Annotated in this window: 32 protein-coding genes, 8 tRNA genes and 1 pseudogene; 7 read left to right on the plus strand and 34 right to left on the minus strand. The window is 60.3% G+C overall.

Translation table 11 applies throughout. From position 1 onward, the window contains the following. Together NPS47_RS22950 and NPS47_RS22955 are read left to right on the plus strand one after the other, a co-directional pair. A pseudogene (locus NPS47_RS22950) lies at positions 1-568 on the plus strand (hypothetical protein); the annotation flags it as partial. Beyond that, positions 565-1,494, plus strand: a complete 930-nt coding sequence (locus NPS47_RS22955) for a hypothetical protein (RefSeq protein ID WP_274297045.1) — start codon at positions 565-567, stop codon at positions 1,492-1,494. The pseudogene NPS47_RS22950 and the gene NPS47_RS22955, both read left to right, overlap by 4 nt. A 73-nt stretch (positions 1,495-1,567) precedes the next feature. On the opposite strand, the gene NPS47_RS22960 is transcribed toward NPS47_RS22955, so the two are convergent. Next, positions 1,568-2,854, minus strand: a complete 1,287-nt coding sequence (locus NPS47_RS22960) for an arsenic transporter (RefSeq protein WP_274297046.1) — start codon at positions 2,852-2,854, stop codon at positions 1,568-1,570. A gap of 169 nt (positions 2,855-3,023) precedes the next feature. Here NPS47_RS22960 and NPS47_RS22965 point away from each other — a divergent pair, with 169 nt between their 5' ends. Then, positions 3,024-3,572, plus strand: a complete 549-nt coding sequence (locus NPS47_RS22965; protein WP_274297047.1) for a cytochrome b — start codon at positions 3,024-3,026, stop codon at positions 3,570-3,572. Here the strand turns inward: NPS47_RS22965 and NPS47_RS22970 are convergent. From NPS47_RS22970 to NPS47_RS22985, 4 genes are all read right to left on the minus strand, one after another. Next, on the minus strand, positions 3,569-4,465 hold the full coding sequence (locus NPS47_RS22970; RefSeq protein WP_274297048.1) for a 1-aminocyclopropane-1-carboxylate deaminase/D-cysteine desulfhydrase: 897 nt from the start codon (positions 4,463-4,465) through the stop codon (positions 3,569-3,571). The two genes, NPS47_RS22965 and NPS47_RS22970, sit on opposite strands and share 4 nt — an antisense overlap. Before the next feature lie 72 nt (positions 4,466-4,537). After that, positions 4,538-6,574, minus strand: a complete 2,037-nt coding sequence (locus NPS47_RS22975; protein WP_274297049.1) for an NADPH-dependent 2,4-dienoyl-CoA reductase — start codon at positions 6,572-6,574, stop codon at positions 4,538-4,540. A gap of 302 nt (positions 6,575-6,876) precedes the next feature. Beyond that, positions 6,877-9,846 (minus strand): autotransporter outer membrane beta-barrel domain-containing protein, encoded by a 2,970-nt coding sequence (locus NPS47_RS22980; protein WP_274297050.1) that lies wholly within the window; start codon positions 9,844-9,846, stop codon positions 6,877-6,879. A 667-nt stretch (positions 9,847-10,513) separates the two neighbouring features. Continuing rightward, positions 10,514-11,164 (minus strand): response regulator, encoded by a 651-nt coding sequence (locus tag NPS47_RS22985; RefSeq protein ID WP_274297051.1) that lies wholly within the window; start codon positions 11,162-11,164, stop codon positions 10,514-10,516. A 648-nt stretch (positions 11,165-11,812) separates the two neighbouring features. Between NPS47_RS22985 and NPS47_RS22990 the strand changes: the two genes are divergently transcribed. Then, positions 11,813-12,934, plus strand: coding sequence for a nitrilase-related carbon-nitrogen hydrolase (locus NPS47_RS22990; protein ID WP_274297052.1), 1,122 nt, complete (start codon positions 11,813-11,815; stop codon positions 12,932-12,934). A 7-nt stretch (positions 12,935-12,941) separates the two neighbouring features. Continuing rightward, positions 12,942-13,982, plus strand: a complete 1,041-nt coding sequence (locus NPS47_RS22995; RefSeq protein WP_274297053.1) for an AraC family transcriptional regulator — start codon at positions 12,942-12,944, stop codon at positions 13,980-13,982. A 215-nt stretch (positions 13,983-14,197) separates the two neighbouring features. Here the strand turns inward: NPS47_RS22995 and NPS47_RS23000 are convergent, their stop codons facing one another. From NPS47_RS23000 to leuC, 20 genes are all read right to left on the minus strand, one after another. Further along, positions 14,198-15,070 (minus strand): DUF2242 domain-containing protein, encoded by an 873-nt coding sequence (locus tag NPS47_RS23000; RefSeq protein ID WP_274297054.1) that lies wholly within the window; start codon positions 15,068-15,070, stop codon positions 14,198-14,200. A gap of 230 nt (positions 15,071-15,300) precedes the next feature. Continuing rightward, positions 15,301-15,377: transfer RNA gene (locus NPS47_RS23005), tRNA-Asp, on the minus strand. Positions 15,378-15,489: 112 nt separating this feature from the next. Beyond that, positions 15,490-15,566: transfer RNA gene (locus tag NPS47_RS23010), tRNA-Asp, on the minus strand. Positions 15,567-15,665: 99 nt separating this feature from the next. Beyond that, positions 15,666-15,742 (minus strand) — tRNA-Asp (locus tag NPS47_RS23015). A gap of 76 nt (positions 15,743-15,818) precedes the next feature. Further along, positions 15,819-15,894 (minus strand) — tRNA-Val (locus tag NPS47_RS23020). A gap of 94 nt (positions 15,895-15,988) precedes the next feature. Then, a complete protein-coding gene (locus NPS47_RS23025) occupies positions 15,989-16,747 on the minus strand; it encodes an SDR family oxidoreductase (RefSeq protein ID WP_274297072.1) in 759 nt (252 codons plus the stop codon). Positions 16,748-16,758: 11 nt separating this feature from the next. Beyond that, a complete protein-coding gene (locus NPS47_RS23030; protein ID WP_191831988.1) occupies positions 16,759-17,970 on the minus strand; it encodes an O-succinylhomoserine sulfhydrylase in 1,212 nt (403 codons plus the stop codon). Positions 17,971-17,985: 15 nt separating this feature from the next. Continuing rightward, a complete protein-coding gene (gene purF, locus NPS47_RS23035) occupies positions 17,986-19,491 on the minus strand; it encodes an amidophosphoribosyltransferase (protein ID WP_038608689.1) in 1,506 nt (501 codons plus the stop codon). A gap of 41 nt (positions 19,492-19,532) precedes the next feature. After that, the gene (locus NPS47_RS23040) at positions 19,533-20,087 is read right to left on the minus strand and encodes a CvpA family protein (protein ID WP_274297055.1); all 555 of its coding nucleotides are present in this window, start codon (positions 20,085-20,087) and stop codon (positions 19,533-19,535) included. Positions 20,088-20,186: 99 nt separating this feature from the next. Then, positions 20,187-20,852: an SPOR domain-containing protein gene (locus NPS47_RS23045; protein WP_274297056.1), complete on the minus strand. Its 666-nt coding sequence runs from the start codon at positions 20,850-20,852 to the stop codon at positions 20,187-20,189. After that, positions 20,836-22,143 (minus strand): bifunctional tetrahydrofolate synthase/dihydrofolate synthase, encoded by a 1,308-nt coding sequence (gene folC / locus NPS47_RS23050; protein ID WP_274297057.1) that lies wholly within the window; start codon positions 22,141-22,143, stop codon positions 20,836-20,838. The genes NPS47_RS23045 and folC overlap by 17 nt, the downstream gene beginning before the upstream one ends. Next, on the minus strand, positions 22,140-23,060 hold the full coding sequence (accD, locus tag NPS47_RS23055) for an acetyl-CoA carboxylase, carboxyltransferase subunit beta (protein ID WP_274297058.1): 921 nt from the start codon (positions 23,058-23,060) through the stop codon (positions 22,140-22,142). The genes folC and accD overlap by 4 nt, the downstream gene beginning before the upstream one ends. 281 nt (positions 23,061-23,341) lie before the next feature. Continuing rightward, positions 23,342-23,962 (minus strand): phosphoribosylanthranilate isomerase, encoded by a 621-nt coding sequence (locus NPS47_RS23060; protein WP_274297059.1) that lies wholly within the window; start codon positions 23,960-23,962, stop codon positions 23,342-23,344. Between the two features lie 38 nt (positions 23,963-24,000). Continuing rightward, a complete protein-coding gene (gene truA / locus NPS47_RS23065; protein WP_274297060.1) occupies positions 24,001-24,876 on the minus strand; it encodes a tRNA pseudouridine(38-40) synthase TruA in 876 nt (291 codons plus the stop codon). 90 nt (positions 24,877-24,966) lie between these two features. Continuing rightward, positions 24,967-27,684: a FimV/HubP family polar landmark protein gene (locus tag NPS47_RS23070; protein WP_274297061.1), complete on the minus strand. Its 2,718-nt coding sequence runs from the start codon at positions 27,682-27,684 to the stop codon at positions 24,967-24,969. A 72-nt stretch (positions 27,685-27,756) separates the two neighbouring features. Next, positions 27,757-28,767 carry an aspartate-semialdehyde dehydrogenase gene (locus NPS47_RS23075; protein ID WP_274297062.1) on the minus strand — a complete coding sequence of 337 codons (1,011 nt, stop codon included), beginning with the start codon at positions 28,765-28,767 and terminating at the stop codon, positions 27,757-27,759. Between the two features lie 190 nt (positions 28,768-28,957). Then, complete coding sequence (asd, locus tag NPS47_RS23080) at positions 28,958-30,070, minus strand: aspartate-semialdehyde dehydrogenase (protein ID WP_010223256.1); 1,113 nt, start codon at positions 30,068-30,070, stop codon at positions 28,958-28,960. Positions 30,071-30,138: 68 nt separating this feature from the next. After that, on the minus strand, positions 30,139-31,221 hold the full coding sequence (gene leuB / locus NPS47_RS23085; RefSeq protein WP_274297063.1) for a 3-isopropylmalate dehydrogenase: 1,083 nt from the start codon (positions 31,219-31,221) through the stop codon (positions 30,139-30,141). Positions 31,222-31,327: 106 nt separating this feature from the next. Beyond that, positions 31,328-31,972 (minus strand): 3-isopropylmalate dehydratase small subunit, encoded by a 645-nt coding sequence (leuD, locus tag NPS47_RS23090; RefSeq protein ID WP_038608667.1) that lies wholly within the window; start codon positions 31,970-31,972, stop codon positions 31,328-31,330. Then, the gene (leuC, locus tag NPS47_RS23095; protein ID WP_274297064.1) at positions 31,969-33,402 is read right to left on the minus strand and encodes a 3-isopropylmalate dehydratase large subunit; all 1,434 of its coding nucleotides are present in this window, start codon (positions 33,400-33,402) and stop codon (positions 31,969-31,971) included. Before leuC ends, leuD begins: the two co-directional genes overlap by 4 nt. Before the next feature lie 132 nt (positions 33,403-33,534). Between leuC and NPS47_RS23100 the strand changes: the two genes are divergently transcribed. Then, entirely contained in the window at positions 33,535-34,425 is an 891-nt protein-coding gene (locus tag NPS47_RS23100) for a LysR family transcriptional regulator (RefSeq protein WP_274297065.1), read from the plus strand. A 54-nt stretch (positions 34,426-34,479) separates the two neighbouring features. Beyond that, positions 34,480-37,773, plus strand: coding sequence for a sensor domain-containing protein (locus NPS47_RS23105; RefSeq protein ID WP_274297066.1), 3,294 nt, complete (start codon positions 34,480-34,482; stop codon positions 37,771-37,773). 127 nt (positions 37,774-37,900) lie between these two features. Here the strand turns inward: NPS47_RS23105 and NPS47_RS23110 are convergent, their stop codons facing one another. From NPS47_RS23110 to NPS47_RS23150, 9 genes are all read right to left on the minus strand, one after another. After that, complete coding sequence (locus tag NPS47_RS23110; protein WP_274297067.1) at positions 37,901-38,347, minus strand: Hsp20 family protein; 447 nt, start codon at positions 38,345-38,347, stop codon at positions 37,901-37,903. Positions 38,348-38,462: 115 nt separating this feature from the next. Then, positions 38,463-39,422 (minus strand): tRNA dihydrouridine synthase, encoded by a 960-nt coding sequence (locus tag NPS47_RS23115; protein WP_274297068.1) that lies wholly within the window; start codon positions 39,420-39,422, stop codon positions 38,463-38,465. A 588-nt stretch (positions 39,423-40,010) separates the two neighbouring features. Then, complete coding sequence (locus NPS47_RS23120; protein WP_274297069.1) at positions 40,011-40,448, minus strand: acyl-CoA thioesterase; 438 nt, start codon at positions 40,446-40,448, stop codon at positions 40,011-40,013. A gap of 44 nt (positions 40,449-40,492) precedes the next feature. Continuing rightward, the gene (locus tag NPS47_RS23125; protein ID WP_274297070.1) at positions 40,493-41,326 is read right to left on the minus strand and encodes an alpha/beta fold hydrolase; all 834 of its coding nucleotides are present in this window, start codon (positions 41,324-41,326) and stop codon (positions 40,493-40,495) included. Positions 41,327-41,353: 27 nt separating this feature from the next. Then, on the minus strand, positions 41,354-41,893 hold the full coding sequence (locus tag NPS47_RS23130; protein WP_274297071.1) for a TetR/AcrR family transcriptional regulator: 540 nt from the start codon (positions 41,891-41,893) through the stop codon (positions 41,354-41,356). A 178-nt stretch (positions 41,894-42,071) separates the two neighbouring features. Next, positions 42,072-42,147, minus strand: a tRNA-Glu gene (locus NPS47_RS23135). 44 nt (positions 42,148-42,191) lie between these two features. After that, positions 42,192-42,267, minus strand: a tRNA-Ala gene (locus NPS47_RS23140). Between the two features lie 53 nt (positions 42,268-42,320). Beyond that, positions 42,321-42,396 (minus strand) — tRNA-Glu (locus tag NPS47_RS23145). A 78-nt stretch (positions 42,397-42,474) separates the two neighbouring features. Beyond that, positions 42,475-42,550 (minus strand) — tRNA-Ala (locus NPS47_RS23150). Positions 42,551-42,810: the final 260 nt, after the last annotated feature.

The following is a 42,810-nucleotide window of genomic DNA, read 5'->3' on the forward strand; positions in this document are numbered from 1 at the left end:
GGTCAGCATGCAGAGCAGTTCGGCGATCGGCGCTGGCAAGGGTCCTTCAGGGCTGGCCTCCGAAAGCTCCATCGATTCCCTGACCATCGATTTGCCAGGGGCCGGGCCCGGTAGCGTCTACCTGAAACTGAGCCTGATCGGTGATCCTGTGGACACCCGGGAATATCGCTACTTGATCCAAAATAGCCCGAGCCAGAATTTCAAGGTGCCCAGGCCTTGGCGGAATATGATCCCGCACTGGCTGTCCAGCAGCAGCTGTAACTGGATACCGGCCAAGGAAGGTCAAGGCTTGCGCCTCAGTGGCCCGTTCAGCACCGAGCCAGGTGTCCTTGGCTCACACCCTCGCACAGCCTCCCTGCGCTTGTGGTATCGCACCCCCTTGACCGCGCTGCTGGGCGTCAGAGGGTTTATCGGCGGTAAGCGCGGCGTCGCCTTCACCCTGAGTGACAGCGACGGTGTGGTTGCCCTGCGGGATGATCCGACACCGGAGCTGGATCGGGTGCCGGTGTATGTGCTCGACGCGAACGGAGCCGGAGCCTATTACCTGCAACCCAAGGACAAGACATGAGTACGCCACCGGCAGGCACCACGAAAAAACGGCTGTTTTCGCGCAATGACTATCTGGCGCCACTGCCCATCCCTACCGGCGAAAAACCCACTGACGTGCTCAATACCATTTGGCGCAAGAACGAGGTGTTTCTCGATATCGGTAATTACAGCATCGGCTCGGCGGTGATGGTGTTATGGACGATGATGATGGTATTCGCACTCATGGGATATCTGTTCAGAAACGATCCTGACGACATGCACATATTTGGGATCATGACTGCATTCATCATCGGAATTCCTACGTTGTTTTTAATTCAGGGTCTGTGCCGCGAAGTACCTTTACCAGTGCGCTTCAACCGGCAACGCCGTGAAGTGTGCGTACCACGAGCGGATGGCGAATACTGGATTATCCCTTGGGAAAGTGTAACGGCAGCGGCAACGCAACATTCGTCGGTGAGCCAAGCCGGTAAAACAACCATGGGCTTATTGGTCATTGGCTTTGAAAACCCCGACCCGCAGGCCAAGGACGATAACAAGCATTTCTCGCTGGGCTTCAACTGCGGCGGTGGCACCACCGCCATGGCGCTGTGGGAGTGCGTGCGCAGCTACATGGAAATTGGGCCGGACGCCGTGCCTGATAGCCGAGTGGGTATTGCACCCTACGAAGAAACACAAATCGGTTCGATCATCACCGACTTGCGTAAGGGGAATCTGATAGATGTTTTATGGGGGGTATTCTGCATTACGATGCTGGGGACCTATCTCGCGGAAAAACTACAGAACTTAAAGCTGTCGCACCCGCCTGAACTGACCTATCCCGCCATTATCGAATGGTCCAAACCGCTGCCGCCCGAGCAGTGGGCCAAGCGTTCCCCGGAGCTGGAAGCCGCCATCGCCAAGCGTGAGGCCGAATTGGCCGAGCATATGGAGCAGGAACAAAGTTGATGCTGGTGGGCCTTATCGCAGAGCGAGTCGGGACGCCATTACCACGCGCCTAGGCAGTGGCGGAATGTTACAGTCAGGTCCCCCCCAAGCGTAGCGCCAACGCCGCCAGGGTCAGCAGCAACACCGGTACGGTCAACACAATCCCGACCTTGAAGTAATAGCCCCAACCAATCTTCACCCCCTTGCGCTCCAGCACATGCAACCACAGCAAGGTGGCCAGGCTGCCGATCGGGGTGATTTTCGGTCCGAGGTCACTGCCGATCACGTTGGCGTAGATCATTGCTTCCTTGACCACGCCGCTGGCCGCGCTGGCATCAATCGACAGCGCGCCAATCAGCACCGTCGGCAAGTTGTTCATGACTGAAGACAACACCGCCGCCAGCAGCCCCGTGCCCATGGCCGCACCCCACACGCCACCCGCCGCGAAGTCGTCCAGCCAACCGGCCAGATAATCGGTCAATCCGGCATTGCGCAGGCCATAGACCACCAGGTACATGCCCAGGGAAAACACCACGATATGCCAAGGCGCCTCTTTGAGTACCTTGCGTGTGGAGATCTTGTGCCCGCGCGCCGCTACCAACAGCAACACCGCAGCACATACCGCCGAAATCGCGCTGATGGGGATACCCAATGGCTCCAGGGCAAAGCAGCCAACCAGCAGGATCACCAGCACCAGCCAGCCGGCAACGAAGGTCGCCGGATCCTGCACCACGCTACGCGGTCGATCCAGTTGCAGCGGGTCGTAGTCGGCCGGGATGTCGCGGCGGAAATACCACAGCAGCACCGCCAGGGTCGCTGCCACGCTGACCAGGTTGACCGGCAGCATCACCGCGGCATAGCGGTTGAAGCCGATGCCGAAGAAGTCGGCGGAAACGATGTTGACCAGGTTCGATACCACCAGCGGCAAACTGGCAGTGTCGGCGATGAAACCTGCGGCCATGACAAACGCCAGGGTCGCCGCCGGGCTGAAGCGCAAGGCCAGGAGCATGGCCACCACAATCGGCGTGAGGATCAGGGCCGCGCCGTCATTGGCGAACAACGCCGAGACCAGTGCGCCGAGCAGTACGATGTAACAGAACAACAGGCGCCCGCTGCCCCGCCCCCAGCGTGCCACATGCAGCGCCGCCCAGGCGAAGAAGCCAGCGGCATCGAGCAGCAGGCTGATGATGATCAGGGCGATGAACGTGCCGGTGGCGTTCCAGATGATCTGCCAGACCACCGGAATATCCCCCCACTGCACCACACCGCTGAGCAATGCCAGCACAGCACCACCCGTGGCACTCCAGCCAACCCCCAGGCCGCGGGGCTGCCAGATCACCAGGGTAATGGTCAGGAGGAAAATCAGCGACGCCATCAGCATTGCGGGGCCTTGAGAACGAAAAGTGGATAAAGCGGCGAATTCTAGCGACAGATCAATGTGTTGTTGGAAATTTTTTGTTGCAATACGCAAGTAATCGGCTGTCCAGCGATTACAGTGATGTCACTGCGCCAGAAGAGCGCGGATCCAGACCTGATCACGAGGAATGACCATGACCCTGAAGACTCCCCCGGCCCGCTATGGTGGCCTGTCGATTACCTTGCACTGGTTGATGCTGGTGCTGCTGGCGGCGGTGTATGCCCTGATCGAACTGCGCGGCCTGTTCCCCAAGGACAGCGTCGAGCGCAACCTGATGAAAGACCTGCACTTCATGCTCGGCCTGACGGTGTTCGTGCTGGTCTGGCTACGCCTGGCCCTGCGCCTGAGCCGCCCGACGCCGCCCATCGTCCCCGCCCCTCCCGCCTGGCAGACCGGTCTTGCGCACCTGATGCACCTGGCCCTGTATCTGTTGATGATCGGCCTGCCGATTGCCGGCTGGCTGATTCTCAGCGCAGCCAACAAACCGATTCCGTTCTATGGCTTCGAACTGCCGGCACTGATCGCGCCGGACCCGGACATGGCCAAGTTCATCAAGGGCTGGCACGAGCGCATCGGCAGCTGGGGTTACTGGTTGATCGGCCTGCATGCCCTGGCCGGGCTCTACCATCACTATGTACAGCGTGATAACACCCTGGTGCGCATGCTGCCGCGTAACAACTAGGCAAAACCGCGGCGGCCCTGGAGGCCGCCGCTGTGCAGAAAGATCAAGCGCGTGCCGGGGGCAAAAGCACCCGCTTCAATCTGCTCACGTAGCGCCAGCAGCGCTTTACCGGTGTAAAGCGGCTCCAGCGGCACACCGGACTCCGCCTCGCAGGCATTGATAAATGCCAGCAACGCCTCATCGACCTTGGCAAAGCCGCCGCGACTGGCTTCGTACAAATGGTATCCACGGCTCCCGGCCAACGCCTGCACCTCAGCAGGTACACCATGGTCCAGCGGTACCGCCAACGCGCCATGGACCAGATGCGCCCCGCCCTCAGCCAGCACCAGCCCCGCCAAGGTCGTACCGGTTCCCGCCGCCAGCCACCAGCCGTCGTAGTCCGGCCAACCCAGCTTCGCCAGCTGCGCCTTCGCTTGCTCGACAATCAAGGCGCAGCCTTTGACGCCCAGCGCGCCACCACCGCCTTCGGGCACGCAGTGCCAGCCCGGGTACTGCGACTGCCAGGGCAGCCAGAAGTCCGGCTGATGCCGCGCCCGATAGCCGGCGTAACCCAGCCAATGCAACTGCATGCCGAAGGCTTGCAGGTCGCGAACGGTGGCGGTGTCCTGAAAATGACCACGCAACAGGCCTGCCGTGGCAAAGCCGAAGCGTTTGCCGGCAGCCGCCAGCGCGTGCAGGTGATTGGAATGCGCACCGCCCAGGCTGATGATCCCGGGGGCTTGTGCTTGTCTGGCCAGACGCAGGTGCTCAAGCAGCTTGAACCACTTGTTGCCGCTGATCAGCGGGTCGATCAGGTCCAGGCGCAGCACCGCCAGCTCAATGCCAAACGGGCGCAGCCAGCTCAGCGCCAGGCGTTGTAGAGGGGCGTTGGGAAGCGTATCGAAACCAGTCATGTACAGATCACTGCCGCAGGGAAGCGGCAGTTTAACAGCGCGGCGGGGCAGATACCCCGCCGCGCGCAGCCCTCAGAGCTCGGCAGCCAGGCGCGAACCCTGGTTGATCGCCCGTTTGGCATCCAGCTCGGCGGCCACGTCGGCACCACCGATCAGGTGCACCGACTGGCCTGCGGCCAGCAGTCCATCCTGCAGCTCACGCAGCGGGTCCTGACCGGCACAGATCACCACGTTATCGACGGGCAGCACCTGCGGCTCGCCTTCGGCGATACGAATATGCAAGCCGGCGTCGTCGATATTCAGGTATTCGACGCTGTTGAGCATTTGCACCTGCTTGTTCTTCAGCCCCGTGCGGTGAATCCAGCCAGTGGTCTTGCCCAGACCGTCGCCGACCTTGGACTTCTTGCGCTGCAGGAGGAACACCTGACGCGCCGGAGCATGAGGTTCGGGCTTGATTCCAGCCACCCCGCCACGGGCCTCCAGCGCGGTATCGATACCCCACTCCTTCCAGAACGCTTCGCGATCCAGGCTGGTGGCCTTGCCCTGGTGCACCAGGAACTCGGAGACATCAAAGCCGATACCGCCGGCACCGATCACTGCGACCTTCTGGCCCACCGGTTTGCGCTCAAGCAGAACATCCAGATAGCTCAGCACCTTGCTGTGCTCGATCCCTGGAATCGCCGGCAGACGCGGGGCAATGCCGGTGGCCAGGATGATCTCGTCATAGCCGCCCGCTGCCAGCTGCTCGACATCGACACGGGTGTTCAGACACAACTCGACACCGGTGGTCTGCAGCTTGCGCTTGAAGTAGCGCAGGGTTTCATAGAACTCTTCTTTGCCCGGCACGCGCTTGGCCACGTTGAACTGACCACCGATCTCGCTGGCCGAATCGAACAGCGTCACCTGATGGCCACGCTCAGCGGCCACGGTGGCAGCGGCGAGCCCGGCAGGACCGGCACCGACCACGGCAATCTGCTTGACCTGGGTGACCGGCAGGTAATTGAGCTCGGTTTCATGGCAGGCCCGCGGGTTGACCAGGCAGCTGGTCAGCTTGCCGCCGAAGGTGTGATCCAGGCAGGCCTGGTTGCAGCCGATGCAGGTGTTGATCTCGTCGCCGCGCCCAGCCGCCGCCTTGTTGACGAATTCAGGGTCGGCAAGGAACGGACGCGCCATGGAGACCATGTCGGCATCCCCTTCGGCGAGGATCTGCTCGGCCACTTCCGGGGTGTTTATGCGGTTGGTGGTGATCAACGGGATCTGTACTGCGCCACGCAGCTTGGCCGTGACCTTGCTGAACGCCGCCCGTGGCACCTTGGTGGCGATGGTCGGAATACGCGCTTCATGCCAGCCGATACCGGTGTTGATGATCGTTGCCCCGGCCTTCTCGATCGCCTGGGCCAGTTGCACGATCTCTTGCCAGTCGCTGCCGCCTTCGATCAGGTCGAGCATCGACAGGCGGAAGATGATGATGAAATTCGGGCCGACGGCCTCACGCACACGGGTAACGATTTCCACCGCCAGGCGCATGCGGTTTTCGTAGCTGCCACCCCAGCGGTCGGTGCGCTGGTTGGTGTGGGCGGCGAGGAACTGATTGATGAAGTAACCTTCCGAGCCCATGATCTCGACACCGTCGTACTCGGCGCTTTGTGCCAGCAGCGAGCAATTGACGAAGTCCTGGATCTGCTTCTCGATGCCCTCTTCGTCCAGTTCATGCGGCTTGAACGGGTTGATCGGCGCCTGGATGGCGCTGGGCGCCACCGACTTGGGGCTATAGGCATAGCGACCGGCGTGGAGGATCTGCATGCAGATCTTGCCACCTGCCTCATGCACTGCCTTGGTAACGATGCGGTGCTTATCGGCTTCTTCCGGCGTGCTCAGCTTGGCGGCGCCGGAATACACCCCGCCCTCCACGTTCGGCCCGATACCGCCGGTGACCATCAGGCCGACGCCGCCACGGGCGCGTTCGGCAAAATAGGCGGCCATGCGCTCGAAACCCCCTGGTTTTTCTTCCAGGCCGGTGTGCATCGAGCCCATCAGGGTACGGTTGCGCAGGGTGGTGAAGCCCAGGTCCAGCGGGGCGAGCAGGTGCGGATAATGAGCAGCAGCCATAGTGAACTCCACAGCAGGCGTAATCACGGAATGCGGGCACCTCGCACGGATGGCGGGGCCCGTCGGTTATCTGTGGCCGACATTAAAGAGCAAGCCGCGCTGGCTCAATGACCGAAAGTGACAAGTTATTGATCCTAGTGCACCCGAGGTCTACCTTAGCGCTGAATCCCTTGCTGGCGCTGTGCTGATTCATGTTTGGTTTATCACTATGAACTGATTTTTTCACTCACAATTGAAAACGCCCAATGCAATGCATTGGGCGTTTTTTACATCAAGCAGCTTTATGCTTTACCCGTCATTACTTACCACAGATAACGGTAGCCCAGTGAGACGGCATACGGTTGTTCGATGTCAGCGCCTTTTGCGTACTCGGCATCCAAGGAAACCTTGCTGTTCGCGCTCAATTGCATGATCCCACCAAAGCCCATCTCTGTCCGGTTGCCCGTCAGCTTGGCCTTAAGCTTGGTGTCGTTCACATACACATTGCTGTCTGCGGCATGTTCGGTCACGTACGATGCTTTCAGGTAAGGCTGAATTTGCATGCCATTGGACATAGTGATGTTACGCCCCACCAAACTGCCCACACGGCTTTGCAGCGAATCGACATCATCGGCATTCACTCTCAGGCCATTGCTTGCGGTGTAATCGCCGCCGTCGGTTTTAGTGGCAGTGATCTCAAGTTGCGGCTCTACGAACCAGCCATCCTTAAGTGCAATATGCTTACCCACTTCGATATCACCACCGATACCGTTGCCGCTATATGAACTCTTGACCCGTTCGCCCAGATTGGTAGTGATTTTGATGTCATTGTTGAAGTGGCTGTACTTCAATACGCTATCGACGTAGTAGCCACTGTCGTCAATGTACGTGGCGTACACGCCGCCCATGGTACTGTCGATTTCGCCGGAAGAACTTTCACCAAAGTCGGCAGTCGAGTGTGCGCTGCCGATCACAGCGCCGAGGTATACCTTCCCGCCATCGACCGCCACGGCCTTGTCTGCACCGATCTCCATGCCGGTTATGTTCTGATCGTACGCACGACTCGAATCGCCATCCACATTGAACTGCTTGCCAATCGCACGCGTCCAGACGCCGCCCTCGTCTTTGCCCATACGCAGGTCACCGAGGCGTTTGACAAGTGCGTTCATTTGCGCGTTCCACATGTTAGCGGCAGAACTTTGTGAGGCGACAGCGGCGTTAGCCCCTTTGGACAGATTTTTTGGACCGGGATTTATCGGAACATGAGGGACAACCGGTACGTCAGGGATCGCAGGCTCATCAGGCTTCGCAGGTACATCAGGCTTCGCAGGTACATCAGGTTTCGCAGGCACGTCAGGCTTCGCAGGTACATCAGGCTTCGCAGGCACGTCAGGCTTCGCAGGTACGTCAGGCTTCCCCGGTACGGTGGCCGAGTTAACCAGGTACCAATCGCCTGCCTGCTGCGCGAGGGTGTAACGGAACACGCCCGCGTCGACATGATCGCCATACAGCGAGAACTTCCCGTCACCGCCTTTGCTTTCGACGACACGCAGTTGTTGTCCCGCCGCACTTGGATCACGGCCAGAATCCGCAATCACCAAGGTATGAGCACCCAAGGTCTGACCTTTTACCCGCAGCAGGTCACTCTGCAAAGCAGCCAAGTCGCTGTTCATCACGAACTTGCCGTGACCGCTCAAGTCTCCGTCGACAGTCAACGTCTTGAAGCCATTGCCCTGCGAGGCGCTGAATGCCACGCTGCCGTCGTTCATGGCCAATTGATGAACGGTGGAATCTCTGGTCATCGCCCACTCACTGCCACTGGCAATGGACAAGTTGTTGACCGCTGTTGTGCCGCCCGTCCAGCGTGAGTCGTTACTCAACGAAACGTCAGTATTGGACACTTGCGGGGAGGTCACGCCCGAGCCAAACACAATGTCGCCCACGGCCGTCACCTGTTTATCCATGGCCAGGGAGGCTTGTTTGTCAGATGCGATTTCGAGCAAGACACCGTTACCGCCTTCTACCTGTGCACCGTTGGACAGTGCAATAGAGGCGGCATCACTCTGCAGAGCGCTATAGTTTTTGCTGTAGAGAGAGCCCCCGTCGACATTCAGACTGCCATTGTTGACGGCTGCGGCAAACGCATCCACGCCTTCGCTGCGCACGTTGCTGCGCAGCAGATTGCCGGTGCCGTCGACCACCCTGATACCTGTTGCCTTGGCGCCAGAGGTCAGGATTTCTGCGTCTTTGAGGTTCAATTGAGTGGCTGCACCTTCAGCCAGAGCACCAAAACTCGAATCGCCGCTGGTGTTGATCTGGGCATTGGTTGCCGTCAGGTGTGCAGCATCAGTAGCCTGTAGCCCGTGAGAGGTGGCACCCAGAGTGGTTACATTCAGTCGGTCCGCAACAACACTCGAATCGAGTCCCCCGGCTGAGATTCCGTAGGAATAACCACCACGCGAGGTTATTGTTACATCAACTAAATCAGCCGAACCGCCAGCTGACACGTTCACGCCAGCGCTGCCGAACATTCCCGAAGTGGAGATGTCAGTGTCTTTGAGGCTCAATTGGGAGCCTGCGTCCTCTGTACTGGCGCCTGCGCTATAAGAATCGCTAGTGCTGATCTTGGCGTTGGTTGCAGTCAGGTCAGCACCCTCACGGACCTGCAGCCCTCGGGAGTTTTGAGACTTAGTGGTTATATTCAGACCGTCCACTTCCACACTTGAATCCGCCCCCCTAGCCTGGATACCGTTGGAATAGGCGCCATTAGTAGTGATGTTGACATGGTCCGCCCTGAGTCTGGCGCCGTTAACGTCAATACCAGAATTGCCGTTATTCAGAGTGGTTATTGTTACGTCATTTAAATTAGCAGCAGTACCCGCGTACAACGTCACGCCTTCGCCCGAAGTCTCGAAAGTGCTCGACGAAATGGATGCAGTAGTTCCAGCCTCATCAAGGACTATACCGCCACTTAACGATTTGATGGTGCTATCCACCAAACTCAAAGTGCCGCCACCATAGATATAGGCCGCTGCACCGAGCGGCGAGTCAAGTTTGAGCCTTGTGCCATTGAGGCGACTATTGCTGCCACCGACTTCCACATAACCATAAGTCTTGTCAGAAATATTATCGGTTCTTCCGGAATCATTCAGATAGTCCGCTGCCCACAGGTCAGTGGGGACGCTTGCGACAACGATCGCTGCGGCCAAAGATGTTTTTGCCATGGACAACCGGGGAACGCCCATAGCTTGATTATCTAAACCCCTAACTGTTTTTTTTGGCGTAATCTTCACAAAGTATACCTGAATGATTTTTAGTTAACACCCTCGTACTGCCAGGCGCAAGACACAGCACCCCACAGGAGGAGTGGGCTTATATTGACTACAAAATTTACGATGCTATTGATTGGCGAACGGCTACATATCAACAGCTCTGCGATGCAGAACCAATGTACCAGTAGCTGCATTTACGGTGGTCACCGCCACCACGCCAGGCAACACCAAGACAGGCAACAACGGCGTGGCAACTATCAGAAAATGAAAGTGAACACTCAGCAATGTTTAATGTGATTCAACAAGAACGCTTTTCGAAATCGCATCTCTTAAATTAAAAATTTTAATGCGCACACCCTGGCATCTACTTTCAAAAATAAAAAACCTGAATCACAAGAACACCTGACACCCTGCCCCCAAAACGAATGATCGCCGACAGGATTGCTTAAAAAATATGAGATTTTTCTTAAATTTACGTAAAACTGAAGGAGGCGGGGATGGAGTCATGACGCCGTGCGAGCCGTCGCCCTGCCTGGCGGGGCCGCTCTGCGCCAGCAGGAGCAGAGTTGCGCTGCCGCCACGGATCATGAAACCAAAAAGCCTTGCATCAAAATAAATTTAATGATAAACAAAAACTACCTTACCTGGCATTTCTTCCGCTTTGACGACTACATTGAGGAGCGTCCAGTCACAGCAAGCCATTCTTCATTGCATATTCATATAATTGGTTTTCATTGGCGATCCCCAGCTTTTGTTGCGCAGATATCTTTTGGTGACTGATCGTTTTGACACTCCGGCTCAGAATGATTGCAATTTCAGAGACAGTACGCCCCGCCACATAGAGCCTAAGCACTTCAGATTCTTTCTTCGACAGCGCCTTTTTATCGAACTTACCCTTGGCACTGGTATGATCCATGCGGAACTCATGAAGTATCTTTTTGACTTCCACGCCGATGTACTTATGCCCGAAAGAAACAAAACGAATGGCGTCTACTACATCAGTCTTTCGCCCACTCTTCAACAAAACACCATCCACCCCGACTGCAACTATTTTCTCCAGAATTGAAGCGTTCATCATCATTGTCAGAATGATCAGCTTGACATGTGGATAGCGACGCTTGACGAACGTGACAAGTGAAAGCCCGTCACCGTGCGCCCCGTCTGGCATATAGAAATCACTGATTAAAATATCCGGCCTTACCCGATCCATCAACTCAACCAACTCGGTCGAACTTGCAGCTTCACCACAAATCTCGATATCTGGCTCGTGCTCAAGGGACATACGAATACCTAGCAATACAAGAGGATGGTCGTCTGCCAGAATCACTTTTAGGGTCATGATGTTACCTCAAGAATAGGACTCAAATACTGCGCCAGGCTCTTTAACTGCTCATCTATCCGGACCAGTCAACTCACCTGCGCATGGGCTTAAATGTCTGAGCACATGTGCGCAGCGTCCATTTCTCCTATCGTAGCGAACCAGCCTTTCAAGCAATGGACATGCTCTATGACCCCTGTTGCATTTCCATCCGATGCCATGGGCAGCCCAACCCCCGGCTGCTCGCTTAGTACAATCTGTAGGAATATTCTTATATTAATCAGAAGACACGGACACTTCAATTAGCTAATTTTATCAACTCAATTACCTAATTCCATCAGCCCAATTACAGTGGCGGCCCCGGGCCTTGTTGAGTTCAGCCACATCGAACTGCCCCTTCAGTAAGCCGGAGAGCCATCGCACCTTCCGGGGTGACATCGGCATCCGGCCTGAAACCACAGGCCTTTCATCGTCATCCTCCTTTATTAATGTTGAGATAACTTCCCACCTGCGCCAGAACCTCAGTGCATTGACAATCCTGAACGACAATGCTAGATACCCGTAAAATGTAGTTTATAGTGAAATATAATCTCGGAAATTCAGGAAAACACTGCCTTAACGCATTGATTTACTGTATTTCTAATCCAGATTTTGAATAAAATTAAAGTCATGCGAAAACTTCTGTTGAGCGCCCTGGCGCTGGTTGTCATTGCTGCGCTGTGTGGCTACGGATTCTGGACCGAGCAACGGCCGAGCGGGCATTACCTGTCGGACCTGCGCATCGAGCTGGCCCTGAGCGAAGGCGTCCCCGCCGACCACGGCAACCTGCTGGGCGTCGAGCCGCAGCTGTATCCCAGTGACTACCAGAACCTGCAACGCCTGCATCGCAAGTTGGCCGCCTACCTGGAGCAGGCTCGCGGTCAGGGCCTGATCAGCGCCCGCACCATTGTCATCCTGCCAGAGCACATCGGCACCTGGCTCTGGGCCCGAGGCGAAAAGAACGAGCTGTACCAGGTCACCCAGCGCCGCGAAGCCTGGCAATGGCTGGAGCTGAGCAACCCGATCAGCTACGGTCTGGCCATGCTCGGCGCCGAAGGGGATGACCGGCGCGCCGATGCTCACCTGCGCATGAAAGCGCAGCAGATGGCCAGCGACTACCAGCAACTGTTCGGCGGCCTGGCCAGGGAATTCGGCGTGACCCTGGTGGCGGGCTCGATTGTCTTGCCCTCCCCGTATGTCGAGCGCGGCACCCTCAAAGTCGGCTCAGGTGCCCTGTACAACAGCAGCCTGGTGTTCGCCGGCGATGGCTCGGTACTCGGCCAGCCCCAGCGCCAGCAGCATCCGGACAGTGAAGTACGCCGCTACATCGACAGCGGCATCGACCAGCCGCCGCAAGTCCTGCAGACCCCGGCCGGACGCCTGGGCGTGCTGATCGGCAGCGACAGCTGGTACCCGAGCAATCAGCAACAACTGGCTAATCAGTCGGCCCAGTTCATCGCCAACCCCGCGTTCCTGGGCGGTAAAGACAGCTGGAACGCGCCCTGGCGCGGCAACCGCCATCAACCGCTGGCGGCTTCACTGCCGTTCAAACCCGGCGAAATCAGTGAAGCCCAGGCGTGGCAGCAGCTGACCCTGAAGGCCAACCCCAGCGACATGAGCAGCATGAGCGTATTCCTGCGCGGGCGTTTCTGGGATGTGGTCGCCGAGGGGCAGGGCTTTGCCAACCGCGCAGGCCTCAACCTGAACGGCAACCGCACTACAGGTGCGCGTCTGCTGAACCTGTGGCTGTAGGTCAGCCATGAACCGCCCGCGGATGCGCCTGGGTGATCTCTCAGTCGGTTTTATCCAGCCCCTGAGTGAAATCCTGCAGCAACGCGGGATCGAGCCTACAACACTGCTGGAGCGCTACGGCCTGGACACTGCACGCCTGGCCGAAGCGGGTGCGCGCCTGTCCATCCCGCGCTACATGCACCTGGGCCATGCCGCCATCGAGCTGACCGCTGATCCGGCCCTGGGCCTGCACATGGGTTGCATCAGTCGCCTCAGCCAGGCGGGCCTGGCCGGTGTCACCGCGGCCCAGGCCCCCACGGTCGGCGAAGCGGCGCGCACCCTGCTGCGCTTCGAGCCGTTGTACGCCGCCAACTACCGTGGCCACTCGAGCTTCCACGCCGACAGTGGCGGTGCCTGGCTGCGCTTTTACTCGATCAGCCCCTATAACGCCTACAACCGCTTTGTGGTGGATTCGCTGCTGTCCGGCTGGCTGGCGCAGCTGTCGACCCTGGCCGGGGTGAACCTGGTGGCCGAACGGATGGAGATCGAGTTCGAAGCACCCGCCTACGCCACTCACTACCAGATGCTGTGCAGCACCCCAGTGCTGTTTGGCGCGCAGACCAACCAGTTACGCCTGAGCCAGGCAAGTCTTGCCCTGCGCAACCCGGCACACTGCCCCAGCACCTGGCAGCATCTGTTGAAGTTATGCGAAGCGGAACTTGAACAACGCACGCGAATCCGCAGCCTCGGCGAACGCATCGCGCATCTGCTCGGACCACTGCTCAATGGCGGCCGGGAACCGGATCTGGAGGAAGTGGCGCGGCACCTGCAACTGCCGACCTGGACCTTGCGGCGCAAACTGGCTGAGGAAGGCACGCAGTTTCGCGCCATCCTCAACGATACCCGCCGCGACCTGGCCATGGCCTACATCCGCGACACGGAACTTGCCTTTGGCGAGATTGCCTATCTGCTCGGGTTTGCGTCGGCCGAGGCCTTTCAACGCGCATTCAAGCGCTGGAACAGCATGACCCCGGGCGAGTTTCGCCGCAGCCAGCGGCGTACCGGCTGAAACTACAGCTCGGTGGCGTCTTCGGCAGGCTCGGGTGGATCGAGCTCAAAGGCGCGGTATTCGAGTAGTTCTTCTTGATAGTCGTCCATCGTCTGCTCCGTCGTTTCTCATTCATTTCATTGATTCGTCATCGAGCCTAAAGTGCCGCGATGAAAGAAAAATGACAATGACGTTTATCAAAACAACGTAGCAGCAGTTGGAAAAATTATCCGCCCTTACTGCGGTGCCTGTTCAGGGCTTCCGACAGGCGCTACCGGCGCCACGCTCGATACCGGCTCAGCGGCTGCAGGCGCTGGCTGCTCGGCATTGATCGGCGTCGCCTCGACCGGTGGTGGTACCGGCTTGGAACCCTTGCTGTCGTCGACCACAGGCGCTGGCGCGACATCGACGACCGGCTCTTGCTGAGCTGGCGCCGGAGCCGGCTCCACCGGTGCTGGCGCAGGCGCAGCTGCTTCGGCCGGAGACAGGGCAGCAGGTGCCGGCACCGGAGCACTTTCAGGGATCCCCAACGCCGGCGCAGGCGTCTCTACCGGCTTTTTCAGCGAGGCCTTTTTCTTCTGCTCCTTGGGCAGGAAGCTTTCGACCAGGGCAAAGTAACGTTCGTAGAACTTGGCCGAGGTCACCGTCTCGCTAGCCACCTTGACCATTGAATCGTCGGTGGAGCCAATCGGCATCGACAGCGAGCCCAGCACGCCCACACCGACGCTGGCCGAGGTATTGGATTTTTTCAGCGCGTAACGGTCCTGCAAGGCGTTGGCGAACATGGTCGAGCGCTGCTCGTCGCCGCTGTCGCGGGCACAGACCACGTTGAAGCTGATCTGCAGGTGCGAATCACCGGTCTGCTGGAAGCTCTTGTTGCCATTGACCTGCCCGGCATCGCTGCTGGTGATGATGTAACCCTGGCTGAGCAAGGCACGCCGGGCTGCTTCACAGGTACTGGCTTCGCTGACCGGGAAGCTGCGCGAATAGGTGCCCGAGTCGTCGAAATTCTCGTGTTCGTAGATGGCAGCTTTCTTCGAAGAACAGCCGGAAACACCCGCCAGCACCAGGGCCAGCCCGAGCGCACTGAAGACGGTAGACTTTGACATTGCAAATCCTGAGTAAAACGATCGGTGCCTATTGTGCAACACATCGACGGAACACTGGAACCGCAAATTCATCGGTAGGAGCGGGCTTGCCCCGCGATTGCAGACGGTCAGCCACATCGCATCGCGGGGCAAGCCCGCTCCCACCGCCCTTCAACACAATTGAAATGGCGGCAGTAAATGACAGGCACAAAAAAAGCGACCCTTGGGTCGCTTTCTTTGTGACTTCAATATGGCGCAGCGGACGGGACTCGAACCCGCGACCCCCGGCGTGACAGGCCGGTATTCTAACCGACTGAACTACCGCTGCGTGTCGTGCAGGCCTGGTTTGCGCAACTGCCGCTAAACTCAGGCACAAAAAAAGCGAACCTTAGGTCGCTCTCTTTGTTGCTTCGAGGAGTTCAAGGGCCTCGAAGCGAAGATGGCGCAGCGGACGGGACTCGAACCCGCGACCCCCGGCGTGACAGGCCGGTATTCTAACCGACTGAACTACCGCTGCGTATCATACAAGCTTGCGCCTGTTTGAAACTGGGATCTGGCCTGAAGGCTTCGGTGCCTTCCGACCTCAAACCGGTCATTAAACCGATCTGGAGAAAAGTGGCGCAGCGGACGGGACTCGAACCCGCGACCCCCGGCGTGACAGGCCGGTATTCTAACCGACTGAACTACCGCTGCGCATATGGACTTGCGTCCTGTTCCTCTCTGGTAACACCTTCTTGCGAACGTGTCGGGTCAGGAACATCTCAGGAAGTGGTGGGTGATGACGGGATCGAACCGCCGACCCTCTGCTTGTAAGGCAGATGCTCTCCCGGCTGAGCTAATCACCCGTGTGCTTCGCTGAGGTGGCGAAATTTACGCAGGTATCGAACCTAAGTCAATACCCCCATTGAAGTTTTTTTCAAAAAGGGCAAAAAAGCAGTGTTACGTGTAGATCATCTTCTTGGTCATGCCGCCGTCGACCACGAACTCCTGACCCGTGACGAAGCCGGCATTGCGCGACAGCAGCCAGGCAACCATGGCCGCCACGTCTTCCACTGTCCCTACCCTGCCCGCCGGATGCTGGGCATGATCGGTTTCGCTCAGCGGCTCGGCGCGACGCTGGGACGGATCCCGCGCGTCGATCCAGCCAGGGCTCACCGCATTCACGCGGATCTCCGGCCCCAAGCTCACGGCCAGCGCATGGGTGAGCGCCAGTAGGCCGCCCTTGCTCGCCGCATAAGCCTCTGTGTCGGGTTCGGATTGAGCAGCGCGGGTCGACGCCAGGTTGACGATGGCCCCGCCGTGAGCGCGCAGATAAGGCGCACAGTGCTTGGCCAGCAGCATCGGCCCACCCAGATTGACCGCCAGCACGCGATTCCAGTACGCCAGGCTGAGGGTTTCCAGGGTGGTGTTGTGCGGATCGGCAATAGCGGCATTGCACACCAGCGCATCGAGACGCCCGAACTGGCCAAGCACCTCGGCAACCCCGGTCTTGACCTGGGCTTCATCGGCAACATCCATGCCGATGAACCAGGCATTGTCTCCCAGCACCTTGGCCGCCTTGGCGCCACGTACCCGATCAAGGTCGGTGAGCACCACCTGCCAGCCCTCGGCGATCAGCCAGGCAGCAATGCCCAGGCCGATCCCCCGTGCCGCACCGGTCACCAGCGCGACGCGGCCGTTATGGCTGCTGTCGCTCACCGACCAGTCGATCACAGCGCCGCCAGACCGCGGGCCAGATCGGCCTTGAGGTCAGTCACATCTTCAAGACCCACCGCCACGCGGATCAGGCTGTCGCGAATGCCGGCGGCCTCACGCTCCTGCGGCGACAGACGGCCGTGGGACGTGGTGCCCGGATGAGTGATGGTGGTCTTGCTGTCGCCGAGGTTGGCGGTGATCGAGATCAGCCGCGTGGCATCGATGAAGCGCCAGGCGCCCTCTTTGCCACCCTTGACCTCAAAGCTCACCACCGCACCGAAGCCACTCATCTGCTGCTTGGCCAGCTCGTGCTGCGGATGGCTCTGCAGGCCGGCGTAGTGAACCTTTTCGATACCGTCCTGCTGCTCCAGCCACTCGGCCAGGGCTTGCGCGTTGGCACAGTGGGCGCGCATACGCAGGTTGAGGGTCTCCAGACCCTTGAGGAAGATCCAGGCATTGAACGGGCTCAGCGACGGCCCGGCGGTGCGCAAAAAGCCCACCACTTCTTTCATCTGCTCGCTGCGTCCGGCCACCACGCCGCCCATGCAACGGCCCTGGCCGTCGATGAACTTGGTCGCCGAATGCACGACGATGTCAGCGCCCAGCTTCAGCGGCTGCTGCAAGGCTGGCGTGCTGAAACAGTTGTCGACCACCAGCTGCGCGCCCTTGGCGTGAGCAATCTCGGCCAGCGCGGCGATATCCACAAGCTCGGCCAGCGGGTTGGACGGCGATTCGACGAACAGCAGCTTGGTGTTGGCCTTGATCGCTGCGTCCCAACCGGCGAGATCCACCAGCGGCACGTAGTCGACCTGCACACCGAAACGCTTGAAGTACTTCTCGAACAGGCTGATGGTCGAGCCAAACACGCTCTGGGAGACCAGTACATGGTCGCCAGCGCTGCACAGGGCCATTACCGTGGAGAGGATCGCCGACATGCCGGTGGAGGTCGCCACCGCCTGCTCAGCGCCTTCCAGGGCGGCAATGCGCTCTTCGAACGCGCGTACGGTCGGGTTGGTATAGCGTGAATAGACGTTGCCTGGAACCTCGCCAGCGAACCGGGCAGCGGCGTCGGCCGCTGTCCGGAACACGTAGCTGGAGGTGAAGAACAGCGGATCGCTGTGCTCACCTTCCGGCGTGCGATGCTGGCCGGCGCGTACCGCCAGCGTATCGAAAGCGACCCCTTCGAGGTCGCTGTCCAGGCGCCCGGCATCCCATTCCTGTGTCATGCCGCTGCTCCTAACTCAGTTGTTGTAGAGGTCGATGATCGCGCTGACCGCCTGGTTCTTGACCTTGGAGGCGTCGTTGCGCGCCTGCTCGATCTTGTCCAGGTAGGCCTCGTCGATGTCGCCGGTAACATACTTGCCGTCGAACACCGCGCAGTCGAAATGCTCGATCTTGATCTTGCCACCGCCAACCGCTTCGATCAGGTCCGGCAGGTCCTGGTAGACCAGCCAGTCGGCGCCGATCAGCTCGGCGACATCTTCAGTGCTGCGGTTGTGGGCGATCAGTTCATGAGCGCTCGGCATATCGATGCCGTAGACGTTGGGGTAACGCACAGCCGGCGCTGCCGAGCAGAAGTAGACATTCTTCGCCCCGGCTTCACGGGCCATCTGGATGATCTGCTTGCAGGTGGTGCCACGCACGATCGAGTCATCGACCAGCATCACGTTCTTGCCGCGGAACTCCAGCTCGATGGCATTGAGTTTCTGGCGCACCGACTTCTTGCGTGCGGCCTGGCCGGGCATGATGAAGGTACGGCCGATGTAGCGGTTCTTGACGAAGCCTTCGCGGAACTTGACGCCCAGGTGGTTGGCCAGTTCCAGCGCGGCGGTACGGCTGGTGTCGGGAATCGGGATGACCACGTCGATGTCGTGATCAGGACGCTCGCGCAGGATCTTCTCGGCCAGTTTCTCGCCCATGCGCAGTCGCGCCTTGTAGACCGAGACACCGTCGATGATCGAGTCGGGACGTGCCAGGTAGACGTGTTCGAAGATGCACGGCGACAGCTGCGGGTTGGTCGCGCACTGACGGGTGTGCAGCTTGCCTTCTTCGGTGATGTACACCGCTTCGCCCGGCGCCAGGTCGCGGATCAGGGTGAAGCCGAGTACGTCGAGGGAGACGCTTTCGGAGGCGATCATGTACTCCACGCCTTCGTCGGTATGACGCTGGCCGAAGACGATCGGACGGATGCCGTTAGGGTCACGGAAGCCAACGATACCGTAGCCGGTGATCATCGCCACCACCGCATAACCACCGACACAGCGGTTGTGCACATCAGTGACCGCCGCGAACACGTCTTCTTCGGTCGGCTGCAGCTTGCCGCGCACCGCCAGCTCGTGGGCGAAGACGTTGAGCAGGACCTCAGAGTCGGAACTGGTGTTGACGTGGCGCAGGTCGGACTCGTAGATCTCCTTGGCCAACTGTTCAACGTTGGTCAGGTTGCCGTTGTGCGCCAGGGTGATGCCGTACGGCGAGTTGACGTAGAACGGCTGGGCCTCGGCCGAGGTCGAGCTGCCCGCAGTCGGGTAACGCACATGACCGATACCCATGTGTCCGACCAGGCGCTGCATATGGCGCTGCTGGAACACATCACGGACCAGGCCGTTGTCCTTGCGCAGGAATAACCGGCCATCATGGCTGGTCACAATACCGGCAGCGTCCTGGCCGCGGTGCTGGAGGACGGTTAGCGCGTCATACAGCGCCTGATTGACGTTCGACTTACCGACGATACCGACGATGCCACACATGCGACGCAACCCCTACTTAATGAAACTGGACTGAGCAGCTCTCAAGGCGTTTTGGGCCCCAGAAGCTGATCCTTGAACGGGAGATCAGCCGGTGCGCTGATCCCGCTGGCTAGCCACTGGCTGGTGAACCCCAGAATGAGGTTTTTCGACCAGTCAGCCACCAATAGAAATTGTGGTATCAGGCGAGATTCCTGCCACCACTGATCCTGTTGTACCGGCCCCAGGCTCAACAGCCCGACAGCCACCACCACCAGCAAGGCTCCACGGGCGGCACCGAAGGCCATGCCCAGGAAGCGGTCGGTCCCGGAAAGCCCGGTGACGCGAATCAGCTCGCCAATGAGAAAATTGATCATGGCCCCCACCAGCAGGGTGGCGACGAAAAGAATGGCACATCCAGCGATGACCCGAGCCGAAGGCGTCTGGATGTACGACTCCAGGTACTGCGACAGCGAGCCACCGAACATCCAGGCCACAGCGCCGGCAATGATCCAGGTAAGCAGCGACAAGGCCTCTTTGACAAAGCCGCGCTTGAGACTGATCAATGAAGAAACGGCGATGATCGCGAAAATCGCCCAGTCGACCCAGGTAAATGCCACAGTGCTGCCTGCAAACGGATAAGGCGGCGCATTTTACCAGAGCGGCGAGCTGTCGGTAAGCAGTGATTTGCCGCCCGGCACTGGCCGGGCGACGATCAATCAGCTGCGCTCAGGCTGGAAGCGTACGACGATGCCGTTGAGCTTCTGCTGGCGGCTGATCACATCACGCAGACGCTCGGCCTCGGCGCGTTCGATCAACGGCCCGACATACACCCGGTTCATGCCGCCGGCCGAGCGGATGTAGGCGTTGTAGCCCTGGCTGCGCAGGGTTTTCTGCAGGTTCTCGGCACCGGCCCGATTGGACAGGCTGGCCAATTGCACCGACCAGCTGACCGGTAGACCATTGACGTCGATCTTGCCTGCCGCAGGCTTGGTAGCGCTGGCGACAGCAGCAGGCTGGGCTTGCGGCTTGACCGCCGGCGGCGTTGCAGGCTTGGCCGCAACGGTTGGTGCCGGCGCTGGGGCCGGGACTGGCACCGCAACGGGCGCTGGAGCGATCGGCGTACTCGGCGCCTGGACTGGCGCGGTCGACTCGTCGACGATCACCGGGTTTTCTTCTGGCAAAACCTGAGGCTCAGGCACCGGCACAGGCTCGACCTGCACCTGCGGCATGCTCGGCGCTGCGGGGGCTTCCGGCGCCTCGACGCGTACCTGACGCATCTCGTCTTCCCGGGAAAACAGCATCGGCAGGAAGATCACTGCCAGTGCCACCAGCACCAGCGCGCCTACCATCCGTTGTTTGACCACTTTATCCAGCAATGCCATTTGCCCCATCCTCCGTGGCCTGCCGATCCAGCCACTGCAAGGCTTCGCCGACACAGAAAAACGATCCGAACAGCAGGATTTCATCATCCGCCGTTGCCAGCGCGCACTGCCCATCAAGGGCTGCCGCCACGCTGGAATAAGTCTTCACATCAGCGCCGAGGTTCGCCAGCGCCGCTTCAAGCTCGCTTGCAGAACGACTGCGCGCAGTATCCAGGGGCGCAACTGCCCAACTGTGAACCGCACCCAACAAGGGCTGCACCACCCCGGCCAGATCCTTGTCGGCCAACAGGCCGAACACCGCCAGGCGCTTGCCTGGTACCGGGCGTGAAGCCAGGCGCTGAGCCAGATACTCGGCAGCATGCGGGTTATGGCCGACATCCATGAGGATAGTCAACGCCTTGCCCTGCCAGTGAAATGCCCGACGATCCAGGCGACCGACCATCCGCGTGGCCTGCAGAACAGCGGCAATCTGCCCGGCATCCCAAGGCAGATCCATCAGCAAGTAAGCCTGAAGCGCCAGAGCGGCGTTTTCCATGGGCAGATCGAGCAGTGGCAGGTTGTGCAGCTCGACCTGCTGGCCGCGGCTATCCACGCCCCGCCACTGCCAGTACTGATCCGTGCTGGCCAGGTCGAAATCACGACCACGCAGCAAAAACGGGCAATTCAGTTCACGCGCCTTGTCCAGCAGCGGTTGCGGCGGATTCAGGTCGCCGCACAGCGCAGGCTTGCCCTGACGGAAGATACCGGCCTTTTCGAAGGCCACCGACTCACGGGTATCGCCCAGGTAATCGGTATGATCGACACCGATGCTGGTGACCAGCGCCAGATCGGCATCGACAATATTGACCGTATCCAGGCGCCCGCCCAGGCCGACCTCAAGCACCACGGCATCCAGCGCCGACTGTTTGAACAGCCAGAACGCCGCCAGGGTACCGGCCTCGAAGTAGGTCAGGGAAATTTCGCCGCGAGCAGCTTCAACAGCAGCAAACGCCTCGCACAGCTGCTGATCGGCGGCCTCTTTGCCGTCGATCAGCACGCGCTCGTTGTAACGCAGCAGGTGCGGCGAACTGTAGACCCCGACTTTGAGCCCCTGAGCACGCAACAGGGCAGCCACAAAGGCACAGGTCGAGCCCTTGCCATTGGTGCCGGTCACGGTAATCACCCGTGGCGCCGGCTTGTCCAGCCCGAGCCTGGCCGCAACCTGTTGCGAACGCGCCAGGCCCATGTCGATGGCCGAGGGATGCAACTGCTCGAGATAGGCGAGCCAGTCGCCAAGGGTACGTTGGGTCATACGGTGGCAGGCGCCGGCGGTACGACGATCGGCTCAAGTACCGGCTCGACGAACTTCGGCGTCGGCAGGCCCATCATCTGCGCCAGCAGGTTGCCCAGGCGGTGACGCAGTTCCTGACGCGGGATGATCATGTCGATGGCACCGTGCTCCAGGAGGAACTCGCTGCGCTGGAAGCCTTCCGGCAGCTTCTCACGCACGGTTTGCTCGATCACCCGAGGACCGGCGAAGCCGATCAGGGCCTTTGGCTCACCGACGATGACGTCGCCGAGCATCGCCAGACTGGCGGAAACACCGCCGTAGACCGGGTCGGTCAGCACCGAGATGAACGGAATGCCTTCTTCGCGCAGACGCGCCAGCACCGCCGAGGTCTTGGCCATCTGCATCAGCGAGATCAGCGCTTCCTGCATACGGGCACCACCGGAGGCCGAGAAGCAGACCATCGGGCAGCGGTTTTCCAGGGCGTAGTTGGCGGCGCGAACGAAACGCTCGCCGACGATGGCACCCATCGAGCCACCCATGAACGAGAACTCGAAGGCGCTGACCACGATCGGCATGCCCAGCAGGGTACCGCTCATGGAGATCAGGGCGTCTTTTTCACCGGTTTGCTTCTGGGCTGCAGTCAGGCGGTCCTTGTACTTCTTGCCATCACGGAACTTCAGGCGGTCTACCGGCTCCAGGTCGGCCCCCAGCTCGGCGCGGCCTTCGGCATCCAGGAAGATGTCGATGCGTGCACGTGCGCCGATGCGCATGTGATGGTTGCACTTGGGGCAGACATCCAGGGTCTTTTCCAGCTCCGGACGATACAGCACGGCTTCGCAGGACGGGCATTTGTGCCACAGCCCTTCAGGCACCGAGCTCTTCTTCACCTCGGAACGCATGATCGAAGGGATCAGTTTGTCTACTAACCAGTTGCTCATGCTTTCTTTCTCCAGTAACGACGACCGGCAGGCTTTGGCTGCCAGGTTCGCGCGTATGCCCTTGAGCTCAATTCATGTATGACGCGATGATGGACCGGCTCCGGCGCCCCGCGTACAGCGAAGTGCCCCGATACCGCTCCATCGTCAACCTGTAAGGGCGACGCCTGTGGCGTCACCCGGTAATTTCGACCGGCCCATGGGTGCGATCCGGCAGCAACGGGCTGCGAAAGCTATGGACGATGGCGCGCGGCCAGCCGTCACATCGGCAACCACAGACGTCATCACGCCTGTTTGACTGCCTTGATAAAGGCCTCGATCCGCGCGGCATCCTTGATGCCCTTGGCTTGCTCGACACCGCCACTGACATCCACGGCATAAGGCCGCACCTGGGCGATGGCGCCTGCAACGTTATCCGGCGACAGACCACCGGCCAGAATGATCGGCTTGCTCAGTTTTTCCGGCACCAGCGACCAGTCGAAGGCTTCACCGGTGCCGCCTGGCACGCCAGCGACATAGGTGTCGAGCAGAATCCCGCTGGCCTCGCTGTACAGCTGGCACGCTGCCTCCAGATCATCCCCCGGGCGCACTCGCAAGGCCTTGATCCACGGCCTGTTATGACCGGCGCAATCGGCCGGGGTTTCATCCCCGTGAAACTGCAGCAGGTCCAGCGGTACCGCGTCGAGGATCTCGCCCAGCTCGCAGCGGCTGGCATTGACGAATAGTCCCACGGTGGTCACGAACGGCGGCAATGCGGCGATGATCGCCCGCGCCTGCTGCACATCGACCGCCCGCGGGCTCTTGGCATAGAACACCAGACCAATGGCATCAGCGCCCGCCTCAGCCGCAGCCAACGCGTCCTCAATGCGGGTAATCCCACAGATTTTGCTGCGAACGGCGTTCATGAGCTGTGAACCTCGGCTGATCCGGAAAGTCCCGGATGTTAGCAAATGGCTTCGGGGTCGTCAGCCGCCAGTGACTCGTAACCGGTGAGAAAGTGCGGGCCGATGTATCGCTCAGGCAAGCTGAACTCGTCGTGGTACTCCACCTGCACCAGGTACAGGCCGAACGGGTGCGCGGTGACCCCGCCAGTGCGCCGCTCGCGACTCTCCAGCACTTCCCGGGCCCATTCCACCGGACGCTCGCCGGCACCGATGGTCATCAACACCCCGGCGATATTGCGCACCATATGGTGCAGGAAGGCGCTGGCGCGGATGTCCAGGACAATCATCTTGCCGTGGCGGGTCACGCGCAGGTGATGGATGTTCTTGATCGGCGACTTGGCTTGGCACTGACCGGCGCGAAAGGCGCTGAAGTCATGAGTGCCGACCAGGTACTCGGCGGCCAGGGCCATGCGCTCGACATCCAGCGGCCGGTGGTTCCAGGTCACTTCCTGGCCCATGTGCGCCGGGCGGATCTGATCGTTGTAGATCACATAGCGATAGCGCCGGGCGATGGCCTTGAAACGGGCATGAAAATGCGCAGGCATTTCCTTCGCCCAGGCCACGCTGATGTCGTGCGGCAGGTTGATGTTGGCGCCCATGGTCCACGCTTTCATGCTGCGTACCACCTGGGTATCGAAATGCACCACCTGACCGCAGGCGTGTACACCAGCGTCGGTACGCCCGGCGCAAAGCAGTGAAACGGGCGAATCGGCAACTTTGGACAATGCCTCTTCGAGGGTCTGCTGGACACTCGGCACGCCATCGGCCTGACGCTGCCATCCGCGGTAGCGCGAGCCTTTGTATTCGACGCCCAGGGCGATGCGGAAGAAGCCTTCGGCCGCCGATTCGGCAACCGTGTTATCAATGATTTCCAAGAAGATACAGCCTGTCGATTTAGCAGATGGCGGGAATTATAACGACAACGGCAGCCACCAGGGCTGCCGTCGGACGTACAAGGGCAGGACTCAGACCAGACGCGAGAGCATCTCTTCGGCTTCCTGCTTCTGGGTATCGTTACCCTCTTTGCACACTTCGTCGAGAATGTCGCGGGCCCCGTCATGGTCGCCCATGTCGATATAGGCACGGGCCAGATCGAGCTTCGTTGCCGCCTCATCGGCGCCGCCCAGGTAGTCGAACTCCAGGTCATCACCAAGATCGTCGCTCAAGGCATCTTCAGCGGTGAAATGCGCCTCGATCGGCGGTTGTTCCAGGCTCTGCGACAGCTTGTCGAGCTCGGCGTTGACGTCATCGAGCTCGGAAGCAAAGCTCTTGGCGGCATCGGAGTCGTCATCCAGCGACAGCGACAGATCGAAATCTTCCGGCAGTTCCAGCTCGCTCAGCGGGTCGAATTCCGGCATAGTTTCGTCGAAAGCCGCGAGTTCGGCAGCGATATCGACCGGCTGATCGAGCGCTGGCACAGCAGCATGATCAGCGGCGACATCGAGATCGAAATCGGACAAGTCGTCAAGCGTGACAGGGGCTTGCTCGGCAGGCACTTCAAGCTCCGGCTCGGCAACCGGCGCTTCGAGCACAGGCTCGGGCGCAAGGTCCGCTACCTCAATTTCTGGCGCAGACTCGCCAAGCTGCAGCGGTTCGTTCAGATCCAGCCCTTGCAGGTCATCGTCCAGACTCAGGTCGAAGGCGCTGTCCAGGTCATCCTCGGCCAGCGGCTCCAGTGCCGACTCCAGCTCAGGTTCCAACTCGGCAACCGGTGCAGGTTCTGGTTCCAGCTCTGGCTCTGGTTGCACTTCGGGTTGTGCCTGCGGCTCATCCTGCAACAACGCCTGGACGTACTGGGCGTCCAGCTCGGCAGCCAGGGCTGCCGCCCCGATACCGCCCGCCGCAGCCAATGCCACCATGGCCGGGAAACGGCTCTTGAGGGCTTCGACGTCAGCATGGTTCTGGCCGGTAGCGATCAGTTGGCGCTCGTGACCGACAAAGGCGTCACGGTCGCCCTGGCGGGCATAGACTTCCATCAGCTTCAAGCGCAGGTCACTACGCTCCGGCGCCGCAGCCACTGCAGGCTCCAGCAGATCAGCAGCATGGTTCAGGCGACCACGGGCGATGCTCGATTCCACTTCGTCGAGCAGCGCATCACCACTTGGCACGGGTGCAGCATCGGCAGCCGGAGCCACCAGCGGCGCAGCCATTGGTTGCGGTTGGACAGGCGCTTGCTCAAGCGGCTTGACCTCTGCTTTCCTGACTTCCACGGCAGGCGCTTCAGCTGCGCTGGCCGCCGCAGCCGAGGCGGCCACCACTGCCGGCGCCAGCGTCACGCTTGGCGCTGGCACTTCCAGTCCTTCGAAGCTGCTTGGCGGCAGGTCCAGGTCTGGACCGCGCTCACCTTCTTCAGCCAAGGCGCGGGCCATGCGCAAATGTTTTTCCGCTTCCTGATCGGCCTTGCGTTTGCGTGCCAGCAGCAACAGCAACAGCAGCAGTACCAACAAGGCGGACGCGCCGATCAGCGCCAGCAACACAGGGTTGCCGAGCAGGTCGTCGAGCATTTTGCTGGAACTGCCAGGATTCGCCTCTTCAGCTGTAGCAGGTGCAGGGCTGTCGAGCGGCGCGGTATCGACCGCCGCAGGGGCCGGAGCAGCGACCGGCTCACTTGGCGCTGGCTGCAACTCGGCGGAAATCGCCGGCTGCTGAGGCGCTTCAGACGCAGGCTCCTGATCGGCAGCCCCCTGAGCTTCGAGCCTGGCCAACTGATCGCTTTTCAATGCGATCAGGCGCTCCATCTTGTCCAGCTGGCTCTGCAGGTCGCTCATGCGGCTTTTCAATTCGGCGTTGTCACGCCGCGTGGTATCGAGGCGTTCCTCAGCGACGGCGAGCTTATCGCTGACAGCTTTGCTTGATCCGGCAGCCGCTTTGCTACCGGGTGCTACCAGGCGCAGGTTGTCCTGATTGGCAATCCGCGCCGGAGCCGCCTCGGTGCCGGTGCGGCGCGTGGCGTCCAGTTGCCGGGCACGCGGACCCAGGCGCCGACCTTCACGCCAGGCGGCATACTGCTCGGCAACCTCAGCCACAGCCTGGCCCTGAGGAATGCTCATGACCTGCTGCTGATCGGGCATGCGCAGGACCTGGCCGGTTTTCAGCAGGTTGATGTTGCCGTTGATAAAGGCATCGGGGTTCAACGCCTGGATGGCCAGCATGGTCTGCTGCACCGAGCCGCCCTGACGCGCTTTCGAGGCGATCTCCCACAGCGTGTCACGGCGCACCGTGGTGTAGTTGGCCGGCGCGCTGACCGCCGGGCTGATCGCCGACTCAGGCTTGGCCCCCGGCAACGCAGCCTGGTTGACCAGCACACTGTAGTCGCGCAACAGGCGCCCGCTCGGCCACATCACCTGGACCAGGAACTTGACCATCGGTGCCGGCAGCGCCTGGCTGGAGGTCACCCGCAACACGCTCTTGCCGTTGGGATTGATCACCGGCGTGAAGACCAAGTCGTTGAGATAGGCCGGGCGCTCGATCCCGGCCTTGGCGAACTCTTCGGCTGGTGCCAGGCTCGGCGCCATTTCAGCGGCGGTCAGGTCGCGTACATCGAGCAGTTCGATTTCGGCATCCAGTGGCTGGTTCTGCGCCGACTTGAGGGTCAGTTCGCCCAAGCCGAGGGCATGCGCCATACCGGACGACAGCGCCGACGCCGCGGCTATTGCTAAGACCAGTTTGCGAATTCGAAGCATGACCTCTTCCTTTGAAAGAACCGTCCCCGGCGACCGAGCAAAATCTCGGTAAAAATTAGCTGCAAGTATCTTTTACACAACATGTTTTATCAACAATTGCGCCAATTGCACGGCGTTCAAGGCCGCGCCTTTGCGCACGTTGTCGGTGGTCAACCAGAGGTTGAGCTGCTCGGCTTCGTCTATTCCACCGCGCACCCGTCCAACATAGACCACGTCCTGGCCGACTGCGTCACCGACGGGGGTCGGATAATCCCCCTCCTCGACCAGTTCGATGCTGTCAGCCGTTTCCAGCGCAGCATTGACTGCCTTGAGGTCAATCGGTTCACGACTTTGCACCGACACACTGTAGCTATCGCCGAAAAACACCGGGACTTGAATACAGCTGACGGAAATCTTCAGCGCCGGCAAGTCCAGCACTTCGCGCAACTCGTTGAGCAAACGACGCTCCAGCACACCATGCCCCTCGGCATCGCTGGCACCCACCTGCGCCAGCAGGTTAAAGGCCATTTGCCGGTCGAAGAAACGTGGTTCCAAAGGACGTGCGTTAAGCAGCTCGGCGGTCTGACGCGCCAGCTCGTTCACCGCCTCGCGACCTTGGGCCGACACCGCCAGGCAAGCGGTAACATTGATCCGTTCGATGTCGAGCAGGCCTTTGAGCGGAGCCAGGGCAACGGCCAATGCCACTGCGGCGGCACTCGGGCTGCTGACTTGCAGCGGCTTGGGCAGGTTTGCCAACCGTGCGGCGTTGGCCTCGGGCACCAATGCTGGTGCCTGCTCGGCAGGCAAACCGCCAGACAGATCGATCACTGCGCAACCGGCCGCCTGTGCTCGCGGGGCAAAACTACGGGTAACGGCCGGGCCGGCAGCGAAAAAGGCCAGTTTGACCTTGCTGAAATCGAAGCTGTCGACCTCACGCACGCGCAGGCTCTTGCTGCGGAACATCACACCGCTGCCGGCTGACTCGTTGCTGGCCAGCAGGTGCAGGGTAGCCACCGGAAAATCCTGCTCTTCGAGAATCTGCACGAGGGTTTCACCGACAGTGCCGGTGGCACCGATCACGGCAATATCAATAGGCTGGCTCATGGGGAAATCCTCTGCTGGAACGGCGGGAGCGGCACTTTACACCACAATCGCAGGGCATGTGGGAGCGGGCTTGCCCCGCGATGCGATTTGACTGAAAGCTCGCAATCGCGGGGCAAGCCCGCTCCCACCGGGCCCCAAAAAAAAGCCCGCACTGTCTCCAGTGCGGGCTTCGAGTCCTGCCAGCGTCAGATCAACGCTCCAGCAAAATCCGCAGCATGCGGCGCAGCGGCTCGGCCGCGCCCCACAGCAGCTGGTCACCTACGGTGAAGGCGCCCAGGTATTGCGAACCCATGTTCAGCTTGCGCAGACGACCCACCGGAATGTTCAGGGTACCGGTGACATTGGTCGGGCTCAGCTCCTGCATGCTGATCTCGCGCTGGTTCGGCACCAGCTTCACCCACGGGTTGTGCTGGCTGATCATGCCTTCGATATCGGCGATCGGCACGTCTTTGTTCAGTTTGATGGTCAGCGCCTGGCTGTGGCAACGCATGGCACCGATGCGCACGCAGATTCCATCGACCGGGATCGGGCTCTTGAAGCGGCCGAGGATCTTGTTGGTCTCGGCCTGGGCCTTCCACTCTTCGCGGCTCTGGCCGTTCGGCAGTTCCTTGTCGATCCACGGGATCAGGCTGCCGGCCAGCGGTACGCCGAAGTTTTCGGTCGGGTAGGCTTCGCTGCGCATGGCCTCGGCCACCTTGCGGTCGATGTCGAGGATGGCGCTAGCCGGGTTGGCCAGGTCGTCCGCTACTGCGGCATGAGTGGCGCCCATCTGACGGATCAGCTCGCGCATGTTCTGCGCGCCAGCACCGGAAGCCGCCTGATAGGTCATGGCGCTCATCCACTCGACCAGGCCAGCCTCGAACAGGCCGCCCAGGCCCATCAGCATCAGGCTGACGGTGCAGTTGCCACCGATGTAATTCTTGGTGCCCGCGTCGAGTTGCTGGTCGATCACCTTGCGGTTGACCGGATCCAGAACGATGACTGCGTCATCCTGCATCCGCAGGCTGGAGGCGGCGTCGATCCAGTAACCCTGCCAGCCGGCTTCGCGCAGCTTGGGGAACACTTCGTTGGTGTAGTCGCCACCCTGACAGGTCAGGATCACATCGAGGGTCTTGAGTTCTTCAATGCTGTACGCGTCCTTGAGCGGAGCAATATCCTTGCCCACAGCCGGACCCTGGCCACCTACGTTGGAAGTGGTGAAGAACACCGGCTCGATGAGATCGAAATCCTGCTCTTCCAGCATCCGCTGCATGAGCACGGAACCGACCATACCGCGCCAACCGATCAGACCTACACGTTTCATCGCAACTACACCTTTGCTAAAAAGTGGGCCGCTGCTTCACATGGAAAAACAGCAGCGGGCCCGAGAGATTACAGATTCCGCAGCGCTGCGACTACTGCGTCGCCCATTTCCTGCGTACCTACCTTGCTGCAACCGGCCGACCAGATGTCACCGGTGCGCAGCCCCTGATCCAGCACCAGGCTGACGGCGTTCTCAATAGCTTCGGCTGCCGCCTGCTGATTGAAGCTGTAACGCAACATCATCGACACCGACAAAATGGTTGCCAGCGGGTTGGCAATGCCCTGCCCGGCGATGTCTGGCGCCGAGCCGTGGCACGGTTCGTACATGCCCTTGTTGTTGGCATCCAGGGACGCTGACGGCAGCATGCCAATGGAGCCGGTGAGCATGGAAGCTTCATCCGACAGGATGTCACCGAACATGTTGTCGGTGACCATCACATCGAACTGCTTGGGTGCACGGACCAGCTGCATGGCGGCGTTGTCGACGTACATGTGGCTGAGTTCGACATCCGGGTAGTCCTTGGCCACTTCTTCGACAATCTCGCGCCACAGCTGGCTGGAAGCCAGGACGTTGGCCTTGTCCACCGAGCAGAGCTTCTTGCCGCGAACGCGGGCCATGTCGAAACCGACACGGGCGATACGGCGGATTTCGCTCTCGCTGTACGGCAGGGTGTCGTAGGACTGACGCTCGCCACCTTCCAGTTCACGGGTACCGCGCGGGGCGCCGAAGTAGATGCCACCGGTCAGCTCGCGAACGATGAGGATATCCAGGCCGGAAACGATTTCAGGCTTGAGCGAGGAAGCATCGGCCAGTTGCGGGTAGAGGATGGCCGGGCGCAGGTTGGCGAACAGACCCAGTTGCGAACGGATCTTCAGCAGACCGCGCTCAGGGCGGATGTCACGCTCGATCTTGTCCCATTTCGGACCACCCACGGCGCCCAGCAATACCGCATCGGCCTGGCGCGCGCGCTCCAGGGTCTCGTCCGCCAGCGGCACGCCGTGCTTGTCGATGGCCGCGCCACCGATTACGTCATGAGACAGACTGAAACCGAGCTGGAACTTGTCATTGGCCAGCTCCAGCACCTTGACCGCCTCGGCCATGATTTCCGGACCAATGCCATCACCTGGGAGAATCAGAATCTGCTTGCTCATGGGTTCCTCTTGTTCGAATCAAGCGACACGCCGCACTGGCCTGCCGGAAAAATACCTGTGGGAGCCGGCCTTGCCGGCGATGGCGCCAGCCGGCTCAACACATCAATTACACGTCACGAAACAGCCAAGGCTGGCTAGCCCGATGCTTGGCTTCGAAGGTGGCAATCGCGTCACTGTCCTGCAAGGTCAGGCCGATATCGTCCAGGCCGTTGAGCAGGCAGTGTTTGCGAAACGCATCAATCTCGAAACTCAACACTTTGCCATCTGGACGGGTCACTGTCTGCGCCTGCAAGTCGATGGTCAACTGATAGCCAGGGTCGGCTTCGACCTGCTTGAACAGTTCATCGACTTCCTCATCGCTGAGGATGATCGGCAGCAAGCCGTTCTTGAAGCTGTTGTTGAAGAAAATGTCGGCGTAACTCGGCGCGATGATGCTGCGGAAACCGTACTCTTCGAGGGCCCATGGCGCATGCTCACGGCTCGAACCGCAACCGAAGTTCTCGCGGGCGAGCAACACGCTTGCGCCCTGGTAACGGTCGTGGTTCAAGACGAAGTCCGGGTTCTTCGGGCGCTTGCTGTTGTCCTGGTATGGCTGGCCGACATCCAGGTAACGCCATTCATCGAACAGGTTGGGGCCAAAGCCGGTGCGCTTGATCGACTTGAGGAACTGCTTGGGAATGATCTGGTCGGTGTCGACGTTGGCACGGTCCAAAGGCGCGACCAGGCCAGTGTGCTGGGTAAAGGCTTTCATGCTGCGCTCCCTTGGATCAACTCACGTACGTCGACGAAACGACCGGTTACAGCGGCGGCGGCGGCCATGGCCGGGCTCACCAGGTGGGTACGACCGCCAGCACCCTGACGGCCTTCGAAGTTGCGGTTGGAGGTCGAGGCGCAATGCTCGCCACTCTCCAGGCGGTCCGGGTTCATCGCCAGGCACATCGAGCAGCCCGGCTCACGCCATTCAAAACCGGCTTCGAGGAAAATCTTGTCCAGCCCCTCTTTCTCGGCCTGGGCTTTGACCAGGCCCGAGCCGGGCACGACGATAGCTTGCTTGATCGTCGCCGCCACCTTGCGGCCTTTGGCGATCTCAGCAGCAGCGCGCAAGTCTTCGATCCGCGAGTTGGTGCACGAACCGATGAAGACCCGGTCGAGCTGGATATCGGTGATCGCCTGGTTGGCGCTCAAGCCCATGTACTTCAAGGCACGTTCAATCGAGCCGCGCTTGACCAGATCGGCTTCGGCAGCAGGATCCGGCACGCGCTGATCAACCGCCAGGACCATTTCCGGCGAAGTGCCCCAGCTGACCTGTGGCTTGATCTGCGCAGCGTCCAGCTCGACGACTGTGTCGAACACCGCATCGGCGTCGGAGACCAGGTCTTTCCAGGCTTCTACCGCCTGATCCCACTGCTCGCCTTTAGGCGCATAAGGACGACCCTTGACATAGGCCACGGTCTTTTCATCGGTCGCCACCAGGCCCACGCGGGCACCGGCTTCGATGGACATGTTGCAGATGGTCATGCGGCCTTCGACGGACAGTTCGCGAATCGCGCTGCCGGCGAATTCCATCGCATGGCCATTGCCACCGGCGGTGCCGATCTTGCCAATCACCGCCAGGACAATGTCCTTGGCGGTGACACCGAACGGCAACTGACCTTCGACGCGCACCAGCATGTTTTTCATTTTCTTGGCCACCAGGCACTGGGTGGCGAGCACGTGCTCGACTTCCGAGGTACCGATGCCATGGGCCAGGGCGCCGAAGGCACCGTGGGTGGAGGTGTGCGAGTCGCCGCAGACCACGGTCATGCCCGGCAAGGTCGCGCCCTGCTCCGGGCCAATGACGTGAACGATGCCCTGACGCACATCATTCATCTTGAATTCGGTGATGCCATACTCGTCGCAGTTTTCATCGAGGGTCTGCACCTGCAAGCGCGACACCTGGTCGACAATGGCGTCGATACCGCCCTTGCGTTCCGGGGTGGTCGGCACGTTGTGGTCAGGCGTGGCGATGTTGGCATCGATGCGCCAGGGTTTGCGGCTGGCCAGGCGCAGGCCTTCGAAGGCTTGCGGCGACGTCACTTCGTGAATGATGTGACGGTCGATATAGATCAGCGCCGAACCATCGTCGCGCTGCTTGACCAAATGCGAATCCCAGAGCTTGTCGTAGAGCGTTTTGCCGGCCATCAGACTGTTCCTCATCAGCGTCTTTCTATGCCAATAACCACTTGGCTTGTACGGACGATGCTATGACGGTAGATTGAATAACTCAAATTCATAATTTTTATGCTTTGGATAACCCAAAGGAATAGCAAAGCCGTGGACTTCGCCAACCTCAATGCCTTTATCGCCGTGGCTGAAACCGGCAGCTTTTCCGGCGCGGGTGAACGCCTGCACCTTACTCAGCCAGCCATCAGCAAGCGTATTGCCGGACTGGAGCAGCATCTGGATGTGCGCCTGTTCGATCGCCTGGGCCGCGACATCAATCTCACCGAAGCCGGCCGTGCCCTGCTGCCGCGCGCTTATCAGATCGTCAACGTACTGGATGATACCCGCCGCGCCCTGAGCAATCTCACCGGCGAAGTGACCGGTCGCCTGACCCTTGCTACCAGTCACCATATCGGCCTGCACCGCTTGCCTCCGGTTTTACGGGCTTTCACCCGCCAGTACCCGGCTGTGGCATTGGATATTCAGTTCCTCGATTCAGAAGCTGCCTACGACGAGATACTCCATGGGCGCGCCGAAATTGCGGTGATCACCCTGGCACCCGAACCGCATTCTCTGGTTAAAGCGGTGCCGGTGTGGGACGACCCACTGGATTTCGTCGCCTCCCCGGAACATCCACTGGCGTGCGATGGCCCGGTAAGCCTTGCCGATATCGCCCATCACCCGGCGGTTTTCCCTGGTGGCAATACTTTTACACACCATATTGTCCAGCGCCTGTTCGAAGCCCAAGGGTTGACGCCAAACATCGCCATGAGCACCAACTACCTGGAAACCATCAAGATGATGGTTTCCATCGGCCTGGCGTGGAGTGTGCTGCCGCGCACGATGCTCGATGAACAGGTTGCGCCTATCGCTTTGCCGGGCATACAGCTGTCGCGCCAGCTAGGCTACATTCTGCATACCGAGCGGACATTATCGAACGCGGCCAAGGCTTTCATGGCACTGCTCGACAGCCACGCAGGCGACTCCGAGCCACTGAGGTAAAACCCGGCCAGTACAACCCTCAAGGACGCGTCACCCGCCAAAGGTCTGGTATCGATGCCCAAATCAGCAAATCGCTTTCCGCGCCTGCCACGCATCCATGCGGCAGATCCCCAGGTGCTGGAGCAGACCTGGGAAAACGCACCGCAACTGCTGGCGGCGTTGAATGGCGCGCGCCTGGGCGCCTGGTTCTGGGATGTCGAGACCGGTCAGATCAGTTGGTCCCGGGGGACCCAGGCGCTGTTCGGCTTTGACCCCGGGCAACCCCTGCCCAAGGATCTGGACTACCTCGACCTGCTGCCGGTCGAAGACCGCGCCCGCACCTTGCAGGCCTTCAATGCGGTTATCAATGGCGAACCGGTGGAACAAGCCCTGCGCCACCGTATCCGCTGGCCCGACGGCAGTCTGCACTGGCTGGAAATCAATGGCAGCCTGGCCAAGGACAAGCACGGCCGCCCGCAGATGATCGGGGTAATCCGTGAAATCACCCGCCAGCGGGAGCGGGAAACCGCGCTGATCAATTCTGAAAAGCGCTTTGCCACGCTGTTTCATCTGAGCCCCAATGTGGTGCTGCTGACCCGCCGCTCCGACGGCCTGATCCATGAGGTCAACCAGCACTTCGAACAGACGCTCGGCTGGCCCGGCCATCAGGTGATCAACAAAACCACCATCGAGATTGGCCTGTGGGCCAATCCGCAACAGCGCAACCTGGTGCTTGAAGCCACGCGTGGCAACAGCGGCCCGGTCACCCTGGAAGTGCAGTTTTGCGCCAGCAACGGCAAGGTCCATGACGGCATCCTCAGCACCCAGAACATCGAGCTCGAAGGTACGATCTATCTGCTCAGCACCTTTGTCGACACCAGCGAACGCAAACGCGCCGAACAGGCCCTCAAGGACAGCCAAGAGCGCCTGGACCTGGCGCTGGGCTCGGCGCAGATGGGTACCTGGGACTGGCATATTCCCAGCGGCATGCTCTATGGCTCGGCACGCGCCGCCGAGCTGCACGGCCTGGAACCGGTGCCTTTCCACGAATCCTTCGAGGCATTTTTCGAAGGCGTGCCGGAGCACGAACGCCGCAACATGCACAAGGCCTATCGCAGCCTGCGTGAAGGTCCGACCGGCAACTACCAGATCACCTACCAGATCCAGCTGGAAAACGGCACCTCACGCTACATTGAAAGCCGTGCCCGGCTGTACCGCGACGAACAGGGAAAACCGTTGCGCATGGCCGGCACCCTGCTCGACATCACCGACCAGGTTGAACGCGAGCAACGTCTGACCAGCTCGGAAGAAAAGTTCGCCAGCCTGTTCCAGGCCAGCCCCGATCCGATCTGCGTGACGCGCCAGGACAACGGTCAGTTCATCGAGATCAATCCGGCGTTCACCCAGACTTTCGGCTGGGACGCCCAGCACGTCATCGGCCGCAGCGCCGAGGAAATCGGCTTATGGGCCGAGTCTGCCGAACGTGCCCGGCGTATCGAACAGGTGATTCGCGACGAAGCCCTGAACAACGTCGCCGTGGTGATCAACCACAAAGACGGCCAGCCCCTGACCTGCGTGATTTCCAGCCGCCTGATCACCGTCGACGACCAGCCTTGCAGCGTCACCACCCTGCGCGACATCACCCAACAACAGCGCGCCGAAGCCGCGCTCAAATCCAGCGAAGAGAAGTTTGCCAAAGCCTTCCACTCCAGTCCCGACGCCATCACCATCACCGAAGTCGACAGCGGCCGCTACCTGGAGGTCAACGATGGTTTCTGCCGGTTGACGGGTTACAGCGCCAGTGAAGTGATTGGCCGCACCTCGAACGAAATCGGCATCTGGGCCGACGACAAACAGCGCGCGGTCCTGGTCTCGGAACTGCAGGAAAAGGGCCGTGTGCATCACCGGGAAATGCTCGGGCGCAACAAACGTGGAGAAATCCTCACCGTCGAGGTGTCGATCGAACCGATTGTCCTCAACGAGTCGCAATGCCTGCTGCTCACTGCCCGTGACGTCAGCCAGCTGAAGAACGCCCAGGCGCAGATCCGCCACCTGGCCTATCACGACCCGCTGACCAACCTGCCCAACCGCGCCTTGTTGATGGACCGCCTGAGTCAGCAGATCGCCTTGCTCAAACGCCACAACTTGCGCGGTGCCCTGCTATTTCTCGACCTTGACCATTTCAAGCACATCAATGACTCATTGGGCCATCCGGTCGGCGACACAGTGTTGAAAATCATCACCGCACGCCTGGAAGCCAGCGTACGCCTGGAAGACACCGTGGCGCGCCTGGGTGGAGACGAATTCGTGGTGTTGATCAGCGGGCTGGAAGGCAGCCGCGAGGAAGTCACGGAAAAAGTCCGCGAACTGGCCGACACCTTGCGTCAATTGCTGGCCGAGCCGATGTCCCTCGATGGCCAGCGCTTGCAAGTGACGCCCAGCATCGGCGTCGCATTGATTCCCGATCACGGCTCGACGCCGGCCGACCTGCTCAAACGCGCCGACATTGCCCTGTATCGGGCCAAAGATTCCGGACGCAACACCACTCAGCTTTTCCACACCACCATGCAAAAAGCCGCCAGCGAACGCTTGCGCATGGAAAGCGACCTGCGCCTGGCCCTGGCTCGCGGCGAACTGGCCCTGCACTTCCAGCCCCAGGTCGATGCCCGTGACAACCGCATTGTCGGCGCCGAAGTGCTATTGCGCTGGCACCACCCGCAGCTGGGTCAGCAGCCGCCAGCGCAGTTCATCCAGGTGCTGGAAGAAAGCGGTCTGATACTCGAAGTCGGCAACTGGATACTCGAAGAAGCCTGCGATGCCTGTGCCGGCATGTTGCGAGATCACTTGATCGACGCCGACGACTTCAGCCTGTGCGTCAACATCAGCCCGCGGCAGTTCCGCCAGAACGATTTTGTCGAGCGGGTATTGGGCAGCCTCGATGACTTTCGCCTGCCCTACAAGATGCTCAAGCTGGAAATCACTGAAGGTATCGTCATCCAGAACCTGGAAGACACCATCAACAAGATGCGTGAGCTCAAGCGCTATGGGGTGAGCTTTGCCATGGATGATTTCGGCACCGGCTATGCGTCGCTGACCTACCTCAAGCGGCTGCCGGTGGATGCGCTGAAGATCGACCAGTCGTTTGTCCGTGATGCACCGGAAGACCCCAACGATGCGGAGATTGTCCGGGCCATTGTGGCCATGGCCCGCAGCCTGGATCTGGTGGTGATTGCCGAAGGGGTGGAATTGTCTGAACAGCTGGAGTTTCTGGAACGGCAAGGGTGTTATTTGTATCAGGGGTATCTGCACAGCCGGCCATTGCCGTTGGCAGAGTTTCGGCGGTTGTTGCTGGAAACGCCGGCGTTGTAGGGCGGGCTTGCCCCGCGATTGCAGGCGGCCAACTGCACCGCTTCGCGGGGCAAGCCCGCTCCCACCGAGACACAGCCAACAAAAAAAAGGGCACCCGAAGGTGCCCTCTTTCACATCACCAACACACTCAGTTCAGCGCGGGCTTGCTATCCCCATTGATCGGGATGCGCTTGGCCTTGGCCTCTTCCGGCACAATCCGCAGCAGGTCGATGCTGAGCAGACCGTTAGCCAACCCGGCAGCCTTGACCTCGATATGGTCAGCCAGACGGAACGACAATTTGAACGCCCGCTGGGCAATGCCCTGATGCAGATAGGTAACGCTTTCAGCGCTGCTGTCACGCTTGCCGCCAGTGACGGTCAACACGCCTTTTTCCACTTGCAGGTCAAGATCCTGCTCCTGGAAACCGGCTGCAGCAACGACGATTCGATAATGGTCTTCGCCATGTTTTTCAACGTTGTAGGGAGGGTAGCTGCTACCCGCCTCATTACGCGCCGCAGATTCGAACAAGTCATTGAAACGGTCGAAGCCAACGGAATGACGGAACAGTGGAGCCAGAGAAAAAGCAGTAGTCATGGTACATCTCCTGAAAATCAGCGAGGTTGTGTAGTAGCGCGACCCGACTTCGGCATCGCGTACTCCTTAGATAAGGACCCTCGCCTGCTTTTCAAGCAACCCTGCGAAAATTTTTTCAGGCCGCCTCGCTGAGCGGAATACCGATCAATTGACCGACACGATCACAGTCGGTTTCCCGCCGCAGTTCGGTGAACAAGGCCACGGCCTCAGGATAAGTACGGGTCAGCATCGCCACCCATTGCTTCAGGCGCCCTGGCGCCTGGCGCGGGGTCATCTGTGCCCGGGCCTGCCCCCAGAAATCCTGGATCAGCGGCAGCAGGCTGTGCCAGTCCATGGGCACAAACTCGACGCCATCGCGCTCGGCGGCGATCTGCCGGGCCAGGTCCGGGCGTGATACCAAGCCGCGACCGAGCATGATGTCTTCGACGCCGCTCACTTCACGGCAACGCCGCCAGTCGTCCAGGGTCCAGACTTCACCGTTGGCGTACACCGGTACCTTGACCACATCCTGCACCTTCGCCACCCACTCCCAATGCGCGGGTGGCTTGTAGCCATCGACCTTGGTCCGCGCATGCACCACCAACTGCTCGGCACCACCTTCAGCGAGGGCCAAGGCACAATCCAGGGCACCGTCAGGGCTGTCGAAGCCCAGACGCATCTTGGCGGTCACCGGAATATGCGCAGGCACCGCGCGACGCACTTCACGCAGGATCGCGTGGAGCAGTTCCGGCTCCTTGAGCAACACCGCCCCACCGCGCGATTTGTTCACGGTCTTGGCCGGGCAACCGAAGTTCAGATCGATCACTGGCGCGCCCAGCTCGCAAGCCAGTACCGCGTTTTCTGCCAGGCAGACCGGATCGGAACCGAGCAGTTGCACACGCAAAGGCACCCCGGCTGCAGTCTGCGCGCCCTGGCTCAACTCAGGCGCCAGCTTGTCGAAGGTGGCCGCAGGCAACAGCCGGTCGCAGACGCGAATGAACTCGGTGACACACCAGTCAATGCCGCCCACCTGGGTCAGTACGTCACGGAGGATGTTGTCGACCAGCCCCTCCATCGGGGCCAGGGCAATTTGCATGGGGGATGAACCACGTAAAAAAGAAGTAAATGCTACCAGAACCGCAAGATTACGGGCTCAGCATTCACCTAACCCAGAACATTTCCGACAAGCCAGTCGGAAATTTTCCGCTCGCAGATAGGAGCCCTGGGACTGAACACCTCAGAAGAAGGCTTTTATTCTTTTACCCCTGCCAAAAAACGAGATCGACAACAGGGAGATATCAATGAAACAGCTATTCCCACTGTGGAGTTCTAACGCCTCCGCGTGCGTCCAGTCCCTGCCATACAAGAGTTCGATGATGAGATCAATTGACGCTGGATGTGCCCGCCCCAGGATGTCGCCAGCTCGTGAATGAGCTAGCGACTCGCTGAAAAGAAGCCCCAAGATGAAACAGATCAAACCCCACAACTACGAGATACTCCACTTCCGCACTGAATCCAGCCCACAGCAACACCGGGTCGATTGCCTCACATTGGCAAACCCTGCAGCAGAAACCGTTCTCAATGAGCTCCAATTCACCGGGAGAAACCCGTTCACCTCCGCGGATGTGAACATCCCTCCCCACTTGAATGGAGCACTACCCTATCGCCCGAGTAAGACCTAACTTCAAGCCATCTGCATAAGCGCCGGACTGTAACCTTCAACAAACTCCACCGGCATGCGCTTGGGCTTGCCGGTGGATAACTCGATGCAGACGAAGGTGGTTTGCGCCCGCAGCAACGTGGTGCCATCACTGGGCCGCAGCAGCTGGAAGCGTCGGGTCATCTTCAGGCGCTGGTCCCAGTCGACGATCCAGGTCGCCAACTGCAACTCGTCGTCTTCATACGCCGCCGCCAGATAATCGATTTCATGACGCACCACCGCCATCGCCCGGTCCAGGCGCCGGTACTCGGCAAGATCCAGTCCCAGACGCTGGGAATGACGCCAGGCACAGCGCTCCAGCCAGGTGACGTAGACCGCATTATTGGCGTGGCCGAGGCCATCGATATCGTCGGCCGCGACGCGCAGATCGATCGTGAACGGTGTTGCCAGATCCCAACTCATGCCCGCTCCAGGTCTGTGATGAACGGGCTGAGTGTAACGGAAGCTCAGGCCGATTGCCGCGCCGGTGCAAGACGATGCGCCAGCAGCGCCAGGACGCCCTCGATCAGTTGCGGGTCGGACAATACGCGCTGATGACCACCCTCAGGCAGCAGCAACAGACGACTGTCGAACCAGGCCCGATGAATCGACCGGGCCTCGCTGGCCGGTACCAGCGCATCGTCTTCGGCGTGGGCGATCAGGGCCGGTATTTCCAGTTGATAGCCGCCGACATCCAGGTGTCCGATCGGAATCCCGACATCCCGCTCGATCTGGCGCACAAAAGCCGCCCGCGCACGTGTCGGCATGCCCAGGTGATTGGCGAAACGACGCAATACACCCAGCAACTGCGCCGGCGCGGCAACACTCACCGCCGCTTCGGCACGCAGCCCCCACTGCAGGGCGAGCATGACACTGGCGCCCCCCATGGAATGACCGATGACCGCGTGCAACGGCGGCAATTCGGCAGCGGCTTCCAGCAATGCCCGGGCGAACAGCGCGACATGTGCCTGATTGCCCGGTGAATGACCGTGAGCCGGCCCTTCCAGAGCCACGGCGGTGTAGCCAGACTGCACCAGGGTATCGATCAGGTGCGCAAACTGGGTCGGACGCCCTTCCCAACCGTGCATCAACAAGACCGTCGGCCCCTGCCCCCAGCGCAGTGCCGACAAGCCGAAACGCAGCGTAATACGTTCGGCGCGAGCCAGCAGTGGCAACTCCCACTCACGCGGCGGCAGGTTGCGCGGGGTCATGAAGGCGCGGCGCATCTTGCCCGCGACATGTTCTGGTGCCAGCCGCCCAAGGGTGCCGTTGACGCTACGAATCCAGCTCAAGGTATTCATCGCTTCACTCCGGTGGATGTCGCTCGATCAAACCACCGCCGATTTGGCGGCACGCAGGATACGGTCAGACAGCTCGTCTGTGCCCAAGGCACGGGCCAAGGCCAGACCACCGACCATCAGGGCCAGGTCGGCAAGGACCTTGTCGCCCTCTTCGGGGCTGTCAGCCAGATTGGCCATCATCAATTCGAGGTGTTCGCCCAGCACCTGGCGGAAGGCATCCGGCAGCCGCGCCATCTCGCCCAGCGAGTTGGGCAGCGGGCAGGCGCGCTCGGTGGCATCACGGTGCTTGCGCGACAGGTAGAAAGCGGCGACCAGCGCACGACGTGATTCGCCGCTCATGTTCGGGTCGACTTCGGCAAGCAGCGCCCGGCGCTCTTCGAGCAATTGACTGAAAGCCTCGAGCATCAGCGCATCCTTGCTGTCGAAGTGCGCGTAGAAGCCCCCGACCGTAAGCCCGGCAGCGCCCATGACCTGGTTGACGCTGGGTTCGGCCGGACCGTGCTGGATCAGTGCGCTGCAGGCGGCATCAAGAATCCGTTCACGGGTTTTCGCTTTTTTGTCGTTCATGACTTGCCTCCGAATATTATGGTTAGAATATTATTCTCATAATATTTTTCTGCAAGCACTTTCCCTTGCCGCCTGTCGTGCAAAGGAAGAAAAAGGGAAGGAAAACTTTTTTCGAGACAAAAACAAAAGGCTCATTCAATAATCGAATGAGCCTTGAAATCCCACAAAGTGGGTAAAATGGCGTCCCCTAGGGGACTCGAACCCCTGTTACCGCCGTGAAAGGGCGGTGTCCTAGGCCACTAGACGAAGGGGACTTGTAACCTTCGTGCAGATCCGTTTTCACGAATCCTGGCAAAATTGGTGGAGCTAAGCGGGATCGAACCGCTGACCTCCTGCATGCCATGCAGGCGCTCTCCCAGCTGAGCTATAGCCCCAGATTTCTAGCCTCTCGGCCCAGCGATCTCTTTCGACATCACTTGTGTAAAACTGGCGTCCCCTAGGGGACTCGAACCCCTGTTACCGCCGTGAAAGGGCGGTGTCCTAGGCCACTAGACGAAGGGGACGAACCTTCTTACCTTACAACCCGGTCGCTGGAACCCGGTTGACTTCGCAGTCAGTGTAACCGACTGCGAATCGGAATTTGGTGGAGCTAAGCGGGATCGAACCGCTGACCTCCTGCATGCCATGCAGGCGCTCTCCCAGCTGAGCTATAGCCCCACAATGTCGCTTTGAACTGAATCGCTTGGCTGGGTGCTTCGCGTTTCGTTTCGTTCATCGCTGTGGACGGGGCGCATATTAAGATCGGATTGCAGACCTGTCAAATATATTTTCAACAAAATCCAAAAAAAATTTCCGAGATAACAAACACTTACCGCCCCACTACGGCAAACACCCCGATTTTGCTGGGGTGCAAGCCTGTGGGAGCCGGCCTTGCCGGCGATCCGGGCACCGCGCAATAACTGGCACTGCGCAGCCCC

The sequence above is a fragment of the Pseudomonas putida genome, from assembly GCF_028682475.1.
GTDB classification, from domain to species: domain Bacteria; phylum Pseudomonadota; class Gammaproteobacteria; order Pseudomonadales; family Pseudomonadaceae; genus Aquipseudomonas; species Aquipseudomonas putida_AG.

What these genes read in the sequence shown, in the direction of transcription:
- NPS47_RS23000 (WP_274297054.1), bottom strand. Translation starts at nt 15,070, where the DNA reads ATGTCAAAGTCTACCGTCTTCAGTGCGCTCGGGCTGGCCCTGGTGCTG.
- asd (WP_010223256.1), bottom strand. Translation starts at nt 30,070, where the DNA reads ATGAAACGTGTAGGTCTGATCGGTTGGCGCGGTATGGTCGGTTCCGTG.
- NPS47_RS23130 (WP_274297071.1), bottom strand. Translation starts at nt 41,893, where the DNA reads ATGAACGACAAAAAAGCGAAAACCCGTGAACGGATTCTTGATGCCGCC.
- NPS47_RS23110 (WP_274297067.1), bottom strand. Translation starts at nt 38,347, where the DNA reads ATGACTACTGCTTTTTCTCTGGCTCCACTGTTCCGTCATTCCGTTGGC.
- NPS47_RS22985 (WP_274297051.1), bottom strand. Translation starts at nt 11,164, where the DNA reads ATGACCCTAAAAGTGATTCTGGCAGACGACCATCCTCTTGTATTGCTA.
- NPS47_RS22960 (WP_274297046.1), bottom strand. Translation starts at nt 2,854, where the DNA reads ATGCTGATGGCGTCGCTGATTTTCCTCCTGACCATTACCCTGGTGATC.
- NPS47_RS22955 (WP_274297045.1), top strand. Translation starts at nt 565, where the DNA reads ATGAGTACGCCACCGGCAGGCACCACGAAAAAACGGCTGTTTTCGCGC.
- NPS47_RS22975 (WP_274297049.1), bottom strand. Translation starts at nt 6,574, where the DNA reads ATGGCTGCTGCTCATTATCCGCACCTGCTCGCCCCGCTGGACCTGGGC.
- NPS47_RS23125 (WP_274297070.1), bottom strand. Translation starts at nt 41,326, where the DNA reads ATGAATACCTTGAGCTGGATTCGTAGCGTCAACGGCACCCTTGGGCGG.
- NPS47_RS23105 (WP_274297066.1), top strand. Translation starts at nt 34,480, where the DNA reads ATGCCCAAATCAGCAAATCGCTTTCCGCGCCTGCCACGCATCCATGCG.
- NPS47_RS23070 (WP_274297061.1), bottom strand. Translation starts at nt 27,684, where the DNA reads ATGCTTCGAATTCGCAAACTGGTCTTAGCAATAGCCGCGGCGTCGGCG.
- NPS47_RS23115 (WP_274297068.1), bottom strand. Translation starts at nt 39,422, where the DNA reads ATGCAAATTGCCCTGGCCCCGATGGAGGGGCTGGTCGACAACATCCTC.
- NPS47_RS22990 (WP_274297052.1), top strand. Translation starts at nt 11,813, where the DNA reads ATGCGAAAACTTCTGTTGAGCGCCCTGGCGCTGGTTGTCATTGCTGCG.
- NPS47_RS22965 (WP_274297047.1), top strand. Translation starts at nt 3,024, where the DNA reads ATGACCCTGAAGACTCCCCCGGCCCGCTATGGTGGCCTGTCGATTACC.
- folC (WP_274297057.1), bottom strand. Translation starts at nt 22,143, where the DNA reads ATGACCCAACGTACCCTTGGCGACTGGCTCGCCTATCTCGAGCAGTTG.
- NPS47_RS23120 (WP_274297069.1), bottom strand. Translation starts at nt 40,448, where the DNA reads ATGAGTTGGGATCTGGCAACACCGTTCACGATCGATCTGCGCGTCGCG.
- leuD (WP_038608667.1), bottom strand. Translation starts at nt 31,972, where the DNA reads ATGAAAGCCTTTACCCAGCACACTGGCCTGGTCGCGCCTTTGGACCGT.
- NPS47_RS23060 (WP_274297059.1), bottom strand. Translation starts at nt 23,962, where the DNA reads ATGAACGCCGTTCGCAGCAAAATCTGTGGGATTACCCGCATTGAGGAC.
- NPS47_RS23075 (WP_274297062.1), bottom strand. Translation starts at nt 28,767, where the DNA reads ATGAGCCAGCCTATTGATATTGCCGTGATCGGTGCCACCGGCACTGTC.
- NPS47_RS23030 (WP_191831988.1), bottom strand. Translation starts at nt 17,970, where the DNA reads ATGACACAGGAATGGGATGCCGGGCGCCTGGACAGCGACCTCGAAGGG.
- accD (WP_274297058.1), bottom strand. Translation starts at nt 23,060, where the DNA reads ATGAGCAACTGGTTAGTAGACAAACTGATCCCTTCGATCATGCGTTCC.
- NPS47_RS23045 (WP_274297056.1), bottom strand. Translation starts at nt 20,852, where the DNA reads ATGGCATTGCTGGATAAAGTGGTCAAACAACGGATGGTAGGCGCGCTG.
- NPS47_RS22970 (WP_274297048.1), bottom strand. Translation starts at nt 4,465, where the DNA reads ATGACTGGTTTCGATACGCTTCCCAACGCCCCTCTACAACGCCTGGCG.
- leuB (WP_274297063.1), bottom strand. Translation starts at nt 31,221, where the DNA reads ATGAGCAAGCAGATTCTGATTCTCCCAGGTGATGGCATTGGTCCGGAA.
- leuC (WP_274297064.1), bottom strand. Translation starts at nt 33,402, where the DNA reads ATGGCCGGCAAAACGCTCTACGACAAGCTCTGGGATTCGCATTTGGTC.
- NPS47_RS22995 (WP_274297053.1), top strand. Translation starts at nt 12,942, where the DNA reads ATGAACCGCCCGCGGATGCGCCTGGGTGATCTCTCAGTCGGTTTTATC.
- purF (WP_038608689.1), bottom strand. Translation starts at nt 19,491, where the DNA reads ATGTGTGGCATCGTCGGTATCGTCGGTAAGTCGAACGTCAATCAGGCG.